The sequence below is a fragment of the Paenibacillus macquariensis genome (assembly GCF_900156375.1).
In the GTDB taxonomy this organism is placed as follows: domain Bacteria; phylum Bacillota; class Bacilli; order Paenibacillales; family Paenibacillaceae; genus Paenibacillus_AQ; species Paenibacillus_AQ macquariensis.
Genome location: NZ_FTNK01000003.1, coordinates 461,373 through 519,043, shown reverse-complemented (window position 1 = coordinate 519,043; position 57,671 = coordinate 461,373). Strand labels below are relative to the sequence as shown.

At 41.0% G+C, this 57,671-nt stretch carries 53 protein-coding genes, 2 tRNA genes and 1 other annotated feature (2 of these 56 cut by a window edge); of the genes, 7 read left to right on the top strand and 48 right to left on the bottom strand.

Annotation, left to right across the window (positions count from 1 at the left end):
* The 21 genes from BW961_RS08325 to BW961_RS08225 all read right to left on the bottom strand — a co-directional run.
* Positions 1-2,311 carry the 5' portion of a valine--tRNA ligase gene (locus tag BW961_RS08325; RefSeq protein ID WP_068583341.1) on the bottom strand. It extends 356 nt beyond the left edge of the window, so the window shows 2,311 of its 2,667 coding nt (coding positions 1-2,311); the start codon lies at positions 2,309-2,311; its stop codon lies beyond the left edge, outside the window.
* Positions 2,312-2,370: 59 nt separating this feature from the next.
* Positions 2,371-2,645, bottom strand: a binding site (T-box leader).
* Between the two features lie 120 nt (positions 2,646-2,765).
* Positions 2,766-3,953: a LysM peptidoglycan-binding domain-containing protein gene (locus tag BW961_RS31120; RefSeq protein WP_068583338.1), complete on the bottom strand. Its 1,188-nt coding sequence runs from the start codon at positions 3,951-3,953 to the stop codon at positions 2,766-2,768.
* Positions 3,954-4,081: 128 nt separating this feature from the next.
* Entirely contained in the window at positions 4,082-4,981 is a 900-nt protein-coding gene (locus BW961_RS08315; protein ID WP_068583336.1) for an RluA family pseudouridine synthase, read from the bottom strand.
* Positions 4,978-6,279: a glutamate-1-semialdehyde 2,1-aminomutase gene (gene hemL, locus BW961_RS08310; protein ID WP_170878540.1), complete on the bottom strand. Its 1,302-nt coding sequence runs from the start codon at positions 6,277-6,279 to the stop codon at positions 4,978-4,980. The genes BW961_RS08315 and hemL overlap by 4 nt, the downstream gene beginning before the upstream one ends.
* Positions 6,280-6,306: 27 nt before the next feature.
* Positions 6,307-7,308 (bottom strand): porphobilinogen synthase, encoded by a 1,002-nt coding sequence (gene hemB, locus BW961_RS08305; protein ID WP_068583333.1) that lies wholly within the window; start codon positions 7,306-7,308, stop codon positions 6,307-6,309.
* A 419-nt stretch (positions 7,309-7,727) separates the two neighbouring features.
* Positions 7,728-9,260 (bottom strand): uroporphyrinogen-III C-methyltransferase, encoded by a 1,533-nt coding sequence (gene cobA / locus BW961_RS08300; protein WP_068583506.1) that lies wholly within the window; start codon positions 9,258-9,260, stop codon positions 7,728-7,730.
* 13 nt (positions 9,261-9,273) lie between these two features.
* Positions 9,274-10,230, bottom strand: coding sequence for a hydroxymethylbilane synthase (gene hemC, locus BW961_RS08295; protein ID WP_068583330.1), 957 nt, complete (start codon positions 10,228-10,230; stop codon positions 9,274-9,276).
* Positions 10,231-10,233: 3 nt separating this feature from the next.
* Entirely contained in the window at positions 10,234-10,893 is a 660-nt protein-coding gene (locus BW961_RS08290; RefSeq protein ID WP_244555896.1) for a precorrin-2 dehydrogenase/sirohydrochlorin ferrochelatase family protein, read from the bottom strand.
* The gene (gene ccsA, locus BW961_RS08285) at positions 10,890-11,717 is read right to left on the bottom strand and encodes a cytochrome c biogenesis protein CcsA (RefSeq protein ID WP_068583328.1); all 828 of its coding nucleotides are present in this window, start codon (positions 11,715-11,717) and stop codon (positions 10,890-10,892) included. The genes BW961_RS08290 and ccsA overlap by 4 nt, the downstream gene beginning before the upstream one ends.
* Positions 11,718-11,733: 16 nt before the next feature.
* On the bottom strand, positions 11,734-13,122 hold the full coding sequence (gene hemA / locus BW961_RS08280; RefSeq protein ID WP_068583325.1) for a glutamyl-tRNA reductase: 1,389 nt from the start codon (positions 13,120-13,122) through the stop codon (positions 11,734-11,736).
* 209 nt (positions 13,123-13,331) lie between these two features.
* Positions 13,332-13,853 (bottom strand): hypothetical protein, encoded by a 522-nt coding sequence (locus BW961_RS08275; RefSeq protein ID WP_068583322.1) that lies wholly within the window; start codon positions 13,851-13,853, stop codon positions 13,332-13,334.
* 110 nt (positions 13,854-13,963) lie between these two features.
* Positions 13,964-14,365: an adenosylmethionine decarboxylase gene (gene speD, locus BW961_RS08270; protein ID WP_068583319.1), complete on the bottom strand. Its 402-nt coding sequence runs from the start codon at positions 14,363-14,365 to the stop codon at positions 13,964-13,966.
* Positions 14,366-14,641: 276 nt separating this feature from the next.
* Entirely contained in the window at positions 14,642-15,229 is a 588-nt protein-coding gene (locus tag BW961_RS08265) for a non-ribosomal peptide synthetase module (RefSeq protein ID WP_068583315.1), read from the bottom strand.
* A gap of 209 nt (positions 15,230-15,438) precedes the next feature.
* The gene (gene yihA, locus BW961_RS08260; RefSeq protein WP_068583313.1) at positions 15,439-16,107 is read right to left on the bottom strand and encodes a ribosome biogenesis GTP-binding protein YihA/YsxC; all 669 of its coding nucleotides are present in this window, start codon (positions 16,105-16,107) and stop codon (positions 15,439-15,441) included.
* 17 nt (positions 16,108-16,124) lie between these two features.
* Entirely contained in the window at positions 16,125-18,461 is a 2,337-nt protein-coding gene (gene lon / locus BW961_RS08255) for an endopeptidase La (RefSeq protein ID WP_068583310.1), read from the bottom strand.
* 88 nt (positions 18,462-18,549) lie between these two features.
* A complete protein-coding gene (gene lonB, locus BW961_RS08250) occupies positions 18,550-20,286 on the bottom strand; it encodes an ATP-dependent protease LonB (RefSeq protein WP_068583308.1) in 1,737 nt (578 codons plus the stop codon).
* A gap of 213 nt (positions 20,287-20,499) precedes the next feature.
* Positions 20,500-21,609, bottom strand: coding sequence for a flavodoxin-dependent (E)-4-hydroxy-3-methylbut-2-enyl-diphosphate synthase (gene ispG / locus BW961_RS08245; protein WP_068583305.1), 1,110 nt, complete (start codon positions 21,607-21,609; stop codon positions 20,500-20,502).
* 121 nt (positions 21,610-21,730) lie between these two features.
* Positions 21,731-23,005 carry an ATP-dependent protease ATP-binding subunit ClpX gene (clpX, locus tag BW961_RS08240; RefSeq protein WP_068583301.1) on the bottom strand — a complete coding sequence of 425 codons (1,275 nt, stop codon included), beginning with the start codon at positions 23,003-23,005 and terminating at the stop codon, positions 21,731-21,733.
* Positions 23,006-23,016: 11 nt separating this feature from the next.
* Positions 23,017-23,607 (bottom strand): ATP-dependent Clp endopeptidase proteolytic subunit ClpP, encoded by a 591-nt coding sequence (gene clpP, locus BW961_RS08235; protein ID WP_068583299.1) that lies wholly within the window; start codon positions 23,605-23,607, stop codon positions 23,017-23,019.
* A gap of 225 nt (positions 23,608-23,832) precedes the next feature.
* Positions 23,833-25,167 (bottom strand): trigger factor, encoded by a 1,335-nt coding sequence (tig, locus tag BW961_RS08230; protein WP_068583294.1) that lies wholly within the window; start codon positions 25,165-25,167, stop codon positions 23,833-23,835.
* Positions 25,168-25,286: 119 nt separating this feature from the next.
* Positions 25,287-26,243, bottom strand: coding sequence for a hypothetical protein (locus tag BW961_RS08225; RefSeq protein WP_068583292.1), 957 nt, complete (start codon positions 26,241-26,243; stop codon positions 25,287-25,289).
* 129 nt (positions 26,244-26,372) lie between these two features.
* On the opposite strand from BW961_RS08225, the gene BW961_RS08220 reads away from it, so the two are divergent.
* A tRNA-Arg gene (locus tag BW961_RS08220) sits at positions 26,373-26,446 on the top strand.
* A 154-nt stretch (positions 26,447-26,600) separates the two neighbouring features.
* Here BW961_RS08220 and BW961_RS30380 read toward each other — a convergent pair.
* The 7 genes from BW961_RS30380 to BW961_RS08185 all read right to left on the bottom strand — a co-directional run bounded on the left by BW961_RS30380 (position 26,601) and on the right by BW961_RS08185 (position 31,993).
* On the bottom strand, positions 26,601-26,750 hold the full coding sequence (locus tag BW961_RS30380) for a hypothetical protein (RefSeq protein WP_156510111.1): 150 nt from the start codon (positions 26,748-26,750) through the stop codon (positions 26,601-26,603).
* 53 nt (positions 26,751-26,803) lie between these two features.
* A complete protein-coding gene (locus tag BW961_RS08210) occupies positions 26,804-27,001 on the bottom strand; it encodes a sporulation protein Cse60 (RefSeq protein ID WP_068583286.1) in 198 nt (65 codons plus the stop codon).
* 30 nt (positions 27,002-27,031) lie between these two features.
* Positions 27,032-27,481: a GreA/GreB family elongation factor gene (locus tag BW961_RS08205; protein WP_068583284.1), complete on the bottom strand. Its 450-nt coding sequence runs from the start codon at positions 27,479-27,481 to the stop codon at positions 27,032-27,034.
* A gap of 255 nt (positions 27,482-27,736) precedes the next feature.
* Positions 27,737-28,618: a phosphate ABC transporter permease PstA gene (gene pstA, locus BW961_RS08200; RefSeq protein WP_068583281.1), complete on the bottom strand. Its 882-nt coding sequence runs from the start codon at positions 28,616-28,618 to the stop codon at positions 27,737-27,739.
* Positions 28,615-29,565 carry a phosphate ABC transporter permease subunit PstC gene (gene pstC, locus BW961_RS08195; RefSeq protein ID WP_068583278.1) on the bottom strand — a complete coding sequence of 317 codons (951 nt, stop codon included), beginning with the start codon at positions 29,563-29,565 and terminating at the stop codon, positions 28,615-28,617. The genes pstA and pstC overlap by 4 nt, the downstream gene beginning before the upstream one ends.
* A gap of 79 nt (positions 29,566-29,644) precedes the next feature.
* Complete coding sequence (locus BW961_RS08190; protein ID WP_394327608.1) at positions 29,645-30,460, bottom strand: phosphate ABC transporter substrate-binding protein; 816 nt, start codon at positions 30,458-30,460, stop codon at positions 29,645-29,647.
* Between the two features lie 75 nt (positions 30,461-30,535).
* Complete coding sequence (locus BW961_RS08185) at positions 30,536-31,993, bottom strand: stalk domain-containing protein (protein WP_068583275.1); 1,458 nt, start codon at positions 31,991-31,993, stop codon at positions 30,536-30,538.
* 440 nt (positions 31,994-32,433) lie between these two features.
* Here BW961_RS08185 and BW961_RS08180 point away from each other — a divergent pair, with 440 nt between their 5' ends.
* The 3 genes from BW961_RS08180 to BW961_RS08170 all read left to right on the top strand — a co-directional run bounded on the left by BW961_RS08180 (position 32,434) and on the right by BW961_RS08170 (position 35,562).
* The gene (locus BW961_RS08180) at positions 32,434-33,624 is read left to right on the top strand and encodes an amidohydrolase (RefSeq protein WP_068583273.1); all 1,191 of its coding nucleotides are present in this window, start codon (positions 32,434-32,436) and stop codon (positions 33,622-33,624) included.
* A gap of 175 nt (positions 33,625-33,799) precedes the next feature.
* Positions 33,800-34,537, top strand: coding sequence for an ABC transporter ATP-binding protein (locus BW961_RS08175; RefSeq protein WP_068583270.1), 738 nt, complete (start codon positions 33,800-33,802; stop codon positions 34,535-34,537).
* The gene (locus BW961_RS08170) at positions 34,534-35,562 is read left to right on the top strand and encodes an ABC transporter permease (RefSeq protein ID WP_068583266.1); all 1,029 of its coding nucleotides are present in this window, start codon (positions 34,534-34,536) and stop codon (positions 35,560-35,562) included. The genes BW961_RS08175 and BW961_RS08170 overlap by 4 nt, the downstream gene beginning before the upstream one ends.
* A gap of 127 nt (positions 35,563-35,689) precedes the next feature.
* Here BW961_RS08170 and BW961_RS08165 read toward each other — a convergent pair whose 3' ends face one another.
* From BW961_RS08165 to BW961_RS08150, 5 genes are all read right to left on the bottom strand, one after another.
* Positions 35,690-37,309 (bottom strand): AraC family transcriptional regulator, encoded by a 1,620-nt coding sequence (locus BW961_RS08165; RefSeq protein WP_082867401.1) that lies wholly within the window; start codon positions 37,307-37,309, stop codon positions 35,690-35,692.
* 106 nt (positions 37,310-37,415) lie between these two features.
* The gene (locus tag BW961_RS08160; protein WP_068583261.1) at positions 37,416-38,387 is read right to left on the bottom strand and encodes an ABC transporter substrate-binding protein; all 972 of its coding nucleotides are present in this window, start codon (positions 38,385-38,387) and stop codon (positions 37,416-37,418) included.
* 274 nt (positions 38,388-38,661) lie between these two features.
* Positions 38,662-38,735: transfer RNA gene (locus BW961_RS08155), tRNA-Arg, on the bottom strand.
* Between the two features lie 128 nt (positions 38,736-38,863).
* On the bottom strand, positions 38,864-38,995 hold the full coding sequence (locus BW961_RS31555; RefSeq protein ID WP_280175189.1) for a hypothetical protein: 132 nt from the start codon (positions 38,993-38,995) through the stop codon (positions 38,864-38,866).
* A gap of 80 nt (positions 38,996-39,075) precedes the next feature.
* Positions 39,076-39,405, bottom strand: a complete 330-nt coding sequence (locus BW961_RS08150) for a hypothetical protein (protein WP_068583497.1) — start codon at positions 39,403-39,405, stop codon at positions 39,076-39,078.
* A gap of 157 nt (positions 39,406-39,562) precedes the next feature.
* Here BW961_RS08150 and asnB point away from each other — a divergent pair, with 157 nt between their 5' ends.
* On the top strand, positions 39,563-41,407 hold the full coding sequence (gene asnB, locus BW961_RS08145) for an asparagine synthase (glutamine-hydrolyzing) (RefSeq protein WP_068583258.1): 1,845 nt from the start codon (positions 39,563-39,565) through the stop codon (positions 41,405-41,407).
* Positions 41,408-41,480: 73 nt separating this feature from the next.
* Here asnB and BW961_RS08140 read toward each other — a convergent pair whose 3' ends face one another.
* The 3 genes from BW961_RS08140 to BW961_RS08130 all read right to left on the bottom strand — a co-directional run bounded on the left by BW961_RS08140 (position 41,481) and on the right by BW961_RS08130 (position 44,031).
* Positions 41,481-42,104, bottom strand: coding sequence for an XTP/dITP diphosphatase (locus tag BW961_RS08140; protein WP_068583255.1), 624 nt, complete (start codon positions 42,102-42,104; stop codon positions 41,481-41,483).
* A 1-nt stretch (position 42,105) separates the two neighbouring features.
* On the bottom strand, positions 42,106-42,867 hold the full coding sequence (gene rph, locus BW961_RS08135) for a ribonuclease PH (protein WP_068583252.1): 762 nt from the start codon (positions 42,865-42,867) through the stop codon (positions 42,106-42,108).
* Between the two features lie 93 nt (positions 42,868-42,960).
* On the bottom strand, positions 42,961-44,031 hold the full coding sequence (locus tag BW961_RS08130; RefSeq protein ID WP_068583249.1) for a GerMN domain-containing protein: 1,071 nt from the start codon (positions 44,029-44,031) through the stop codon (positions 42,961-42,963).
* A 122-nt stretch (positions 44,032-44,153) separates the two neighbouring features.
* Between BW961_RS08130 and BW961_RS08125 the strand changes: the two genes are divergently transcribed.
* Positions 44,154-44,729 carry a phosphatidylglycerophosphatase A family protein gene (locus BW961_RS08125; protein WP_068583246.1) on the top strand — a complete coding sequence of 192 codons (576 nt, stop codon included), beginning with the start codon at positions 44,154-44,156 and terminating at the stop codon, positions 44,727-44,729.
* A 244-nt stretch (positions 44,730-44,973) separates the two neighbouring features.
* Here BW961_RS08125 and BW961_RS30375 read toward each other — a convergent pair whose 3' ends face one another.
* Both BW961_RS30375 and BW961_RS08120 read right to left on the bottom strand, forming a co-directional pair.
* Positions 44,974-45,135, bottom strand: coding sequence for a hypothetical protein (locus BW961_RS30375; RefSeq protein WP_156510110.1), 162 nt, complete (start codon positions 45,133-45,135; stop codon positions 44,974-44,976).
* Positions 45,136-45,413: 278 nt separating this feature from the next.
* Positions 45,414-46,445: an MBL fold metallo-hydrolase gene (locus BW961_RS08120; RefSeq protein ID WP_068583243.1), complete on the bottom strand. Its 1,032-nt coding sequence runs from the start codon at positions 46,443-46,445 to the stop codon at positions 45,414-45,416.
* Positions 46,446-46,781: 336 nt separating this feature from the next.
* On the opposite strand from BW961_RS08120, the gene BW961_RS08115 reads away from it, so the two are divergent.
* A complete protein-coding gene (locus BW961_RS08115; RefSeq protein WP_068583241.1) occupies positions 46,782-47,579 on the top strand; it encodes a TerC family protein in 798 nt (265 codons plus the stop codon).
* A gap of 101 nt (positions 47,580-47,680) precedes the next feature.
* Here BW961_RS08115 and BW961_RS08110 read toward each other — a convergent pair whose 3' ends face one another.
* From BW961_RS08110 to BW961_RS08065, 10 genes are all read right to left on the bottom strand, one after another.
* Positions 47,681-48,433: an ABC transporter permease gene (locus BW961_RS08110; protein ID WP_068583236.1), complete on the bottom strand. Its 753-nt coding sequence runs from the start codon at positions 48,431-48,433 to the stop codon at positions 47,681-47,683.
* Positions 48,427-49,203: an ABC transporter ATP-binding protein gene (locus BW961_RS08105; protein WP_068583233.1), complete on the bottom strand. Its 777-nt coding sequence runs from the start codon at positions 49,201-49,203 to the stop codon at positions 48,427-48,429. The genes BW961_RS08110 and BW961_RS08105 overlap by 7 nt, the downstream gene beginning before the upstream one ends.
* The gene (locus tag BW961_RS08100) at positions 49,184-50,149 is read right to left on the bottom strand and encodes an ABC transporter substrate-binding protein (RefSeq protein ID WP_068583230.1); all 966 of its coding nucleotides are present in this window, start codon (positions 50,147-50,149) and stop codon (positions 49,184-49,186) included. Before BW961_RS08100 ends, BW961_RS08105 begins: the two co-directional genes overlap by 20 nt.
* 290 nt (positions 50,150-50,439) lie before the next feature.
* Positions 50,440-50,664 (bottom strand): helix-turn-helix domain-containing protein, encoded by a 225-nt coding sequence (locus BW961_RS08095; RefSeq protein WP_068527177.1) that lies wholly within the window; start codon positions 50,662-50,664, stop codon positions 50,440-50,442.
* Positions 50,665-50,928: 264 nt separating this feature from the next.
* Positions 50,929-51,807, bottom strand: a complete 879-nt coding sequence (locus BW961_RS08090) for a YhcN/YlaJ family sporulation lipoprotein (RefSeq protein WP_068583227.1) — start codon at positions 51,805-51,807, stop codon at positions 50,929-50,931.
* 219 nt (positions 51,808-52,026) lie between these two features.
* The gene (locus tag BW961_RS08085) at positions 52,027-52,380 is read right to left on the bottom strand and encodes a hypothetical protein (protein WP_082867400.1); all 354 of its coding nucleotides are present in this window, start codon (positions 52,378-52,380) and stop codon (positions 52,027-52,029) included.
* Positions 52,381-52,464: 84 nt separating this feature from the next.
* Positions 52,465-53,229, bottom strand: coding sequence for a glycosyltransferase family 2 protein (locus BW961_RS08080; RefSeq protein WP_068583224.1), 765 nt, complete (start codon positions 53,227-53,229; stop codon positions 52,465-52,467).
* Positions 53,226-54,113 (bottom strand): glycosyltransferase family 2 protein, encoded by an 888-nt coding sequence (locus tag BW961_RS08075; RefSeq protein ID WP_244555895.1) that lies wholly within the window; start codon positions 54,111-54,113, stop codon positions 53,226-53,228. The genes BW961_RS08080 and BW961_RS08075 overlap by 4 nt, the downstream gene beginning before the upstream one ends.
* 10 nt (positions 54,114-54,123) lie before the next feature.
* Positions 54,124-54,936 (bottom strand): glycosyltransferase family 2 protein, encoded by an 813-nt coding sequence (locus tag BW961_RS08070; RefSeq protein WP_068583221.1) that lies wholly within the window; start codon positions 54,934-54,936, stop codon positions 54,124-54,126.
* A gap of 181 nt (positions 54,937-55,117) precedes the next feature.
* Positions 55,118-57,671, bottom strand: partial view of a WIAG-tail domain gene (locus BW961_RS08065; RefSeq protein ID WP_076576726.1) — the 3' portion only. The gene runs 2,129 nt beyond the window's last position; 2,554 of the gene's 4,683 nt are visible here — the last part of the coding sequence; the start codon falls outside the window, past its right edge — the gene reads right to left on this strand; it ends in the stop codon at positions 55,118-55,120.

The window sequence follows — 57,671 nt, the reverse complement described above, 5'->3', positions numbered from 1 at the left end:
CGTCAGCATTTCCTGCTTTAACGATCAATTCCACCTTCTTGCTCATCGGTACATTAACTTCAGCGCGGATATTACGCACCGTGCGGATGATATCCATCAACATATTCATTTCGTTAACCGCATCAATATTCTCAAAGGCAGCGTTATACTCCGGCCATGCAGCCAGTGTAATCGTATCTCCTTCATGTGGTAGGTGCTGCCATATTTCTTCGGAGATGAATGGCATGAATGGATGGATCAAACGTAACGTACGATCAAGTACATACGCAAGAACCGACTTCGTATTCTTCTTAGCAACTTCATCTTCACCGTATAAGGACAGTTTGGCAATCTCAATATACCAATCGCAAAGGTCATCCCATATAAAGTTGTACAACAGGCGTCCTGTCTCACCAAAGTCGTAAGCATCTATTAGACGCGTGATATCACGTGAAGTTTCGTTTAATCGATGAAGTATCCAACGATCAGACGTTTGTAAGTCTCCACTGATATCGATATCTTCGAATTTGAATCCTTCTAGATTCATAAGAGCAAATCGAGAAGCATTCCATATTTTATTGGCAAAATTACGAGATTGTTCAACACGTTCCCAGCGGAAACGAAGATCTTGACCCGGTGTACTACCAGTAGAAATCATATAACGCATCGCATCCGCGCCATATTTCTCGATAACTTCTAATGGATCTACTCCGTTACCAAGAGACTTAGACATTTTCAGTCCATCCGAATCTCTAACGAGACCATGCATCAATACATCTTTGAATGGAATCTCATCCGTGAATTCAAGCGCAGTGAAGATCATTCGCGCTACCCAGAAGTAAATGATGTCATATCCAGTAACGAGCACGTTCGTGGAATAATAACGTTTCAAATCTTCCGTATCATCAGGCCATCCAAGCGTTGAGAACGGCCATAGCGCTGAGCTGAACCACGTATCCAATACATCTTCATCTTGTCTTAGTTCGGTGCTTCCACACTTGGAACATACCGTCACAGCCTCATGGGCTACATGAAGTTCGCCACAAGAATCACAGAACCAAGCCGGGATGCGATGGCCCCACCAAAGTTGTCTTGATATACACCAATCGCGAACGTTTTCAATCCAGTTTAAATAAACCTTCTCGAATCGATCCGGTACGAAATTAACTCCATTGCCTGACTTCTGTACTTCAATCGCCTTTTCTGCCAGTGGCTTCATCTTAACGAACCATTGTGTAGATAGGTAAGGTTCAACGACAGCCCCTGTACGTTCACTGTGTCCAACTTGATGAACATGATCCTCGATATTAATGAGGACACCTTGTTCTTGCAAATCCTTAACAATCTGCTTACGGCAGACACTGCGATCCATACCTTCATATGGGCCTGCTAAGTCATTCATTGTACCCGTATCGTCCATGACACTGATCTGCTCCAGTTGATGACGCTGACCAACTTCAAAGTCATTAGGATCATGAGCAGGCGTAATCTTCACTGCACCACTTCCGAATTCTTGCTCCACATAATCATCAGCAATAATCGGAATTTCACGACCAATGATAGGAAGAAGAACCATTTTACCAATCATATCTTTATATCGCTCGTCCTTAGGATGAACAGCAATAGCCGTATCACCTAACATTGTCTCTGGACGTGTAGTCGCAACAGTAATGTGACCACTACCGTCTTTTAGAGGATACTTCAGGTGATAGAGATGTCCCTGTACCTCTTTATGCTCTACTTCAATATCAGAAAGCGCCGTACGTGCAACTGGATCCCAGTTAATAATATATTTACCACGGTAGATAAGACCTTTATTATACAGTTTTACAAAGACTTCACGAACTGCTTTAGAAAGACCCTCATCTAATGTGAAACGTTCCTTAGAGTAATCAAGAGATAAGCCCATCTTAGCCCACTGCTCATGGATTGTATTCGCATACTGATCCTTCCACTCCCATACTTGATCCAGAAATTTCTCTCTTCCTAAATCATAACGAGATACGCCCTGCGCACGAAGCTTCTGTTCCACCTTCGTCTGTGTAGCGATACCTGCATGGTCCGTACCTGGAAGCCATAAAGCATCATAACCCTGCATCCTTTTCGTACGAATCAGAATATCCTGCAACGTGAAATCCAGAGCATGACCTATATGAAGCATTCCTGTCACGTTAGGTGGCGGAATTACAATCGTATAAGGCTCTGCTTCTGGTCTTTGACCTGCTTTGAAAAACTCGCCATCCATCCAATATTTATACCATTTCTGTTCAGCAGATTTCGGGTCATACGTAGTTGGCATTTCAATCGTTGTTTTCTTCTCATTGTCAGTCATAATAAGTTACCCTCCATTACATCTTCAGAATATCTAAAAACACAAAAAACCTATCGCCCTCAAAGGACGAAAGGTTAACTTTCGCGGTACCACCTTTGTTTCGTGTATGCTGAATAATAAGCCACTATATTCAAGGCTTATCACTATACCAATCACGACACTCATACAGATAACGGCTGCTACCGGCCATATTCTACTCATGAGGTTAACCTCAAGCATTCAAAAAGGCAACTCCAGGGTGACTTTCGCTTGGCTGCATCCTGCGGAATCTTCCAGCTTACAATTCCGCTCTCTGAAGGGCACACCAACTACTCTTCCCGTTCACAGTTTATTGTTAAATATTCTATTGTTATAATAACGTTCATATGGCTTGTAGTCAACTTCCTATCCATGTTTAAAACCCCGTACACGAGGAAATGTACGGGGTGATCCTAATTAGAACTAATAATACATGTTATGGAATGTAAAGAATTTGTCCTTCTTCGATCGTCTGCTCTGACAATCGATTATGCAGCAGTAGTTCTCTTGGACTCATTTGGTAACGATCTGCAATAAGATCAATCGTCTCTTCTCTTTGTACAATACAGAGACGAACTTTACTAAATGGTGTCTTCTCAGATGTACCACCCAGGAACAGGCTCTTCCACTGAACATCTTCATTAATCGAATGATCATGATTTATTTCTTGCGCAATGAGCTGTTCCTCTTGCGCTTGCTGCTCCTGATCTCTTAACGTTCGTAATCGACTAGATGTCAGTATGGAAGATAAGCCCACGTTATCTTGCACAGTAGCTGGCACTTCTTTTTTACTACCTAAACCGATTCTAAGCTCTGCCTTCTCTTCTTCCTGCACGAATTCAGGAACTGCAACAACTGGAGTTACATCCCCCTCTAACAAACCATTGTCTAACGAATGTAATGTGGAATGTTCATTCTCATCGTGCAAGATAGGTTCTACAACGATTTCGTTCACCGTAAAATGTTCCTTGTCATCTTTCAGTCCAATATTCCACACATTAGAGTGGTCTTTCTGACGGGCAAGTTCATCTTCCGTATGTAGCACCGGTGTATGAATACCATCAGTAGTACCATAATCATCTTGAGCACCAAAACCAACAGATTCACTTATTCCAAACGTGTGCTCATCTGACGACTCCACATTCGCATAAGCTAGATCTTCTAGGGAAGGTCGAGAAGACTCGTTGTAATCCAACGGCTGATCTGGTGAATGAACTACAGTGAAATCTTCCGCATTCCAAGATGACGTATCATTTGCGAAAGATTCAATGCCACGCAAGGATAGCACACCTGTAATGTTAAGACTCCTCTCGGACAATAAATCCACGTCGAAATTTTCAATTTCAACACCAATCTCATCCAAAGAAGTTACACGGTTAAGGGGAACGGTTATTTCAACGGGAATATAATGTTCTAGCCGCTGGGTTGCGCTCTCCTCACCTTCACCCCTGTACAAACCTGTTAGTATCAAATGACCTCGGAGTGCAGCTTGATCTTCCTGGCTAATCACCTGGATGTACGGTAACAGCTCAATCTCTTCAAGCTCCGCAATTCCAGCCACTTCTTCTGACAGTTGAATGCGTTCATAAATATCAAAGCGCAAACCGTAGGACTGGTCAAACACAGGTAACGTCCTCCTTTCGGCATATTATAACCATGAGTTCACTCACGGCATGAGCCCATTTTTCTTAACTCATTTTATCTATATGCTTTAAAAGGTAGAGCATGCCTCTTTTACCATTATCCTTTGGATTACGTTCGTAGAATATTCTGTAACTCAATAAGATCTGTTGGCCACGGATCAACAATTTCTATGTATTCCCCCGAAAATGGATGGGTAAAACATAATCGTTCTCCGTGAAGAGCTTGCCTTCCAATGAGTCCAATACTACCTTCATACAATAAATCACCTAACAAAGGATGGCCCAAATGATTCATATGAACACGTATTTGATGCGTACGACCTGTATCCAATTCAAGATGAACTAGACTTGCACCGGTATATCTCTCTTCCACACGTACACGAGTAATGGCAGATTGCCCTGTAGGTGAAACACGCCGACGCTGAGCATGGTGCCGATCCTTACCGATCGGAAGATCAATCTCCGATAAACTGGAGCTGACATTTCCCTCAACAAAGGCGATATACTTCCGTTCTATTTTCTTCAAGCGCATGTCTTCATCGAGTTTCAGTTGGGCCCATTCATTCTTCGCATAAAGTACGGGGCCAGATGTATGCTGATCAAGTCTATGGATATGTCTGACTGCTACCTCTTCACCCATTCCCTCATAGTGGGCGGCTACAATATGATCGAGTGTAACCTCACCCTTGCGCCCATCCGGATGTATCGTCATTCCTGCTGGTTTGTGTACGACTAGACAGAAATCATCCTCAAAGAGCACTTCAAGCTCCTGCCAGATCGAATCAATTCCTAGGGGACGAGAAGGAAAAAGAGCCAGCAATAGCTTAGCTCCATTCCATTTAATCTTCTTCTCATGGATAAGTCTTTGCAACAACCTCTCGGGCATACCCATGGTGTTGATCAACCATTTGATTGTTTCTGCTTCATGGTCTTCTGCACCTAGGATCGCTTTACCCGGACTAAGTTCTAGCCATTCTCCACGCCGCGTCCATTTAACTTGATTACTCATAAAGCTTTAAGCGCGTTATAATTCGCCTCTATCGTTAACTCAATATCTTCAACACTATGTGCAGCAGACACGAACATTCCCTCAAACTGTGATGGAGCTACACTCACACCATGGTTAAGCATCGCTGCAAAATAACGACGGAACATATCTATATTGCTACTCTTCGCAGTATCAAAGTTGGTTACCGGTTTATCCGTAAAGAATGGACATACCATAGATCCTACGCGATTGATTGTAACCGGAACCCCAAGTTCTTTAGCATTCCGTTCAAAACCTGCTTGTAATCGAGCAGCACGTTCTTCTAGTTGTGTGTACACTTCAGGTGTGAGTAACTTCAGTGTTGTATAGCCAGCTGCCATGGCCAATGGATTGCCACTAAGTGTACCTGCTTGGTAGATCGGTCCTGATGGAGAAATCTGCTCCATAATTTCACGTTTACCACCATAGGCACCTACCGGCAATCCTCCACCAATGACTTTTCCAAGACAAGTGAGATCTGGCATGATGCCAAATAATCCTTGGGCACATTCCCGGTCCACTCGGAATCCAGTCATAACTTCATCAAATATAAGTAAACTACCGTATTTCGTAGTTAGATCGCGTAATCCTTGTAGAAATCCTGGTAGTGGGGGTACAACACCCATATTACCTGCTATCGGCTCCACAATGACACATGCGAGATCTTCACCGAAATGTTCGAATGCCACTTTTGCAGATTCAAGATCATTATAAGGAACCGTGATCGTGTTTGACGCAACACCCTCGGGTACACCAGGACTATCCGGTAATCCCAATGTAGCTACACCAGAACCTGCTTTGATCAATAGACTGTCTGCGTGTCCGTGATATGAACCTTCAAATTTCAAAATTTTGCTTCTACCTGTCACACCACGAGCAAGGCGAATCGCACTCATCGTAGCTTCTGTACCCGAATTAACCATCCGTACGATATCGATCGAAGGAACTCTCTCACACACCGTCTTCGCCATCTCTGTCTCTATCAACGTTGGAGCACCAAAGCTCGTCCCTTTCAAGGCAACTTCGCGAATGGCAGAGATCACTTCTGGATGGGCATGGCCCATAATTAAAGGTCCCCATGAGCACACGTAATCAAGAAAGCTATTGCCATCGATATCATAAATGCGAGAACCTTCTCCGCGCTCCACATAAACCGGCGTTAAGCCTACACTTTTAAATGCACGTACGGGGCTATTTACTCCCCCTGGAATATACTGCTTAGCTATTTCAAAGGCGGCCCTTGAAGCCTCTTCTTTACGATTCCCGGACAAATTGCTCATTCTCGCCACTCCTATCATTAGTGAAATCTATTTTTCAGTTAACCAACCAGCCATATCTTTAGCAAAGTAAGTGATAATAATATCTGCGCCTGCACGTTTCATGCCTGTCAGCATTTCCTGTACAATGGCTTTCTCATTAATCCAACCTTGTTGTGCAGCAGCTTTCACCATGGAATATTCACCGCTAACGTTGTATGCAACCAAAGGAAGATCGAATTGATCCTTGATCATGCGGATAATATCTAAATAGGCTAGTGCTGGCTTTACCATCAGCATGTCAGCACCCTCAAGCACGTCAGACTCAGCTTCTCTTAGCGCTTCTCTTGCATTCGCAGGGTCCATTTGATATGTTTTACGATCTCCGAACTGAGGAGCTGAATCAGCCGCTTCTCGGAATGGGCCATAGAACGCAGAGGCGTACTTCACAGCGTAGGACATGATTGGGATGTTTTTGAAACCCGCTTCGTCCAAACCTTCACGTATCGCTTGGACGAATCCATCCATCATATTAGAAGGTGCGATGATATCCGCCCCCGCTTTGGCTTGAGATACTGCGGTCTTAACGAGAAGGACAAGCGACTCATCATTCAGCACATCTCCATGAATATGACCATCATGTTCAAACGTATGTACCATCCCACAATGTCCATGATCCGTGAACTCACATAAACAGGTATCCGCAATAACTAACAATTCTGGATACCAACTCTTGATCAGACGCGTCGCTTCTTGTACGATACCATCGTCTGCAAATCCAGAAGATCCAATACTGTCCTTTGTTGCAGGAATACCAAATAATAGTACTGCCGGAATCCCTAAAGAAGCTATGTGATCCACTTCACTCTTCAACGTATCCAGTGAGAAATGATAGACGCCAGGCATGGATGAAATTTCATTCTTCACATTTGTTCCGTGCGTCACAAATATAGGTTGTACTAAGTCCTGCACATTTAAAACCGTCTCTCGCACCATATTGCGAATACCTACAGATTGACGTAAACGACGATGCCGTACTAATGGAAAGCTCATAGTTGTTGACCTCCTAAAATTTTTCAAGCATATGCTTCATGGGGTACTTCGAGAAAAATACTTCGGAAGCATGTATTAGTATTTCGGTTCAATGCCAATTACTAGGCAAGAATAACATTCGTGTAGTTGACCGCTACGGTAACGGATTGTTCTTACGATCGCTGTTGACCTCAGATTTCTTGATTGGATACCGCTTATAGCGGTAGAAATCAGAGGTCAAAGGCGAACGCTTACGCTTCTACAGTACAATTCCGTCACCTTCGCTACTTTCTACATAATCCAACTTGAGCATGCACTTCTTAATTACCCTAAAGAATGACCCAAGAAAAACCGCTATGAAAAGCTTGTAAGTGAACGTTAACACTTCTTCAAGGCAATTCCGTCACCTTCGCTTGGCTATGCTCAACCTAATTCCTATCTCACGCATTCCAACCACACAACGAATTCACCAGACTATCAATCGTCGCTTCTTCCGCAACTCGGCCTACTGTTAGTCCTGCATCCATTGCGGTCTTAGCTGTAATTTCTCCAATACAGAAGGTTTCAACACCTTCCAAATGTTTAATAGGGTCTTGAATACCCATACGTTTCATAATGGTAAGAAAATTGGTTACCGTTGAAGAACTAGTAAACGTAATAGCATGAATGCCACTTTCATCAAACATTCTTAACAGTTCATCATCTTCTTCACCCGTAATAACGGTGTGGTATGTAACGGTATTTGTTACATCAAGCCCCATCTCCGTAAGCTTCTCGGGAAGCCACATTCTACCCTTATCCCCTCGCGGTAGCAGAACCTTTTGTCCTGCCTCCAATCGAGTGCCCAACATCTCTACTATTCCTTCTGCTTGGAATCTCTCAGGAAGTTGTTCAGGCATGATTGAACGCAACTTTAAAGCCTCAGCCGTTGCTGGGCCCACAGCTACAATTTTAGCGCGATGTAACGAACGGATATCAAGCCCTTGCTCTTGTAAATGTTGAAAGAAAAAAGACACGCCATTCACACTCGTAAAGAAAATCCAATCATAACTCTCTAATTCAGAAAATGACTTTTCTATATTTAATATTTCTATAGGATCTGACGGTTTCACAATCTCAATGACTGGGAACTCATAGGATTCCCCACCTAATTCTTCAATTCTACTCGCTAGCTCGCTTGCCTGCGAACGTGCGCGGGTCACGAGTATGCGTTTACCGAAGAGCGGCATGTATTCAGCCCACATTAACTTTTCACGTTGCAATACTACGTCACCAACGACTATAACGGCAGGCGCCTGGAAATTCGCTGCTTTTACTTTGTCTTCAATATCCGCAAGCGTTCCAGTTAATGTCTCCTGCTCCGCACGAGTTCCCCATCGCACAAGCGCAACGGGGGTACTCGCTTGACGCCCATTCGTAATTAATTGCTGACTAATATATCCGATCTTAGCAACCCCCATCAAAAAGATGAGTGTTCCTGTAGCATTCGCTAACTTGTCCCATTGAATCATTCGGTCAAGCTTATCAGGGCTCTCATGCCCTGTAATAATCGAGAATGAAGAGGCCATATCACGATGAGTCACAGGTATACCAGCGTATGCTGGCACACTTATCGCCGAAGTTATACCTGGAATGATCTCATATCGTATTCCATTTTCTCTAAGTAGCTCGGCTTCCTCACCAACACGTCCAAAAACAGTCGGGTCCCCGCCCTTCAACCTTGTTACCGTTTTACCCTCCAAAGCAAGATCGACCAACAACTGATTAATCTCTTCTTGCTTCATCGTATGACGGTCTGGAAGTTTACCGACATAGACCTTCTGCGCACCAGGTCTCATCGATTGTAATAACCTCGGATTTGCCAACCGATCATACACAACTACATCTGCCTTCTTGATACATTCCAACCCTTTGACTGTAATCAGACCAGCATCTCCCGGTCCTGCACCAACCAGATACACTTTCCCATTCACTAAAGACATTTCGTTATCCCCTAACTTGTGCCAATATACTCTCTGCTCCTTGAGCAATTAATCGATCTGCAACTTCAAGTCCAAGCTTCTCGGGATGTATTCCTGTTACAGTCTCTTTTAAAATGATGTCACCATCAGGAGAACCCACCATACCTGTTAATTGTATAACTTTGGAACCCTTTTGGGAATGATCGGACGGATCATCTACCCATACTGCGTGAGCACCAATTGGAACTTGGCATCCACCATTCAGTGCGCTCAGAAACGTCCGTTCTGCCGCCACCGTAAGCATCGTGGATTCATCATTATAAAGTGAAAGAAGTTTACGCAGATCAGTATCATCTTCACGACATTCAATGCCTAGTGCACCTTGTCCTACCGCCGGAAGGCATACATCTACGGAAAGATATGATGTGACACGGTCTTCCCAACCCATACGATATAGACCAGCTGCAGCAAGGAGGATAGCGTCGAATTCCCCGTTCTCAAGTTTCCGAAGTCGAGAATCAATATTGCCTCGAATAAATTCTAATTGTAAATCTGGACGATATGCCTTGAGCTGACTAGAACGTCGTAAACTACTTGTACCTACCTTAGCTCCTTGAGGTAATTGATCTAAATTCAGTCCTCCTATAGAGATGAGACAATCACGTGAATCTACACGAAGTGGGACAGCGCCATTTATCAGGCCATCCGGTAACTCTGAGGGCATATCTTTCATGCTATGTACGGCCATGTCGATTTCTTTATCTAGCATCGCCTGTTCAATTTCCTTAACAAATAAACCTTTACCGCCAACTTTTGAAAGCGATACATCCAGAATACGATCGCCTTTCGTAACAATCTTTTTCACTTCGAATTGAAAATCAAACCCATGCTCATCACTAAGATGCTGTAACGCATCAATGACTTGTCCTGTTTGTGTTAAGGCTAGTACGCTTTGTCTGCTACCTACTACAATCGTCCGCATTCCTTAATCCTCCTCATTCTTCACAATCCATAGATGTATTTGAGTTTCATTCCACTCCTTGAAAATGCCTTGTCTGATCTCCTCAAGAAACGGGTATTCTGTTAATTTTCTTAATAATTTATGGCGTTGCTTCGGTGAATTCACACTCTTCTTAATTTCTGAGCGCATCCGATGAAGAAAATCTAGATAAATCTCATATTCATCCCCATATTCCTCATTCAAAAGCTTACAAATATTCGTCGCTACTACAGGTGCAGCACCTTCAGTAGAAACAGCAATCGTAAGCCGTCCTCGTCTCAAGACCGCCGGATTCAAAAATGTACTAGCCTCTATATGACTCGCTACATTTACGGGAATACCCTGCATCTTAGCTTCCTCAGCTATTCGCCGATTCACCATCTCTTGATCTGTGGTAGCGTATACGATCCAATACCCATGCGTATCTCCGTCAGCAAATACTCTTCGTTCCCACACGATGTGGTTCGTTTCATATAACTTAAATAAACCCTCTGTAAGTTCTGGACTAATGACAGTTACCGTAGCTTTTGCTTCAAGGAGTGCTTGGGTCTTTCTTTCTGCAATCATTCCCCCACCAATAACAAGGCAGGGTTGATCTTCACAATCAAGAAATATCGGAATATAACCCGCCACAGCATTTCTCACACTCCCGTCCACCAATGAAAATTAGACCATGAATTTAACAAGAGATTAATGATAATAAATACGTATCCAAATAATGCCCACTTAGACATCATGACACCTGAATTTTGTTTAGATCTTCTTTTAACAAAATAAAAGCTAAAAATACCTAGTCCTATGAAAGTTGTTATTACTTTAAAATCAAGTAGCAACTCGAATCTCCCAACAGCAATAATGGAAAGTAGAGCTACAATTAAGGACATGCTTAAAAGTGGGGTTCCTATCAACATCCCATAATAGGACCATTTATCCATCATTTCAAGGCTTGGTAGCCGCCTCATCGTGTCATTCCATTTCTTGTTTTTTAACTTCTTATGAAGGAATAAGTACATCGCAGCAAATACGGCAGCTACTGTAAATGACACAACACTCAAATTGGCGAGGATAATATGAAATACTAACAATCCGTGCACGCCTTGCCAATTACTCAATGGATTATTGCTAAAGTCCAACCGCAGGTGATTGAGCACAAGAACACAGAAACCTATCACACTAAATAATAGGATGGTAATCTCTGATTTCTGAAAGAAGCTCATCAGTAACGAAGCCAACACAAGAATGAAAGCAAACATAAATAAGAAGTCATACAGGGTAACAAACGGTACGATGCGGTCCTGCCATGTACGAATCCCTAATACCGTAAACTGCAATGCTAATACAATAATAAGAAGCCCTGTGCCCATCCGCTTCGCACTCGAATTGCGACGAATGCAATCCGAGAAAAAAAACAGAAGGCTCAGGGCATAAATATAAATGCCTGTATCATAAATCGTGTTAACTAACGACATATTCATTCACCCGCCTTTATAGGCTGGCCGGCATCAAGGATGCCTTAGAGAGAGATGACATGATCTCAGAAGATTTGCTTGATGCAGTTACAGCTGTTTTTTTGGAAGCAACCACTTGATCTTTATCTTGTTCATTCACTTGCTCTTCTAACGCAAAAATTTGCGTAAAGAAATCCAATGCATCATTCCCTTGCTTCTCACCTGTCATTTCCTTAATTCTATTTATCGGATCATGCATCATTTGGTTCACAATACTTTTCGTTAACCGACGGATCACCTTGCGTTGATGATCGTCCAGTTCAGGGAGCTTATTAAACAAGCTTTCCATCGTATCTTCATGAATAGAATTAGACTTTTCTTGCAGCGCACGTATGGCCGGTCTAACACCTAACGTCTTTAACCACTGATTAAATGCGATAATCTCTTCCTTAATCATAACTTCAATCTTAACAGCTTCTCCACGACGCATTTCAAGATTACTCTCCACGATACCTTCTAAATCATCAATATCGTATAGAAACACATTATGAAGGTCCCCAATGACCGGATCTATGTCCCTGGGTACAGCAATATCAATAATAAAAAGTGGACGTGACTGCCTATTCTTCATACTTTCCTTCACCTGTGAAGACGTCAATACGTATTCTTTAGCACCTGTCGAGCTAATCAGGATATCCACTTCATCTAAGCGGTTGATAGCTGTTTCAAGCGTACATGGTGTACCGTTAAATTTAAGTGCTAATTCTTCTGCTCTTGAGAGTGTACGGTTTGCCACAATCACTTCATCAGCACCATTGGCATACAAGTGCTTCACTGTTAATTCACTCATTTTACCAGCACCGAGAATTAACACCTTCTTGTCTGTAAACATACCAAAAATCCGCTTGCCCAGTTCTACTGCAGCATAACTTATGGATACTGCGCTTTCTCCAATAGTTGTCTCTGAATGAACTCTTTTACCTAGGGTAACCGCTTGTTTAAATAACATATTGAACCAAACACCTGTAGCATTATTCTCTTGGGACTGTAAAAAAGCACTCCGGACTTGGCCTAATATTTGTGTTTCTCCAAGAACCATTGAGTCTAAACTACATGTCACCCGGAACAAATGAGAAATCGCTTGTTCATCTTCATATATATAGAGATGACTTGTAAATTCTTCACGTGAAATACCGAACCATTGCTCCATAAAACTACGTATAAAGTAGCCGCACATGTGTAAGCGATCAACGACCACATAAATTTCTGTGCGATTGCAAGTTGCCACAATGACGCCCTCTAAAACACTCTTAGTTAGCTTCAGATGTCGCAAGGCTTCTGGTAAATCCTTATCTGCGAATGTAAATTTCTCTCTCACTTCCACAGGCGCCGTGCGATAATTTAATCCTACAACGACGATGTGCATTACGTTTGTCACCTGCCTCAGCTAAAATGAGATTTTTGGAATATTATATCGAAAATTCAATCATTTATTTTCTGAAATCAATATGTTAATTATATCACACTTGTTCAACTCGTCATGTCGATTTTATGACATGTTTATGAACCCATTTCTTATAACGTATTGTTAGTAGTATCTTCTGTATCTATACTTCTCATGCTTAACCCACTTTACTATTTCACAACAAGCTCGTCTAATTGCTTCCCCAGCTGATTTAATTGATTAGATTTCGTGGATACAATCTGATTGCTACTGTTTACAAGAAGGCTGTAAATGGGCAGCACCTCAGCAAACTTAGTACTGAATTCCACTAAATAATCGCGTTCCTTCTGAGTAAGCGGACGTTCTCCACCAATCTGCCAACTAGTAATCATATTAACCAATTCACCTATGGCTGGCAAGGCTTTCAGTTCATTTTTTCCAAATGCTTTAACCATACGTTCATGACCAAAGTTAGCAGCATATGCGGCTAATTTAAGCCCAGCTAACTGTTCTGTATCATTCATATGAACAGCTTCCATCAAGGATGAATTCAAGATCTCCATTTGAAAATCAGCAACCTCAAAAAGCATTTGACTTGCATTTATTTTTTCCTCATTTGGCTTAAACATTTGATAACCTTGATAGAATAGACTTCCAACTAATAACAATATCACACAAAGGAATAAGATATCCTTATTCTTTCTACGTTTCAAACCGAACGCCCCCTTGTCTCATCAATACCTATGTAACAGTCTATGGGGGTATAAAAAAACAAATAACCATGGAATCTCCATGGTCATTGTATATAAGAATTATAGTGACGTTATTTTACGAGCTCGAGCGGTTGCATTTCGGGTGTTTCTACCGTCATTTCTCCTAAACCACGCACAAGCTTTTTAGCATAAGTTTTTTCCGGTTTCAATACGGATACCAGGTAATCAATAGCTAACTGTGGATCTACTGTCTCCCCGCAGGTATAACAGTCAATAGCTGCAAAACCTCTCTCAGGGTAAGTATGAATCGAGAGATGACTTTCTGATAACAATACTAGTACAGTAGCACCTTGTGGCTCAAACTGCTTAGATTGCACGGACATTACCGTCGCCCCACAGGCCTCCGCAGCCTCTACCATTTGATTCTGCAGAAATTCTGCACTGTTAAGCATTTCAAAATCGACACCCCAAGCATCTACTGCAACGTGTCTTCCGAAAGTCGAATATTCCATCCTTCGGTTTCCCCCTTCCTAGGAATAAAATGTTTGAAAAATTTCATCCGCTAGGACCTACGTCATTCACTTCTCGAGGGAATAATCTCTCGTAACATAATGTCCTGAGTGAATCCTGGTTCCTAATATTCTTTTCAACGAGATTAAAAATAACATCTATTGGTATGAATTGCAATACCTTTTTAAAGAATTTCAAATTTATAATATGCCGGCAATAAAAAAAAGGAACTCTTTTCGTAAATCGAAAAAAAGTCCCTTTTATGTTCAATAATTATATCAAGCTTCCATCGTAAACCATTTGGCTGTAACCAATCGAAGCTTCTCATCAATAAAAGTAATATCATTATGACTAACCGCTTTATTCCGTTGATCAAGCCAAAAATCAATGTCTTTGTATGTTACAGAAATTTCTTCTTCAACTCCTGTATTCTGAAACAATTGTTCCAGATCAGTCACCGTTTGTTTATGCTCAAATACTAACCGGCTACCTTCAGAAGTGATTTCTTCAATTCTTTGAACTGATCCATGCGCATAATAATACATCATTGTGAATCCTTGATAAATACGATTAACTATGCCATCACCTTTATAAGTCACAAATAGTTTACGTACCGCATCTACCAATCGAGGGTTCACCAAGCGGCATGACAACTCACAGAGGTATACACCATCCTTGCATACAATAGGTAAATGAACTTCCTCCCCACTCACATCCCCGAGCACAATTTCTTGTTCTCCGCTTCCTAACACTTTCACTTTAGGATGTACATACAAGTGTTCTATCGAATTCAGAAACTGATTCATTTGAAGTTCTGTTAATTGTAAATTGGCTTTTACATATTCTGTGGCTAACCGCTGAGCCATAAAAATCTCCTCAATTCTTTGTCTCAATACTTATTATTATTATACAGCACAAATATAATAAATTTCTTGTTAACAAATCATTGATTTTCCACCATATTTCAAAGAAAAACCGCATTAATCCCGATTATATTGTGAATTTCATATAGGATGCTCACTTTCATAGCTGAAAAACGCTGAATCCCTATGCCATCCAATGAAAAATATTAATTTTATAGTTCAGGAGCGCTTTCAGGTGAGCTCTCAACAGAGTCTTCATATGAATCTTCATATGAGCTTTCATCATCTTGAATGGTAGCCTTTGTGTGAGCTTTAATGATGCCCCACAACTCATCTTTACCAAGTCCTGTCTCAGATGAGAACAAGACCATCGGATGATCAATTCTCAGACTTAAGCACTCTTTCATTTGCTTAATCTGTTTTGCCCAGCGACTACGTGGTATTTTATCCGCTTTCGTTGCAACAACACAGACCGGTAAATCATAATGCGATATCCAATCATACATAATCATATCGTCTTTGGATGGTGGATGCCGTAGATCCACAATGAGTAACAAGAGCTTTAACGGATCTCTGTCCAATAGATATCCTTCGATCATCGCGCCCCATGCCTGCCGTTGTGTTTTGGACACTTTGGCAAATCCATAGCCGGGAAAATCGACTAAATACAACTCATCGTTAATACGATAATAATTTAATTGCTGTGTTTTACCTGGTGTAGAACTTGTCCGTGCTAAGTTCTTACGATTGATCATTTTGTTAATGAGTGACGACTTACCCACATTGGAACGCCCTGCCAGAGCAATCTCCGGCAAGGCGTCCTCCGGGTATTGACTAGCGCCAACAGCACTAATCACAAACTCGGATTTAGTTACTTTCATAATTTAATAATTCCTCTCTAGTTCACTCCCGTATGGTCCACAAGCGCATGTTGCAGAACCTGATCCATATGCGATACAGGTATAAATTCCACTTCATTCTTTATGCTGTCTGGAATTTCACTTAAATCCCGTTCATTATCTTTAGGGAGTAGAATTTTTTTGTAGCCTGCACGATGGGCAGCAAGTGATTTCTCTTTCAGTCCACCGATAGGTAATACACGTCCACGCAAGGTGATTTCACCAGTCATAGCCACATCCTTGGAAACGTGCCTCTTTGTCAGAGCAGATATTAAAGCAGTCGCAATGGTAATCCCTGCTGAAGGTCCATCCTTTGGGATCGCTCCTTCAGGAATATGAATGTGAATATCATTTTTCTCATGAAAATCAGCTTGAATACCTAACTCTTCTGATTTTGAACGAGTATAGCTAAAAGCCGCTTGTGCTGATTCTTTCATCACATCACCCAATTGGCCTGTTAAGGTCAGTTTACCCGAACCTGGGACAACTGTCACCTCAATCATAAGAGTTTCACCGCCCACTTCCGTCCAAGCAAGCCCAGTTACGGTTCCAATCTGATCCTCAAGATCAGCTACACCATGACGAAATTTAGCAATTCCAAGATGGTTTTTAACATCATCTGATGTTATTGAAATCTTAGATTGCTGTTGTGACACGATAATTTTGGCAGCTTTGCGACACAAAGCAGCAATTTGCTGTTCTAGATTCCGAACCCCAGATTCTCGTGTATATTCACGAATCACTTTAAGTAATGCATCTTCTTCGACCAATAATTGGTCTGGATCTAATCCGTGGTCGCGCTTTTGCTTCGGTAGCAAGTAACGTTTAGCAATCTGCAACTTCTCAAGTTCCGTGTATCCCGGAATATGAAGTACCTCCATACGATCTAAAAGAGGTCTCGGGATATTGTGTATGGCATTCGCTGTCGTAATAAACATGACTTGAGATAAGTCAAAAGGCACTTCAATAAAATGATCACTAAATGTATTATTCTGCTCTGGATCAAGGACTTCAAGCAGAGCTGAAGACGGATCGCCTCTAAAATCAGCCGCCATTTTATCAATTTCATCTAGAAGGAATACCGGATTTAATGAACCAGCCGTTTTCATTCCCTGAACGATACGACCAGGCATAGCACCTACATACGTACGACGATGCCCTCTAATCTCTGCTTCATCCCTTACACCACCCAGTGACATACGCACGAACTGACGATCTAAGGATCGGGCAATTGAACGTGCTAGTGATGTTTTCCCGACACCAGGAGGACCAACCAGACATAGAATAGGACCCTTCATTTTTTTAACCAACTTCTGAACAGCTAGATACTCTAATACACGTTCCTTCGGTTTATCAAGACCGTAATGATCCTCATTCAGAACATCTTCCGCCTTCTGAATATCAAGATCATCCTCCGTCTGATTCGACCACGGTAGACTTAATAACCAATCCACATAGTTACGGATCACTCCGCCTTCTGCTGAACTTGTTGGCATCTTCTCGAGTCGGTCAATTTCTTTCTCAACTTTCTCCTGTACCTTTTCCGGAAGGTCCTTTTCCTCTAACTGCCCACGAAGGTCATCCACTTCGCCAGCCCGACCTTCCTTCTCGCCTAATTCTTTTTGTATCGCCTTCATTTGTTCACGTAGGTAATATTCCTTTTGGGTCTTTTCCATCTGTTTCTTAACCCTTTGGCTTATTTTACGCTCCAATTCAAGCACTTCACGTTCATTATTTAGAATATCAAGTAATTTCTCGAGCCGCTGCCGAACATCAATCGTCTCTAATATTTCTTGTTTATCTTTAATCTTCAGTGTCAAATGACTCGTAATAACGTCTGATAGACGACCGGGTTCTTCAATATCTGAGACCGCATCTAACGTCTCTGGCGTAACTTTCTTTGATAAATTAATATAATGCTCGAATTGACTGAGCACGGTACGCATCAAAGCATTTATCTCAGGATCATCACTCTGCTGTTCCGGAAGCTCACGAGCAATAACCTCGTAATACTCTTCGTTATCTGTATACTGAAGAACTTCCGCTCGCTCCATTCCTTCTATTAACACACGAATGGTTCCATTCGGAAGTTTCAACATCTGTCTCACTTTTGCCACTGTGCCGATTCGAAATATATCGTCTTGTGTTGGTTCTTCAATGTTCACTTCAGACTGAGAACAAAGGAGAATCAAGTTATCTTCTATCATAGCTTTCTCCAAAGCCTTGACCGATTTCTCGCGACCCACATCGAGATGAAGCACCATGCTTGGGTATACAAGAAGTCCTCTCAAAGGCAATAACGGAAAACGACGACCTTTGGGTTTACTAGTACCCATCGCTTTCGCACCTCCAGTTGCTCTCTTTAGGTTATGCATCTTATATATTTTAGCAAAAAACAACTTGAAACACCAATAAAACGCTGTATTAAAAGCTTCCCGAATCGGTTACTTGACCAGGTCGAACTAATTTAGCATGGAGATACGATGAAGGGACTTCTGCAAATCCATCAGCAATCTCAGGCAGTAATGTTTCTTGCAAATTGTTCACCAACTCTTTACCGAATACATGCTGAAATACTTCCTGAATCGATTCTACCGGGATTACTTGTAATCCATTAAGATCAGCAAACAGAGATTGCCAATTTTCCTTAGGGATTATGACGGTTGTTGCACCCGCTTGAAACGCAGCTTCAACTTTGGCAATAACGCCTCCAATCGGCTTTACCTTGCCATGAATACTAATCTCACCAGTCATAGCGATTCGATGATCAATAGGAATCCGTTTCACCGCTGACACGATAGCAGTAGCCATTGCTATACCAGCAGAAGGTCCATCTATTGGCGTGCCCCCTGGAAAATTAATGTGCAGTTGATAATCACTTGAATCAAGCCCCATCAAACGAAGAACGGTAAGGACATTCTCAACAGATCCTTTAGCCATGCTTTTACGCCGGATCGTCCGTGAACCCCCTCCGATTTCTTCCTCTTCCACTACACCCGTTACATTAAATGTCCCTTGTCCTTTAGGAACTTGTGTTGCGGACACTTCAATTTCCAATAAAGTTCCCATATTCGGCCCATAGACGGCAAGCCCATTAACTACGCCTATTTGAGGATACATGGCAATTTTTTGTTCCGGACGAGGTTGAAGTTGGCTACTGTTGGCTACCCACTCTACATCTGAGGCGTCCAACGAATCTCGCTTCTCCGTCAGGGCTAATCCGGCAGCAAGTTGAATAATATTAACAGCTTCTCTTCCGTTCGTAGCATATTGTTTCACTACTTCTACAGCCGCTGGACACGGTGTAAGCCCAATCTTCTGGATAGCATCTTCTGCAATCCTTCCAATCTCTTCAGCTAACAAAGGTCGGAAATAAATTTCCATACAACGAGACCGAAGCGCCGGAGGGATTTCATGTGGGGAACGAGTCGTTGCACCGACAAGCCGGAAATCCGCAGGCAACCCATTTTGGAAAATATCATGAATATATGCTGGCGTATTATTGTCCTCAGAGTTATAGTATGCACTCTCTAAGAGAACCTTGCGGTCTTCTAGTACCTTTAACAATTTATTTAATTGAATTGAATGCAATTCCCCAATTTCATCAATAAAAAGAATACCCCCATGTGCCTTAGTCACTGCTCCTGGTTTAGGTTGAGGAATACCTGCAACGCCCATAGACCCTGCACCTTGATATATTGGATCATGAACAGACCCAATGAGGGGATCTGCAATGCCACGTTCGTCAAAACGAGCCGTAGTTGCATCTATTTCCGTAAATTTAGCTTCACTCTTAAAAGGAGACGTTGGATTCTTCTTAGCCTCCTGCATCACTACGCGTGCGGCAGCCGTCTTCCCTACCCCCGGTGGTCCATATATAATGACATGCTGCGGGTTAGCACTACATAACGCAGCTTTCAAGGCACGTAGTCCGTCCTTTTGCCCTACGATATCCTCTATCGATTGCGGCCGAGTCTTCTCTGCTAGGGGTTTGGTGAGTGAAATAGACCGTAGTTTCCGTAATTTCTCCAACTCTTTCCTCGACTCTCTGTCGACCGCAGTACGATTGGTCTTCTGACCACGCAATAGATTCCAGAAGTAAATTCCGATTACAACACCAAAGAACAATTGAACTATCATAAATATCATAGTAAAACTCATGGCCATCCTCCCATTTCTTTAAATATCGTTAGGTTAATACTTGATAGTATTGCCTTTTCCTCATCCAATAAACGCAAAATATTATGAATTTCAAAAGGAAACATCGAAAATGGGTAGCATACGTTCATAGTAGCTTTGGCTATCGTTCTATTGACACATCAAAAAAACTGCAAGCCAATGACTTATGGCTTGCAGTTCTTCAGAAAAACAAAATTATGATTGATGTTGATGATTGCGACCTGGAATTTCTCCCGTTGCTTCAAACACTTCAACAATATGATCAATTTCTTTCTTCAATTCACTAACTAGGTCAGCCTCAGGAACCTTACGGATCATCTCTCCATAACGGAAGAGCATCCCTTCCCCACGCGCACCAGCGATACCGATATCGGCCTCACGCGCTTCCCCTGGACCATTTACAGCACAACCAAGTACAGATACTTTAATAGGCACCTTCAACTTTGAGATATACTCTTCTACTTCATTAGCTATAGAGAATAAATCAATGTCCAGTCTTCCACAGGTAGGGCATGAAATCAGTGTAGGTGCATTAGAGATTAGACCGAAGCACTTCAAGATCTCTCGAGCCACCTTAACTTCCTCTACCGGATCCGCACTAAGGGAGATCCGTAGCGTGTTCCCAATACCCAGAGAAAGTAAAGCACCAATCCCCGCAGAACTCTTAATTGTACCAGAGAACAACGTTCCTGCTTCGGTGATACCCAAATGTAGCGGATATGGGATAACCTCTGCTGCCTTACGATAAGCTTCAATCGCCATAGGCACGTCTGAGGCCTTCAGAGATACGATAATATCATGGAAGTCTAACTCTTCCAATATCCCGATATGAAAGAGCGCACTCTCAACCATAGCATCCGGTGTTGGATAACCATATTTTTCAAGTAAATGATTCTCTAAAGAACCCGCATTAACGCCGATACGAATCGGAATACCACGCGCTTTACAAGCTTTAACAACCTCTTCTACTTTCGAACGTCGTCCAATATTACCTGGATTAATTCGAACCTTATCAATCCCGTTCTCAATAGCCAGCAATGCTAATCTATAATCAAAATGAATATCCGCAACTAGCGGAATATGAATCCGTTTCTTAATTTCCTTAATTGCAGCAGCAGCTTCCTCATTGTTAACGGTAACACGTACCATTTGGCAACCCGCTTCTTCTAAACGTAATATCTCAGCTACTGTCGCTTCCACATCAGCAGTCTTCGTCGTACACATGCTTTGAATGATAACATCGTTACTTCCACCTATAGTTAGATCTCCAACTTTGACAGGACGTGTGTCTATTCTCGAAAACATGGTTACCCTCCCTTATAACGCTAAAACTCCACTCCTAACCCTGACGTCAAGATTTGCACGGCACAGGGTAGAAGTGGAACTTTCAGCATCAGTTTACAAAGGCCCTAAGGTATGTGTTCCTTTAGGCGCTTTCTTCCTGCTTCTTGCTATCATTATCGTTCTCTTTATTGTTTGCATGTAATTCAGGGACGATCTTATCGTTCACTACTTTCTCAGTTATGACACATTCTTTAATATCATCACGAGAAGGAACCTCGAACATTAAGTCCAACATAATGCCCTCAATAATAGCTCTCAAACCACGAGCACCTGTTTTACGCTTAATAGCTTCTTTAGCGATAGCGACCAATGCCTGAGGTTCAAACGTCAAGTCGACGTTGTCCATTTCAAGTAGCTTTTCATATTGTCTAGTCAATGCATTCTTCGGTTCAGATAGAATCCGAACAAGCGTATTCTCATCCAACGGCTCCAAACTTGAAATAACAGGCAAACGACCTACAAATTCAGGAATTAGACCAAATTTCAATAGATCCTCTGGAAGAACCATCGACAAATACTCTCCTGGTTGTAGCTCCTTCTGAGTTTCTACACCTGAATTAAATCCGATAACTTTCTTACCAATACGGCGTTTGATTAATTGTTCTAAGCCGTCAAATGCACCGCCACAAATGAACAATACATTCGTCGTATCGATTTGGATAAATTCTTGATGTGGATGTTTACGTCCACCTTGTGGAGGTACAGAAGCAACCGTACCCTCTAGAATTTTCAGAAGCGCTTGCTGTACTCCCTCACCAGATACATCACGAGTAATCGATGGATTCTCCGATTTACGTGCTACTTTATCAATTTCATCGATATAGATAATGCCACGTTCAGCCTTCTCCACATCATAATCAGCAGCCTGTATAAGCTTCAATAGAATATTCTCAACGTCCTCACCCACATATCCAGCTTCCGTTAATGAAGTCGCATCTGCAATAGCAAAGGGAACATTCAGAATCTTAGCCATCGTCTGTGCAAGCAACGTTTTACCAGAACCCGTAGGACCTAGTAAAAGAATATTACTCTTCGTAAGCTCTACATCATCAATCTTGCTTTGTGTGTTAATCCGTTTGTAATGGTTATACACAGCAACGGATAGTGATTTCTTAGCTTGATCCTGTCCAATAACATATTGATCGAGAATATTGCAAATATCCTTAGGTTTCGGGATATCCTTCAAGTCCACTTCTTCCTCGTGGCCTAGTTCCTCTTCTACAATCTCAGTACATAACTCTATACACTCGTCACATATATAAACGCCAGGACCAGCAACTAATTTACGCACCTGCTCCTGAGTTTTACCACAGAAAGAACATTTAAGCTGTCCTTTCTCATCATTAAATTTAAACATATTACCACCCCTTAAGATTTGATCGGTGAAGAGAGAACTTGGTCAATAAGTCCATAAGACACCGCTTCTTCGGCGCTCATGAAGAAATCACGATCTGTGTCCCGTTCGATTTTTTCGAGGGGTTGACCCGTACGTTCAACATATATTTGATTGAGCTTTTCTCTTGTTTTAATGATCCAATCAGTATGAATCAAAATATCTGAGGCTTGACCTTGAACCCCACCCAATGGCTGATGAATCATCACTTCACTATTGGTTAAAGCAAATCTCTTTCCTTTTGCTCCTGCAGTTAGAAGCAAAGATCCCATACTTGCCGCCATTCCCATACATATCGTGGAAACATCTGGCTTAATAAATTGCATCGTATCGTATATACCCATTCCTGCTGTAACAGAACCACCCGGTGAGTTGATATATAGACTTATGTCTTTCTCAGGGTCTTCAGCAGCCAGGAATAATAGCTGTGCTATAACGAGATTGGCAACATCATCATCAATTGCATTACTTAGAAAAATAATGCGATCCTTAAGCAATCTGGAGTAAATATCAGAAGATCTTTCTCCTCGATTGGTTTGTTCTACAACCATAGGTACCAGACTCATTTGTCCAACCTCTTTTCCATTCAAAGATAGACTTCAATGCTTTCAACAGTATTTTAACATGTTAGAAGCACGATGTCATTTTTTCAACTCTGATATTGAATTCTTTTTAAATAAATATGTATTTGCATTCACATCCAATTACCTTATGTTTTATCCATAATTTGGATAAATTAAGGTAAAAATAAGGCACGTAAATAAATACGCGCCTTATCATAAGCAGACTTCTTATTTACTTTCTTCTGAAGTTGCCTCTTCTTTAACTTCTACAGCAGCGATTTCTTTACTGTTAGACAGTAGGAAATCAATTGTTTTACGCAATGAAATTTCTTCACGTAAACTATTCAATGAACCATTACCTTCTAGAACGCTACGAAGCTCTTCAGCAGAACGTTTGTAGGATTCAGACATTGCTTCCAATTCTTTAGTGACATCTTCGTCTGTAACTTCAATGTTCTCAACTTTAGATACTTGCTCAAGAACAAGATTGTTACGAACGCGTTTGTCTGCATCACCTTTCATTTGTTCTTGAAGATCTTCCGTTGTTTGACCGGAGAAGCTTAGGAACATTTCAAGGTTCATGCCTTGAGCGCGAAGACGATTATCAAAATCACGCATCATGCTTTGAACTTCACTAGCGATCATTGCTTCTGGAATCTCAACTTCAGCTAATTCAGCAACTTTATCTACGACAAGACCTTCACGAACACCTTTTGCTTCTTGCTCTTTACGAGCAACAAGTTGTTTGTTCAAATCTTCTTTGTACTCAGATAATGTTTCGAATTCACTAACGTCTTTTGCAAACTCATCATCCAATACAGGAAGTTGTTTACGTTTGATTTCATGAATTTTCACTTTGAAGATTGCTTTTTTACCAGCAAGATCTTCTGCATGGTACGTATCTGGGAAAGTAACTTCAACGTCTTTAAGATCGCCTGTAGCTAATCCTACAACTTGCTCTTCAAATCCTGGAATAAATGTGTTACTTCCAAGTTCCAAAGAATAACGCTCAGCTTGTCCGCCTTCGAAAGGAACACCGTCTACAGAACCATCAAAGTCGATAATTGTGATATCGCCATTTTCTGCAACGCCTTCTTCGATAACAACTAACTCAGCATGACGCTCTTGCAAACGACCCAATTCTTCGTTTAGTTCTTCTTCAGTTACTACAACTGCTTGCACTGGCACTTCTACACCTGTGTATTGACCCAATGTTACTTCAGGCTTAACAATTACTTTGGCTTTAAATTTAAAAACCTGACCTTTAGCAAATTGATCAATATCAATTTCCGGACGATCTACAGGGAATATGTCTGTTTCATCAACCGCTTGTGTATAAACTTCTGGAAGCAAGATATCAATTGCATCTTGATACAGACTTTCTACGCCATAACGTGATTCAAATATGGAACGTGGCACTTTACCTTTACGGAATCCAGGTACATTTGCTTTCTTAGATACTTTAGTAAAAGCCTTATCGAGTGCCTCGGTTACACGCTCTACTTCTACTTCTACTTCAAGAACCCCAAGGTTCTTCTCTATTTTTTCCCAGGTTGCTTTCATTTTATGCTTTCCCCTCCAAAAATATTTCAATTGTTTATTATTATCTACATAAATTCACGCATAGAACAACCATTTTAGTATAAACAACATTGAATTCTTTTTCAAGAGCAGGGTTATGGTTAATCCGATATCCCTTCAGAAATAAATTGCTTCAGAGCACGATAGGCTTGTTCGAATTGAAACCGAATATTCTCTGTTATCCCATACATAGCACGTGTTTCTTCTTCATTCCTATTTCCTGTAAGACTCTCAGATACTGTTTGATGAAGTGCAGCCGCCCAGATATCCATAATCAAATCTTCTTCAATAAGCAAAGATTGATAGACATTTGTTCCATATGCACCTTTAATAAATTGGATCCACAGCTCTTGAGCAAAATAATAAAGCGTAGGTTCCTGTACTTCGGTATGTTGTGCCACCCGATCTACAATATCGTGTACAACGAGCGGAAAGTCGCTATCTTTCAGCGGAACATTTTCAATTTCAACTTCAACTTGTTCCTGTCCTCGCACAAAAGTCACGCATCCTTGCATGCCTCGCTTATGAAGGGTCTGCAGTACCCGATACTGAAGGAGTGGATGCATTGCTCTAGTCTGTAACCATTCTGTCAAAGACCGATCTATATCTTCACCGTTCAAGTAGGATAGATGTTCTAATGCCAACATGGTCTGTTCCGACAAAGCCTCATGCATGACTTTGTAGAGCAACTTATTAGCATAATCGGCATCTTCAGCAAGCTTACCCATCACTTTAAGCCTTGTTAATTCTTCTTCATCTAGATCAATTTCTTTATCCAAATGAGCTTGTTCATTATCTTCTCCCTCTATATAGTGAGGGAAAGCAGTCTCTAACCATTCAAGTAACGCCTGCCATTCATCAATATGTCGCTCTTCCTGGCCTTGGCATTGAAGCAAGAATCGCAGTAACTCCATCGCTTCTGCGTATCGTTCGCTTTCAAGCATGACCGTAAGTTGAATCTGATAGTAATCCAACGTCTTCGGAAAAAGCACAATATTATCTTTGCCAGGGGAATTTGTGTCGTTTATAAATGCTCCTCCTCTCTTCCATATCTCCATTATTCAAATTATATCACACCTCTTCCAAGTTTTAAAAAGTCACCTTTATCACATCATTTTCATATATTAATAAAAAATGCTTGCTATTACATGCCTGCCATGATATATTATTAATTGTTCGTTTTTCGCGTCTCAGTAGCTCAGCTGGATAGAGCAACGCCCTTCTAAGGCGTCGGTCGGGGGTTCGAATCCCTCCTGGGACATATAGAATAAAGACTCTCCATCTGGGGAGTCTTTTTTTGTGTTCTATTGGAGATTAGACCTCAAAACCTCTAATAAACATTTAAGGGACTACTTTTCTATAAACAGAAAAGTAGTCCCTTTTGTGAAATGAATAGCATGACATCTTCGCTATCCTTATTTAATGATCGTGTAAACAAACCAACAAATCATGAGTGTCACAATACACATCGTCGAAATGGAAGATAAGTATAAAAAGAACACACTATACTTCCGATCCTCATTTTTAACACCATCGATGTTTTTCTTTGTTGTCTTATCATCCATTCCTCCCTTGGGGGGAGGTTGGTATTCCCTCACTCTAAAAACTCCTTTCCTTACTATTCTACTTTATCTTCAACTCTATAAACGACCAGTATGGTGCTTCTCTGCCGTTCTGTTCTTGAGTTGTTGGTCTTAATTACAGATTCATAACAGATGTTAATCACTTGCTCATCTTTTAATCCAGCTAAAAACTGATTAGCCTTATTCTCAGCATAAGAATTATCCGAATCTACAAACTCTTTAACCTGTATCATCTTCCACTCTCCTTATAGTAACAAACTTGATTACCTGTCTACCTCACCGTAATTCATGTATTTAATCTCTTTAATTCTTACTTTAATAGAGCCTGAAGGTACCACAAATTCATACAGCTCATCCATGGTAGTCGTTAATAATTGCAATCCAATCGGAGATAGGAATGAGATCCAGTTCTTACTTGAATCCGTCAAATGAGGAAAAACAATCGTATATTGCTCTTCATAACCATCATCCTGATACTGAAGAGTCACTTGACTACCAATAAGAACCCTAGAATTCAAAGACTCTGGATTCCCCTCAGCAATAATATTCTCAAGTGATGACGTATACATACAAAGAACTTGATCCACTTTATTTCGCTCATTAGAATTATCTGATATATAATTCTTCAAGAAAAATTGCCGCTCTTCATCAAAGAATACAAGCTGGTTCACCAACTGGGTATTAGAACCTTGAAAGATCGCACTATGGTTCATAGTATATTTCACCCCCTGTATGAAACTTCTCCCTATCTAAACCACGATAATACATACCCATATTAATCCCTCCATAAAAATATAGACCTCGTGTAAGGAGGCCTTTATCGTATCTTATCAAATATTTACATTTAATCAAATGTTAAAGAATGTTTCCTGTCTTCTTAATGTAGTGATAATAGTCAAATAGACCGATCCCCCAGGTCTATTTAGACCTCAAAGAATCAGCCAATTTGCGAAATGAAATAAGGCATACTACATTTTCAATTTACGGTTGCTTATCCATAAAGGAATTCGGAACAGAAGATTAATAAGTAGCACTACCAGAACTAATACAGCTGCTGATCGGTCTGCGATCTGCTTCGCATCTTCCACGATTGCCTCTGATTGTACATACCACAGATGCACTGCAAGCGTCTCTCCAGGCGAGAATAGATTAAAGTCCCACATCTCTCCAGAAGTGCTTAGACCCGCCGTTAAGAGGATGACCGCTGATTCTCCAAATGCTCTACCTGCTACCAAACAAATGCCTGTAATAATTCCTCGCATAGCGATAGGTAGCACGACTGTGCGAATACACTGGAATTTCGTCGTCCCTAGCGCATAGGAAGCGTTACGAACATCAACCGGTACAGCTCGAATAGATTCCTCTGTGACACGAGCAAGCATAGGTAGATTTAGAAAGGCTAGACTGACAGCCCCACCTAATATCGTAAGTCCTACTTGAAAATAAGAAGCAAAGATCGCTAACCCTAACATTCCAAACACAATAGAAGGGACAGAGGCCAAGCTTTCAACACAAATACGCAATACTTCGGTAAACTTGTTCTTTGGAGCATATTCAGCCATGTAGATTCCGGCTCCGATCCCTATAGGGATCGATAAGGCTAATGAAATACCTAGAATATAGAATGAATTAAATAACACGGGGCCAATTCCCCCACCAACATCCATTTCTTCAGGTAGTTTCGTCAAGAACCCCCATGATAAGCTAGGTAACCCCTTGCTCAGAATCGTATAAAGAAGCCAAAATATAAGCGTTAGAACTAAGATACCTAACGTATAAAACCCAACTGTTGCAATTTTATTAAGCCTAATAGAACGTGTTATTTTCGGAGTTCTTGTAAAACCACTCATGTAAGATCCCCTCCCTTTCTACCCAGGAAGCGTATAAATAAGATAAGAGCAAATGATATAAGTAGCAACAAGAATGCCATCATGTGCAATGCATAATTCCAAGGCGAATCAAAATCGACATTTGATATTTGCATAACAATATTACTCGTCAACACTGAAGTAGGAGAGAAAAATGACTTAGCTAACTGCGCTGTATTCCCTATAACCATTACAACAGCCATAGTCTCACCTATTGCACGTGTCATTCCCATAATAATTGCCGCAACAACACCCCTACCTGCTGCTGGTAGTATCACTTTCATAATAACTTGTATGCGCGTAGACCCCATAGCATATGCAGCATCACGGTATTTCTTAGGTACCGCTGAAATCGCATCATCACTAATACGACATATCGTAGGTAGGATCATGAGTGTTAGAACCAGCGCTGCTGCAAGCAGACCATCCCCAAGATTCTCACCACTTATTTCACGAAGAAAGGGTATGAGCACCGTCAATCCCAAATAACCGTATACAATAGATGGAATACCTACTAGTAGATCGAGAACCGGGCGTACTAAATTCTTAAACCAAGTTGGAGCAATCTCAGCAATCAAGATAGCCATACCTACAGATATAGGCACCGCGATCACGAGCGTAAGAGCAGTCAACGATAATGTATTAATGATAAACAGAGCCGCTCCAAAGCGTCCCTCCTCAGGTGTCCAATCAAATGAAAAGAAGAACTCAGCAACAGAAACATGTTGAAATGTCAGTAGTGCTGTTTTTCCAATGAAGAAAATAACAAGGCCCAATACAAAACATAGGGCAAATATGCTAAATAGGGCATAAAATTTAAACAACTTATTGCTAAAGTGCACCCTCGCATATCTGTTAAACCGATTTGAGCCCATAGGTTTAGTTAGCAATTCATCTTTAGTCGCGAACGATTGTGCAGGCGTACCCATCATATACCTCCCAGAAAGCAGCCAGCTCCAATGTTTCTAGAGCTGGCTGCATAATGATCTTTCTTTTTCTTAATAATTCTTATTTCATTGCAGCAATCGGAATGAACTTCAATTTCTTCAATGAACTTTGTTGGAACTTGGAGCTTTGAACATATTCAATAAAGGCTTTTGTTGCACCAGTTGGTTGACCCTTAGTCATATAATAGCCATATGCCCATATTTTGTAACTACCGTTAATAACATTATCTGTTGATGCAGCCACACCGTTGAATTTAACTGCCTTCAAATCACTAGTCACATATACCAAGTCAATATAACCGATAGAGTTCGGTGTAGTAGCAACAGCTGTTTTCATGTCACCACTTGATCCAACTTCTTTATAGTTCTTTTCTTTCTTTGTGATATCGCCACCACTTAGTGCTTTAGATTGATAGTTAACACGAGTACCCGATCCAAATGCGCGTGTGATGACTACGATATCAGCATTATCACCACCAACATCTTTCCAGTTCGTGATTTTACCTGAGTAGATACCTTTCAATTGATCCGTGGAAAGATCCGTAACTTTTACATTATTGTTAACGACTGTAGCGAAAGGAATTACCGCTACCTTGTTAGCTACTTGACCTGAAAAAGCTTTAAATCCAGGAACATCCATACTTGCATCCCAGTCACAAGCACCAATGTCGGCAATGCCCTTTTTCACAGCTTGTGGCCCTGTAACAGAACCCTTACCGGAAGCAGCAACTTTTACTTTAGGATTCAATTTTTGAAACTCTTTTGCAGCTTGAAGAGTCAAAGGTAATAGTGCAGTTGAACCATTTACTGTAATTTTCCCACTCAATTGACTTGGAGCAGCTGAAACTGCACCGACAAGAGCAGATGACACCAACATAACGGATGTAACTGCAACTAATGATATTTTTTTGAATAATTTCACTTGTAAAACCCCTCTCATTTAAACCTCATTTTATTGTGTAAGCTGAATTTGTTGACCATTCGTAATTACGATGACTTTACCGTCAGAGATAACTGCCAATTGTGTACCATCCGGTGAAAGAGCTACTTCCGAAATATCGTTCTTTGTGCTGAATAGTTCCACTTGCGTTCCGTTTGAATCAACCTTAATCACTTTCATGCTTCCGTCTTTAGCAATTCCAGCTACAATGATAATTCCGTCATAAGATACATCTTCGAAAGTAACATCAATATTACTAACTAAATCCTGAGACTTCCCATCAACTGTAACTAGTTTTATTACGTTAGTGGCACTTACATTATCTGCATCAGCGCTCATATACACGACATTGCCACCGCTTAGTAATGCAGGATATAACTTGTTATCATTGCTCTTTGTTAATTGAGCTGGCTTAGCATCCTTTGTAGCGATATCAAGCGAATAGACTTGTGCACCTGCACCAGAGTAGTCGATCGTTAACGATTCCTCGGTGCCGTCTTTATCCGTTTTAGCAACGCCCGTTATATTTACGATATAGACGATCTTTGTTTCATCGGAAGATACACGAACATCGGACTTATTCTCAACCTTATCTGCTAATACTGTTGTGATTTTGCCTGTGTCGAGGCTTATGTAGGAAATTTTCTCTTGTTTGTCACCTTGAATGAAATATACCTTTTTATTATCAGCAGACCATCTTAGATCTGTTTTGACTGATGTATCAGAACCTAGGATTTGAACTTGCCCATTGCTGATTGTTAACAGAGAGAACATATTATTATCGTCAATGAATGCTCCCAGCTGACCATCAGGTGAAACTGTCATTGATCCTGCACTTGCAGAAGTAGACAACGACTCAGATGCATAGGTTGATTTGTTAATCTTGTAAAGTTGAGCCGTTTCTCCATCTTCTTGGGTTGCAACAATATTTCCAGTAGCGTCCCAATGAAGGGTATCAAATGTTCCACTCAGTCTTTTCACACTTAGGATACGATTCACTTTATCCGCTTGACCTGTAATCACTTCGCCACCGATTGCTTCTACAATCGCACCAAGTTCAACATAAGTTCTTCCATCTTGTGCGATTGGTGCAGTCTTAAATGTAAGATTCGCACTATTAACTAAATATTTCAGTGACTGTGGTTGAATGTTAACTGTATGAACAGCATTGGTATCCGTTAATGTAATCGTTCCTTTGGAGAGTGTCGCCGAAACCTTCAATGCCTTCGCAAGATCACTTACCGCATACAGCGGTGTTTGATTAACTAGAATGGATTTCAAAGTTACGTTACTACCATTCACGTTAATTGATGAATCGACAACTTTGTATGCTACTGCCTTTTTCGCTACTGCTTTCTTCACTGCTTGATTCGTTGGCTTGGCACTTGCTGCTCCTGCCGTTCCAGCTGCTAAAGCGGATGTAACTAGTGTAGTTGCGACCATAATCGTCATTAATTTACTATTTTTCAATTAGATTCACCCTTTTCTTGTCATAAAAGCTATAGGTTCATTGTCGTATATAAGTGTTAAATCTGAACCATTGGAATGTTATGGTAATGTAAAATCGCATTTATTTTTTAACAAATATAGAAATAAGTCTTCTATTAACTTCATTTATCACACGGTTGAGTACCAAAAACATATATTCATAATCAAATTCATTCGTTCTTGGCCTAATTTTATTCTCTATCGATCTAATCAACTGTAACGTTGCTTATATAATAGAAGGAACATACAAATGAATAATGCCAAAATCTCAAAAGTATCCCAACTAAATCCTCAATTATTGACAAGTGATCCAAAAAAGGGGTACCATACCAACTAAATATAAATCTTATCGGATAACTTTGAATTATAATGTTATAAATGAAAATAGAGGTTATCTAACCTAATGAAAAGAGGACTATCCCATGACAAATGTGACTAATATAAAAGAAGTAACTTCAGAACAAGCCTTATCTCAACACCTCATTGAAGTTCGACGTAATCTTCACTATGAACCTGAATTATCAAATGAAGAATACAAAACCACTGCTAAAATCCGTGAATGGCTGACTGAAGCGAACATTCGCATACTAGATGTTCCACTAGCTACCGGATTAATCGCTGAAATCGGTTCGGGTCAAGGTCCAATAGTAGCTATCCGCTGCGATATCGATGCCTTACCCATTAAAGAACAGACGAATTTGCCGTTTGCTTCACAAATTGACGGGAAAATGCATGCTTGTGGTCATGACTTTCACACCGCTGCAATCCTCGGTGCAGCTTATTTATTAAAAGCCCGCGAATCCGAACTCACCGGCACCGTACGTGTCTTGTTTCAACCCGCTGAAGAAACAGGACACGGTGCAACATCCGTATTAGCCTCCGGTGGTCTAAATGACGTATCAGCCATCTTTGGTCTGCATAATAACCCAGATTTACCTGTTGGAACATTTGGAACTCGGACAGGTGCTTTAACAGCCGGTGTTGATCGGTTTGAAATAACGATTCGAGGTATAGGAGCCCATGCTGCCTACCCTGAGAATGGCGTTGACAGCATCGTGAGCGCTGCACAAATCATCCTTTCGTTACAGACCATTGCCAGCCGAATTACAAGTGCCACTGAACCTGTGATTGTCAGCGTGACGAGAATCAATGGTGGAAACACATGGAACGTCTTGCCTGAAACTGTTGAGTTAGAAGGAACCGTCCGAACCTATAATGAAGAAATTCGACGTCTCATTCCTGAAAAAATAAACCAGATTATTAAAGGAACTGCAGCTGCCGCTGGTGCAGAAGCTGAGTTACATTGGTATCCGGGTCCTCCAGCCACAGTTAACGATAGGGATTGGGCAGATTTCACCAAAGAAATTGCAGCTCTTGCAGACTATAAAGTACTTGATTTAGCACCTCAAATGGGTGGTGAGGATTTTTCCTTTTACCTCCAACAAATTCCTGGCGCATTCGTTAATATCGGTACTAATGGAGCTTATGGACTACATCACCCTCAGTTTGATGTCGATGAAGAAGCATTATTACCCACTTCACGCTACTTCGCTCTACTGGCAGAAGCTGCAATAAAGAAGTTGGCTGGCGTAGATAACCTAAATGAACTATAAAAGAAGAAACGTTTCCTAAAAACAAAAAATCACTGAACCAACAGCAAATAAACCCTCGTGGAAATGGGGGGTTATTTGCTGTTTTTCTTTTCATCAAAACGTTTCAAAATTTCCTCATTCTGTATTATATTAATGAGTGAGTGCGTACTCATTCATTAGGGAGAGGGGATCAATTATGATAAATAACGACGATCAATGTGTCATCTCTGTTCAACATGTTAATAAAGAGTATGGTAACAAACAAGTACTCCATGATATTTCACTGAATGTATTTAAAGCAGAGATATTCGGAATATTGGGTCCTTCAGGCTCAGGTAAAACAACACTTGTGAAAATATTAATAGGCATGGAACAGCGTAGTTCTGGTGATGTATATATCTTAGGAACACTTATGCCTAAGCTTAATATGCTTCAGCAGATCGGATATATGGCTCAATCGGATGCTCTCTATACGGAGCTCACCGCCCTTGAAAACCTGGAGTTCTTTGCATCCCTATATGGGGTGAGAGGACAACATCGTTCTCAAAGAATACAAGAGGTCATGGAACTTGTTAACTTAAAAGAGCATTTATACAAACAAGTAGGCCAATATTCAGGTGGAATGAAACGAAGATTATCTCTAGCCATCTCCCTTTTACATGAACCTGCTTTACTAATTCTAGACGAACCTACGGTGGGTATAGACCCGATTCTTAGACAATCTATTTGGAGAGAATTACGATCTCTTACCGCTAAAGGGACCACGATTGTTCTCACAACACATGTCATGGATGAAGCGGAGAAATGTGATCGATTAGGGATGATTCGAGACGGTGAACTTCTAGCAGTAGATAGTCCTCAAGCATTAATAGATGCAACACAATCATCTACGCTTGAAGAAGCCTTTATCCATTATGGAGGTATACGCTCATGAGAATTGGAGCCATGATACTCAGAATTCTACGTCAATTCATTCATGATAAACGAACGATGGCTCTTATGTTCATTGCCCCTCTGATCGTTCTAAGTTTAATGAGTTTGGTGTTTAGCGGTAAGGAATATCATCCGAACATCGGCGTCGTTAGTCAAGCCAGTTCCCTTTCCACAGCAATGGAGAAACTCGGTGCCAAGGTACTTATATATAATACCGAGCCGTTAGCTACACAAGCTCTCGACAATCGGGACATCGATGCTCTAATTACTTTAAAAGAAACTATTCCACAGGTTCTCATAGAAGGTAGCGATCCTTCAATCAACAAGTCCGTTCAACTGCTTCTAGAGAAGAGTATGAATCAAGTATCAACGACTCAAGTTCAGTTCAAACCTGAGATATCCTTCCTTCATGGTTCCTTAGATATGGCAGTCATTGATCGTTTTGGTCCCATTATGATTGGGGTATTTATTTTCTTTTTTGTATTTCTTATTGCAGGTATCTCCTTCTTACGTGAGCGTACAACCGGAACCTTAGAACGACTGCTATCTACACCCATCAAACGATGGGAGATTGTCATTGGATATGTGGGTGGATTCGGCATATTCACACTCATTCAAGCTTTACTGATATCTTTTTTCTCAATAAAAGTATTAGGTATTATGATGGTTGGTAACTTTGGCTACGTTCTACTTATTACAATCCTACTCTCAATGACTGCACTGACCTTGGGTATGCTCTTATCAGCCTTTGCTAGTAATGAGCTTCAGATGATGCAGTTCATTCCATTAATTATCGTCCCCCAAATTTTCTTGTCTGGTCTATTACCGTTGAATACCCTTCCTCTTTGGTTACAAAAGATTGGGTACGTTATGCCTATCTATTACGGGGCTGACGCTATGATAGATGTTATGATACGGGGAAAAGGTTGGTCTCATATTTCAACTGATCTGTATATCCTTCTCTTATTCTCACTTATATTTTCAACACTAAATATCCTAGCTCTACGGAAACATCGTACAATGTAATCATGACGATTGAGTAGGCGGGGCCGACTAGTCCCCGACCTCTCACACCACCGTGCATACCGTTTTCGTATACAACGGTTCATAGGTTATTCACCGCTATAATCCTCATTTCGGAAGTTTTGAACCTCTAATATGCTAGCATTCTCAGAACATCATCAATTTTTTTGCTATTGGCAAGAAGCTGACCTTGGTTCATCCATGTCATAAAGTCAACTTCGAACGCACGGCGATTTCGAACGGCGGGAATCGTTTGCCACATGGGATGATCAATCTGCCGCCTTTCTGAACCTACTACGTGTTCATGCCATTTATCGAACGCGAAGAAAATATAATCCGCATCTAACTCGTTCAACCATTCCCACGTTACGCCTTGTCTACCTACTTCATGGGTTAACGCCTGTACCATCGGATGGGGAGTTATTCCTAATTCCCTCCATAGAAATGGCTTCGTATATTTCTGATCGACGCTGATGCAATCGGCTGCAATACGCAGAAAGACATACGTCTGATTCCTCATTGAGCCGGACAATAATTTTTTTGCCCTGGATACTTTATCCTCATATTGTTGGATGGCATACTCCGCCTGATCAACCCTTCCCAACCGTTCTGCTAGCGTTCGTAATGTTGAATGCAAATCCATATCATCATGTATAATGACATCGGTATACAGGAATTGCTTGCATTGCTCATATTGATTCGTATGCAGCTCGTAATCACTTCTACGTGCAATAATTAGATCCGGCTCGTACTCTGAAAGTGATTCATAGCTATCTTGTAAAACATTAAATATCGGAACATGCTTCAGTCCAAGATATTCTTGCCTCCCCCATCCGGGATGAGACCATTGCACAACAGGAATCACACCTAATGTGATCAATAAATCTTCCATATATAGAGACACAACACGCAGCGTACTTCGCTGTTGTTTACGATACTGACCTGGAGCCACACCGACCGATTTCTTAAAGCGGCGGTTAAAATAAAATTCATTGTTAAAACCTACATGTTGGGCAATCTCATGAATTCGGTCCTCCGTTTTTAAGAGTAACTGCTTCGCATGGTCGATCCGTAGTTTATTTACAAAACTAAGTGGAATTTGACCTGTAAGCTCCTTGAACATTTGCGAGTATTGCCACGGGAACATATCCACATCCGCAGCCAACTGTGCCACTGTTACTTGCATTGCATAGTTATCACTTAAATAATCGATTGAGCTTTTCACAGCACTCTTCAAATCCCGCACGGGGGCCATGCTACTATTTTGCTGTAGCACATAGCGAAGGAATTCCTCAAACCGCACATGATTGAAAAACCGCATGAATTCTTCTTTATCTTGACTATGCAAGTAAATCTCCTCCAGCAAATCAATGCATCGTGCGAACGGAACATGGTTCCAGATACCCTTATACGGAAAACTAGCAGGCTGTTGTTTATGCTCCGAGGCGTTCAAATCTGGAATCGGAATCGCTTTAAATGTAATAACGTAGAAAGAGATACTGTTGTTATATGTATGGATATGAATGGCTTGATCTGGTTCCACAATAGCCAGACTTGCTCTGAGTATTTCCTGAGTACCATACCTAGTATCTATTTCTGCTATGCCATCCGTAACAGCAAACAGCATGTACTCCTCAGCCCCAATAAATTCCTCGCTAGTCAATACGTCCAATTGGAAATACCGGATGCCTGTCATCATATAAATGATGGACGGGCAGCAGGAAGAAGATGCTACCTCGCTACTCATCATGCCCCTCCTTTGATAATGAGAATCATTATTACTAGTGTAACGCAAAAAAGAAAGCTCTTCAATAAAACCTAAAAAGCTTTCTCATTTGTAACATTTCTAAAGCTATTTACTTCACTAAAAATTTCAGTAAATCATCCATCTTCATCATATTCGCTGTAATCGCCCCTGATTGCCAATGCGATCGTTCCAGTTGATACACATGACCGCTCTTGACGGCAGGGATGTTTTTCCATAATGGGTCATCAAGCAGGGCAACCGCCTTCTCATTGGACTTAGAGTCCCATGTACCATCAGAGGGGAAGATGATAATATGATCAGCAGTAAACTCCGGTATTTTTTCTTGTGAGATAACATCGTGAGCCTCGATGTTCTTCACCCACGGGAACGGCTCCAAACCAAGATCTCTGTAAATACTGCCTGTATATGCATTATTCAGACCGAACAGACGTAGCTCCGGCTTGTCCCCGACATCGAGACGCACGACCGCAACGGTCTCGCGGCCAATAGCCTCTTCCAACTTCTCTTTGGTATCGGTAATCTTCTGTTTATAGTTTTCTAATACGCTAGTAGCCTTCTCAGGAATGCCGAGTAAATCAGCAACTGTTTTTAGTGTTTCTTCTGCATTCCCAATCACTTCATCAGGCAAGCGATAAGTAGGAGCGATTTTGGAATACAATGGATAACTATCATCCATTCCCCCGTTCAATATAATTAAGTCAGGATTATTTTCAATCATAGCCTCCAAACTGCCTGTGATATCGAATAATGGAACATCCGTTAGTCCTAAATAATCTTGTTTACCCCAGCTTGGATGATACCATTGCACAATCGGTTCCACACCTAACGCCAACATATAATCCTCTAAGTAAATACCTGCTACTCTCTGCGGCTTAACAGGAACTTCTACTTCGCCAAAAGCATCATTAACCTTCCTTGTATCACTGTTCTCTTGCTTACTTTTTTCTTCATTGGTTGATGTTTCCTTTGCATCGCCACAGCCTGCCAAACTTACCATAATGACCAGTAGTACGACCAGCCAACGTATCTTCCGTATACTTCCTACTGTTTGCACCGCCATATTATATGCTCACTCCTCTAGTTACTATTAGATGTAACGAAATAAATAAATTATCAATGATAATCATTATCATCTCTATTTATTCTCATTGTATTCTTTCCATAGAACGATCTCAATGCACATATCCAAGTACATTTTGCACAAATACAACGATTGAGTCAAAATCAGGATCGTCAACAAGATTCTATGTCCTATGAGAGATACTCTCCCTTTGGGGTTCTCATTCCCTGATACGAAAAAAAAGCTCTCCATAAGGAGAGCTTTTTTTGTGTGATGTCCCAGGAGGGATTCGAACCCCCGACCGACGCCTTAGAAGGGCGTTGCTCTATCCAGCTGAGCTACTGAGACACAATCTTATATGACATTTTTAATTAATATCATTTAAAAAGGGTGCGTTATTTATTATAACGCATCCCCAGAATAAAGCAACACTTTTTTTATTTTTATGTTATTTCACTAACCATTAAGAGTATTTCTTACTTATTACCACGACGCCAATTTGTTTTATCTTCTGTATGCATAGCTGCATTCTTGGATACTACTTCTTCAGCAAATTCATTATTATGGGCATATTTGTTGCCTTTATTTTTCTTGAATTTCTCAGCCATTTTGTATCACCTCCTACGTTTAGTATGGTGATACCTGTGATCGAATATGAGTTATATTATTTGGATGGGATGGTTTGTAACTAACCGTCATATGAATGGAGAAATGCGTTCACTCCTGATTCCTTCATCTGTTTGCGAGTATCGATTGATCCATACTCATAAATCCTCTGATATACGTCATCTAATGCATTCTGATATGTCACATTCACAACACGCTCTGGTTCATCTGGCCAAGGAAACACAAATCCAAGAAAAGCATTTTCTTCTTTTTCCTTTACTAATCCCATCAAATTTCTGATTTCCTGTGCTTCATCTTCTGTCGCTTCGATTTCCCATTCATAAGTCGTCGCACCCCTGTCCGTTAGAACGGATCTTCCATGCACGGATACAAAATACTTATGTTTATTCACGACAACTTCCCCCTTTGTTCGACTATGCATGCGTTGTACTCACCTATAGTTTTCCTTAAAGGACAGACATTTTATGCCTTCCTTCGGCATATTCTATATGACTTTGGTAAAAAGAAAGGACAGATATGGTCAACCAACAAAGAGAGGATGAACCGTTATGTGCGGAATAACAGGATTTATACAATGGAGCGGCGATTTAACACAGGATTCGCAATTACTCGTCCAAATGACTGATAGCTTAGCTACACGCGGACCTGACGCATCTGGAACATGGATTTCAAATCCTTGTGCTTTCGGGCATCGACGACTAAGTGTCATTGACCCAGAGAATGGTGCTCAACCTATGATCGTACATCAAGATGATGACGTGTACGCCATTGTATATAACGGCGAACTATATAATGCTGCAGAACTTACGAAAGAACTACGCAATCGTGGGTATCAGTTCCGTACACGCTGCGATACTGAGGTATTATTGTTGTCTTATATAGAATGGGGACCCGATTGTGTAGATCGTTTCAATGGTATCTTCGCCTTCGCTATATGGGATAGTGTGCATCAACAAGTCTTTTTTGCGCGTGATCGAGTTGGTGTTAAGCCACTTTTTTATAGTCATATAGATGAGACGCTTGTATTTGGTTCTGAACCCAAAGCACTTCTACAACATCCGAAAGTTGAACCTGTCGTTGGACCAGAAGGGTTAGCAGAGATTTTTGTAATTGGACCCGCTCGGACACCAGGACATGGGATATACCGCAATGTAAACGAACTTCGGCCGGGGCATGCTATGATTTTTAACCGTAACGGGCTTCGCTCCTACGCCTATTGGAAGCTAGAAAGCCATGTACATGAAGATGATGAGGCAACTACCGCAATTCACTTAAGAGAAATTCTTCAAGATACACTCGAACGTCAATTAATATCTGATGTTCCAGTATGTACACTTTTATCCGGTGGATTAGATTCTAGTGCGTTATCTGCGTTAGCCGTAGACTACTATCGTCGTTCAGGGCAAGGCCAACTACACACCTATTCCGTTGATTATGTCGATAATGATAAGCACTTCAAGTCCCACACATTCCAACCCGGAGCAGATGCCCCTTGGATAGAACGAATGGTGAAAGAGCTTGGGAGCAAACATCACTACATTGAGATTGATACGCCAGAATTAATTGGTGCGCTTGAAGCCTCAACAAGGGCTCGTGACTTACCAGGGATGGTTGATGTGGATTCCTCGCTTCTGTTATTCTGCCAAGAGATCAAAAAAGAGGCTACCGTCGCTCTTTCTGGTGAAGCAGCTGATGAAATATTTGGCGGATATCCTTGGTTTCACCGTGATGACATGTTAAATTCAGGAACATTCCCTTGGGCTGTTGCTCCTGACATGAGAGCCAGTCTCTTGTCACCTGAAATTAGGAATTGGATTTCTCCGCTTGATTACCTTGGTGACAAATATTCTGAAGCTGTGAATGAAGTTCCTAAACTTGCAGGCGAAACCGCCAAACAGGCTCAAATGCGAATCATGTCTTATCTTAATATTACACGCTTCATGCCTACACTACTGGATCGTAAGGACCGTATGAGTATGGGTGCTGGTCTAGAAGTACGTGTCCCTTATTGTGACCATCGATTAGTAGAATATGTATGGAACATTCCTTGGGACATCAAAATGACAGGCAATCGTGAGAAGGGTATTCTTCGTAAATCTTTGGAAGGTGTACTCCCTGATGATGTTCTTTATCGTAAAAAGAGTCCTTACCCTAAAACACATAATCCTAATTTCCTTGCGGCTGTGAAACAACAACTACTCACCATATTAGATGATCCGTCTTCTCCACTTCTCCCCCTCATTGATGTTGCCAAAATTCGAGAAATAGCTTCTTCACCTGACGCATCTACAAATCTACCGTGGTTCGGGCAATTAATGTCAGGACCACAGTTATTCTCCTATTTGTCACAAGTCGATTATTGGCTCCGCACCTATCATGTATCGATTCGCTAAAACACAAAAAAAGGCTACCCTCGGGCAGCCTTTTTTATTTGATGAACACCAAGCCTAATTCTTGATCATCCATTCATTTCTTCAATTGTGATATTAACTCCCTTAAAGCTACGCCCCGGTGACTAATGGACTGTTTCTCTTCTAAAGAAAGCTCAGCCATTGTCTTATCATATTCTGAAAGATAGAAAAGTGGATCGTACCCAAATCCTCCAGCACCCGCTACATCTGAAGTAATCCATCCTGCCACGGAACCAGAAGTCTCCATATGCTCTCCGGAAGAAGGGTTATACAACACCAATGAACAAACAAAGCTTGCTGGACTTAACAGCGACTGCTCTGTATCTTCACCCAGCTTTAATTGCACCAGCTCATGTAATAACTTCTCGTTATTTAACTGATCGGTCGCATGCTCTCCCGAATAACGTGCGGAATACACACCCGGTTGTCCATTTAATGCCTCTACACATAAACCTGAATCATCCGCAAGAACAGGGAGTCCGAGCACATCGCCAACCGTCTTAGCTTTTTTCAGCGCATTCTCTGCAAAAGTAAGTCCGTCTTCAATGACATCTGGTATATCCGAATAATCAAACATACTCTTCACTTGCTTGCCCAGCTGTGCAAAAGCATGTTCGAATTCTCTGACTTTCCCTTTGTTCTTCGTCGCAACAATGACGATATCTTGATCTAACTTCATGCTATACTCCTTTTCCTACTGTGCCAGAACCAATAGATAGGGCAATCGGACCAAGTACTTCTTGTTGATATGCGATAATCTCACGGATACCTTGTTCACCGATCTGAAGTAATGCATCTAACTCCTGACGTGAGAATGGACTTTCTTCACCCGTTCCTTGTAACTCAACGAATTGTCCACTTCCGGTCATAACTAGATTCATATCCACTTTAGCCTTGGAGTCTTCTTCATAATTTAGATCTAACAGTGTGCGGCCACCAACAACTCCTACACTAACAGAAGCCAAATAATCGGTTATTGGAAATACAGGAAGCTTATGCTGTTGGGCAATCTTGTTCACAGCAATACAGAGCGCAACAAAGGATCCTGTAATAGAAGTCGTACGTGTACCTCCATCAGCTTGAATGACATCGCAATCGAGTGTGATCGTTCGTTCACCCAAAGCATGTAAATTCACAACGGACCGAAGAGCTCTAGCAATTAACCGTTGAATTTCCATGGTTCGACCCGTTAATTTACCACGATTGGCCTCACGTTGATTACGAGAATGAGTAGCTCTTGGCAACATAGAGTATTCTGCTGTTACCCAACCCTTTCCTTGGCCCTTCAAAAATGGAGGTACTTTCTCATCCACCGTCGCTGTGCAGAGAATTTTGGTATCTCCCATTTCTATATACACAGAACCTTCCGCGTATTTATTCACATTTGTTGTTATATTCATTGTACGAAGTTGATCGTTATTCCGTCCGTTTGATCTCACTATTATCTGCCTCCTACATCATTAGCGTCCCTATTTTGCAAACCTTATTTTATCAAAGTGTAGGAATAAAAGCACCTTTTGAAGGAGGAACTTCTCTTAAATTGGTATTTCGTTAATATATTCCGGTCTTGATACAGGCTTACTGTAATTTTGATTATCATCACTTACTACTTTAGAATCACCATTCATTTGTATTTGCACTTTGTTACTTCCTACATTTTCTGTAACAGTTAACACGACAGACTGTAGTAATTGAGAAGGAATCTTCTCCCCTTTAATAAACATATCCTCTTTGAGAGATACTGTGACTGTTCCGTCTTTCGCTGTCTTCACTGACTCTAAGGAAGTAGCTGATGTCATAACCTGCTCTAAGCCACCTTGTAGTTGTGGTCCACGAATAAGTTCATTGAGCGCTGCCTTGAGTGTATCTTGTCCAGGTTCTATAAGCCTAGTTACAGGTACGTAATATTGTATCCCTGTAGGTGATTCAGATGAGAAATATACCGTTACCGCGCTAGAACGGGTATATGTTACCCCATTCCCTTTTTCCAAGTTGATTCCCATACTTCGTCCAAGTGGTTGATCGAGCGGTGTATGCTCAAGAGGCATCTCTGTAATCTTCTTCCCATCAACCCAGAATTGAACCTGATTGATATTCTTATTACCCGTAAGTGTCCAAGTTACAGCCTCTAACATTTTTCGTTCATTTTGGGCATCATATTCAGTAAACGATTTATTGAATTCTACAACCGCAAGCTTATTCTCCTTCTCGATTGTGACTGTCTTCACCTCTGTACCTTCAGGTAATACGGCAGTGAAACCTTCTGGTAGATATGCTGCATAAGGACCGTCTTTGACCATCACTTCAAGGGATTGACGCAAAAGCATATTATCCTTATTCTCTAATGGTGGTAATCCTAAAGACACTGGAGCCAAAAGTCCGTATTGATCTGCTAAATAGACGGTTGAAGTCGGTGTCATAGCCGTTCCCTGCGGTGCTTTCGTAACAACACCATTCACAGCTTGTAACATTTCCGATTCAATTTGAGCCGGTGGTGGATCAATGTCCATGGATTGTTTAGTAAAACCTCCGCACCCAGACAATATAATTGGAACAGCCAACAAGCCAACGGCAGAGATGTTACGAATCTTCATTTTTTTTGACATAATCTATGTACCTCCCTAACGATTTTATATATAGTTTGTACTAGTATATATACGAGCTCTTTTCTAAAAAATAACTGTAAATGAAAATTTCCATCACATTACAAAGAATGAGGTGTAGCGTTATGAGCGATGTACGTAATCCGTATTGTTTAAATAGCAAAGCCGTTTCAGATGCAACTTTCGAATGGCTTGATAAACGTGGGGTCAACATTCTTGAAATTGCTGAACTCGTCATGTTACTCCAAAAAAAGTACTATCCGACACTTACAATCGAGGAATGCGTACATAATGTTGAGATGGTCCTAAGCAAACGTGAAGTGCAGAATGCTGTATTAACAGGCATACAATTGGATGTACTAGCAGAAGAAGGCAAGCTTATTTCTCCCTTACAGGAGATGTTAGTCAATGATGAAGGACTTTATGGTGTGGATGAGATATTGGCCTTTTCAATCGTCAATGTCTATGGAAGTATCGGATTCACGAATTATGGGTATGTCGATAAGTTAAAACCTGGGGTATTAGAACGGCTCAATGATAAAACCTCTGGACAAGTTCACACCTTCCTTGATGATATCGTTGGTGCAGTTGCTGCTGCGGCTAGCAGCCGTATCGCCCATCGAAAGCAGGCGGAGAAAGAAGCAGATTACGCTGAAGAAGGTAAGAAATTCAATCCTCTTGCAAAAGGAACATCTGAGTAATCTTGGGTGAACTGAAAATCGTAGAAAGCAAAAAAGAAACTACCCAATAAACGACAGGTAGCTTCTGTATATTCCCTTAAGTCGTAGTCATGGTATTAAGTTAATCCCTGAATTAATCAAACAAAACGAGTAAGGATCAAAAGAATCCCTTATTCGTTTTGTTGATATCCTTTCTAATACAATCCGATGAACTGACTGACTTTTCTGCAGATTTGATAGTATGATGTTAGCTAACGGCTCCACCTTAAGGAGTAACGGTTACGGCACCATTATTACCGCCACCACCACCGCCACCTGCATTAGCAGCAGTAAAATCGGGGTCAATGTTAATCAGCTTGTTCTTGTTGATATTCTTCGGTTTGTTAATGATAACAACTTTGAAATACACCTTAGATTTATTTGACATTTTGTTTCCCTCCCTTCCATTTGGATTAATATATACTATGAAATCTTTCAAAGACTTGCTTATACTAATCCACTAGTAGATTGGTATATTTCTGATTCCTAGTAGAAAGAAATCTATGATTACAAACTGCTTTTATAGACATAAACAAACGAATGTTAACCAACCGTTAAACCATTACAGCAGGAAAAGACTATATTCTTCTACAATTGTAGAAAACATAGCCTTTTTCTATGCACTAAAATAAGTTGAGAAAGCTCACTTCATCTCTCCAACGCTTTTCAAATTGAACATGGATGTTTATTCGTTGCGGTAAATATGATACTACCATCCACAGTAGAAACTAAAGATTGAGCCTTACCTTGACGTACCAATTCCTGTATATGCGCCAGTGCTTCACACATAGCAAACCTCATTTGATGAAGTGACAATTTATTACGGAAAAGGGTCTTGCAAATCTCATACCCATTTTGCGGAGATTGAATGAGAAGCTTATCTACCTCAATTAACCGTTGTTCATGATGGAGAAGAAGATCCTCTATGCGTTTATGAAACGTAGAGAATGGTTCTCTATGCCCCGGAAAGGCTTGATTGACCACATATTGCTTAAGTCTCACAAGACCACTCATGAAGCTATACAGCGGTTCAGGATCACTCCCTGGAATGAGGCTGACGTTCGGTGAAATCTGCGGTAAAACAGCATCACCACACATCATAATACCAAGTTCTTCATTATATAAAGATAGATGTCCTGGTGCATGTCCCCCAGTCTCTATAACTAGCCAAGAAAGGCCACCTAATTCCAGGTGACTTCCCCTTTCTACTATTGTAATATTAGGCGTCGGTGAAACCTGAGGGATGAAATCAAGTAAATGTTGCTCAATCTGACTTGCTAACTCGTCAGGCAATCCGTGCTGTTGCAACCATAACGTTAATTTCACATTGATATCGGTATCCGTTCCCCACATAAGAAGAGATTCATCATAGGCTCTTTGAGACATGTAGACCTTAGCATTACATTGCGATTGAAACCAGCCTGCCAACCCATAATGATCAGGATGATGATGAGTCACAAATATTCCACTTACATCCTCGAGTGTATAACCTAGCTTACCAAGTGCATTCTTCCACTCAACTTCTGTTACGCTATTGCGTGGTCCGGGATCTATAATGACGATACCCGATGAGCTGTGTAGCACATAACTATTCACCCAACGTAGCGGATAGGACATCGATATTTTAACTTGGCTGATCCCGTGATCCCAAGTTGTTATTTCTGGTATGCTCACAATGTATAATAACCTTCTTCCCATTAAATTATTATCCTCTATTGACAATAACCCTAAATAAATATATGATTTTGCTATATTATTCTAACATATAAGCTAATTAATTATATACCCGTAAAGGGGAGTAGCTGTTTAAATAAAGTCGTCAATACGAGAGATATTTCTCCGGCTTTATTGGCAATTGTCATTTCACAATTGTTAGCGAGACCTTTACCAAATTGGGAAAACCTTTTATTTTTAGAAGGCTTTCACCTCTTTGGTAAAGGTCTTTTTTAATGTTCATCGTTGAAAGTACGTCAATTGACGTTTTTCTTATAGCTTTTGAAACATACTAAAGAAACACACTAAGGGGGAGAAGAAATGGATTTTGCATTATTATTGGAATATGGTTGGGTTCTTCTCGTACTTGTAGGACTGGAAGGCCTTCTCGCGGCAGATAATGCACTGGTATTAGCTATTATGGTTAAGCACCTGCCTGATGCGGAAAGAAAAAAAGCATTGTTTTATGGACTTATGGGAGCATTTGTCCTTCGGTTCGGCTCATTATTTATCATCTCATTCCTAGTCGATATCTGGCAGGTACAAGCTATTGGAGCCCTTTATTTATTGTTTATCGCTGTGAATCATATCTTTAGAAAACTCATTACTAAACCTAAAACGGATGATTCCATTGAAGGTAGCTCTAATGAAAAAAAGAAATCTGGATTTTGGCTTACAGTAATCAAAGTTGAAATAGCGGATGTTGCATTTGCCGTTGATTCAATTTTAGCTGCAGTAGCTCTTGCAGTAGCATTACCTCCAAGTGGACTCGGACATATCGGTGGCTTAGATGGTGGACAATTCCTTGTGATCTTTGCAGGTGGATTAATCGGATTAATCATCATGCGTTTTGCAGCATCCTATTTCGTTAAATTGTTACACTCCCGTCCAGGACTAGAAGTTGCCGCATTCGTAATTGTTGGTTGGGTAGGCGTTAAGTTAGCCATTATCACACTTGCTCACCCTTCCTTGGCTGTTCTACCTGAGTCCTTCGCACATAGCACAGCTTGGAAATCGACATTCTATATTGTCCTAATATTAATCGCAGTCCTTGGTTGGTTTATGAGCAGTAAGAATGAAGAACCTGTCACTGACACTGATAAACAACTGGGTCATTAAGTTAATTTCAAATAAAATAAATAAAAGGGATCGATCCCAAGTGGTATGTTATTAACCCCTGAGATCGATCCTTTTTGTTTTTATTTACAACCATGTGATAATTAATGCCGCCACTTCATGAACCTGTAATCAAGATAGTCCACCAATAGAAATAGTACAAATCCCACCAGACTAAATAGCATAATGCCAGCATACATCTCTGTGTAATCCATCCTTAACCAGGCATCCATAATAAAATATCCCATACCATGCTCTGTTCCATAGATTTCTGTGAAAAAGAGTACCGATATGGCCGTCCCCAAGGAAATACGAATCGTACTTAGTATCACGGATAACGCACCAGGTAACGTTACATGCCAGAATTTCTGAGTTGCACTTGCACCAATGCTTGTTAGTACGTCATATGTGTTGTCTGGAATTGCCTTTACGCCATCCCGTACAGATATAATGACTTGAAAGAGTAATATCAACATTATCATCAGAATTTTGGATGTCTCACCAATCCCAAAGAATAACATCACCACAGGTAATAAGGCGATTTTGGGAATAGGATACGTCAAATAGACAACCGGATCAAGAATTTTATTCCAAATTCGAGATCGCCCCATTAGTAATCCGATGGACATTCCAATCATTAAAGCCGATAATACACCGGCAAAAATACGAAATAAACTGTAACAAACATCAAGCCATACTTCTTTTCCTTCCAAATGACCCATAGAAGAATATACAGCGATCGGACTTGGAAGAATAGAATGGTTAATAAGTAAATATGCGATATACCAAACCACATTCATACTGACAAATACGAGTAACAACCTTAACAAATGATGTCTCTTCTTTTTGTTCACCATTGTTCTTGTATTACCTTTCTAATCCTCTTTGTCTGTTGGAAGAACTCGTCACTATCACGCTTGTCCTCATGTTTAATACGAAATACGTGATCATTATCAATCAATACTTGCGACTTTTCCTTGTCAGAAGGCATTACGATTATTTTTTCTCCAAGCAAAATAGCCTCTTCCACGTCATGAGTAACAAATAACGTCGTTGCCGGATGAGCGGTCCAATTTTCTAAAAAGAGCCGTTGTATCGTTTCACGTGTGACTGCATCTAGTGCTGAAAAAGGTTCATCCAATAACATGATCGTTGGCATGATAGCAAAGGCTCTGGCGATCGCTACCCGCTGCTGCTGCCCTCCGCTGAGTGACATGGGATACCGCTTAGCTAAGTCGGCAATACCCATAGCTTCAAGCCAGCGTTGGATCTGTTGTTCTTGGCTCTGTCTTTGATTTCTTTGCGGATGACTAATCTTCATCGCCATGAGTATATTTGCATGAACTGTTTTCCAAGGAAGAAGTCCATAACTTTGTGGTACGAGTCCGATCAAGGGTTCTTGTGTATGGACAGATACTCCTTGAAAGAGGATTTCTCCCTGATATTCTTTTATCAAACCTGCAATGGCACGTAATAAGGTTGACTTCCCGCTACCCGAAGGACCAATAATGGTGTAAATACTATGCTCTGGTACCGATAAATTGACACCCCCAAGTGCCAATTGCCCACCCTTATATGCAACAGTAAGTTCCTTAATGTTAAGTCCGCTACTTCTTAAATACGACATCCGAGATCACTTCTTCAGGCGATATATTTTTACTAAGTAATCCTTTTTCCCTTGCCCATGTAAAAGCCGATTCTACCTCTTGTACGTTCACTTGATTCGCTGGAAGGTAATCTGGCACGACGATATCGTTCTTCAGGCTCTCTGGATAACCTACTTCTTTAATAATGAGATCCATGTATTCCGATTGTTCATGGGATTTCATATAAGCGACCGCATCATCATATGCCGCATACATGGCCTTAATACCTTGTGCTTTCGTATCTATGATCGCTTGAGGGAACGCTAGAACAAACGGATTCACTCCAGCATCTTTCGTTGAGCTTAATACGCGCAAGCCGGCAGATCTGCCCATCGTGACAAAGGGCTCAGGTAAAATGGCTGCGTCTGCCTTATTGTTTTTTAACAACTCTAATCTTGTCGGGATCTGTGGTACTTCTGTTACCTTAATATCCGCTTCAGTCAAACCAGCTTTTTTAAGCATAGTCGCAACTGTATATTCTGTGGATGTGTTCTTAGATAGAATAACGGATTTTCCTTTTAAATCCTTCACTTCTTGTACTTCATTATTTCCTGTTAATAAATCAAATTCTCCAAAGGTAGTACTGGTCACTTTAACATCCAGACCTGCCTCATTATAAATGGCGATCGCAATTAAATCCGCGCTGATTCCATCTAGCTTGTTCGCTTGAAATGCTACGTCACGGTCTTTCGCACTTTTGAACGTCCGGATATCCAGGTTCACACCATATTTCTTATCAAAACCCTGTTCATGAGCAATCAGGAACGGAATAGCATCAATTGAAGGTAACAATCCCAGCGTTAACGAAGAAGCACCCTCTGCCTCTTTCGAATCCTTGGCTTTCGACGAACTACATCCAATCGCAAGTGCGCTAATAAGTACCATCAGCATAAATAACATCATTACCTTTGTCTGTCTCTTCTCCATAATCTCTCTTGCCTCCATATTCTGTCTATACGACTGATAAATCTCTTACGCTTCTTATTCAGATCTTTGCGAATTAATTCACAAACAAGAAGAGGTTGTCCCTTTAAATCACATCAAAGCAACTATAATTAATGCTATTTTACACTAAACGTTATATTTTGTATATTTCAATTTGAAGTATTTCAGTTTATATAAATATGACAACACGACAAAAGAACCTTCCCTCTATGTCTTCCACAAAGGAAAGAAGACACAGTCAGAAGGTCGAGGGTGCTTTTTGAAGGCAGGATTCAAATAATGAGTTCGCCTTGCTTGATTAACTCAACTACAGCTTGCGAACGGCCTTTGACATTGAGTTTTTGCATGACATTGGAGATGTGGTTCCGCACCGTTTTTTCGCTTATAAATAAAAGCCCGGCGATATCGCGTGTCGTTTTGTCCTGAACAAGCAGTTCAAAAACTTCACGTTCACGGTGGGTCAACAAAAATTTGCTATTGTGCTCGTTTCCCTTCAATGGTGTCACCCCTCCTTGCTCGGGTTTTTTATGGTATAACAAGGTAAAGGGATACAGTCAACTCATTCTATGAATAGCATGGGGTAATGGTGCTTTATATACATAAAAATGGGCTTATTCCATTGCTAATCTATCATCCCCTCTCATTTGATCTCGATAGGATCATGTTCGTGAAGCAATAGAACAAGAAAAAGAATGCCAAGGCCCCTGATTTATTTACCTCAGGATTCTTGGCATTACATTTACTTCAACTTGTTATGTTTTTTAGCGTCCCATTTTATTTAAACTGTTTACAGGTTCATTAGTCACATGAGTTCCTGATGCAGTCGGGAAGATTCGATTAACCAACGATTGGAATTCATCCACAATACCACTAATTGGATGACCATTGGACACATCTGTTACAAAATTACCTACACGCTCTACAAACTCTGGATTCGCTGATACGTAAACATTCTTTACGCTAGGATCACTCTTCTTAACGAGATCAGCAATTTTGTCCTTCACTTCTTGAGTCATATACTGATCCTCATCCTTCACGACATTACTGCTCGGTGTAGGGGTAGTTGTTAACCCACGCATTAAACCATTACTATTTGTACTATTTGTTCCATATTCATTGTTTATATTTGCTGGGTAATTACCACCCGTTTGATTTCTCACAGTAGTCCCCATACCTGTACCTGTACCTGTACCTGTTATTGATGGTGCTCCAACGCCCATCATGTTTCCATCGTTACCTAGATTACTTATTCCTGTGCCTCGTGTCCGATTCAGGTTCGTTGATGTACCGCGCAGCTTATTATGGTCTTTTATCGATACAGCAACATAAGCGCTGTGGTCCGTTAACATGACATTTGCTGAGTTAACTTCTTTCAATGTAACGATTTTATCTGATATTTCTTTGCTGTGCCTTAGATTCCCCATAGTGGTATTACTACTACGTGTATGGAGACCATCATTCACAGATCTCGTACCGTATCGATTGACATCATTGTTAATTAAATTTCTATCATATTTCACATTTTTTGTACGTACTGTCTCGTCAGTCTTCTTCGTCCCACACCCTGTTAATCCAGTAACGGTCATTCCCAAAAGAAGTGTTGCAGATAGTAAGGACAAACTAACTGTTTTTGCTCGCACTCTAACGCCTCCTTATGATGTGATAAATCTAATGTTAACATCATATAGAATGCTCGTTACTGTTCAGAGCTATTCTGGAAAGGTTTTGTATCTATTCCAAAAACCGTGACGACACTTGTCCTTTTTAAAACATATGACAGATTATCAAGCTCTGTCGTACTTGACCTAACAATCTGTATATCAAAAAGGCTGCACGAATGCAGCCTTATCATAAAAACGCTATTGAGATTTATATCCTAACTGGTTACCATCTTCGAACCCTTGGGCAAATCCAGTATTAAAACCTTTATTATATGCTTCATCGTAGCTTTTACTGTTTGATAAACCCTTACCAGTCTCAGTAGTAATTGTCTGTATAGGTGCTACAGGAATTGCCGCAATTTTAGATGTTGGGATACGGCGTTTTTTCTTACTAAGTAACGTCTGTTGTTTGCTTCTAGTTGATCTGAACACTCGATCATATCGAGCATTCCGATTTTTATACCTCTTTAATTTCAACACCCTAATACTTACTTTACGTGAGGCTCGTGTTCTTTTCAATCTGGACTGTCCCTTTTTCTTAATCATCCTCATTATTATGCACCTCCTAGCGCATGCTTGCTACAGCATATGCGGAGGTCATGAGACGGTTCCTAAATTTTTCTAATATAAGATCTTTTACGTTCCATTTTCTACTTTATTAGGCAATAAAAAATCATATGGATCGACTTGCCATTTATCGATAAATAGTTGCCGGTTTCTTGCGACCAGATCGTGCCACCCTTCTGGATATCTTTTCTTAAAGCTAACACTTCCTTCATGATGAATAAGAACATCACCACACATTAATAACTTATATCCATGTGAACGTGCACGAAAGCAGTAATCATCATCTTCAAAGTGCCCTGGAGAAAAGCGTTCATCTAACATCCCTATCGTATCCATGAGTTCCCTCTTGAATAAGAAACATAAACCAACAATTCGTTCTACAACTTCCCACTTTGAACAGTCCGGGATGTTCCATTGACTAACTAATTGGTGAAATTTTTGCATATCTTCATAATCACACGTCACTTGTTGTATACCGCTCACATTCCTAGTTACCGGGCCCACAATCCCGATTTTTTCTTCACTGTACAAAGCACTGAGCATATTATTCAGCCAGCCCTGTGATACAATCACATCATTGTTTAACAAAAGAATCTGGTCTCCACTGGCAGCCGACATACCCAAATTACACGCGATCGGAACACCCGTATTATTAGGAAGTGATATGAATACAATCTTCTCATTTCGACAATACTCAAGCGTACCATCACTCGATCCATTATCAATCACAATAATTTCGTAGGGTAGATCAGTATATAAACGAATAGACTCTACACAAGTAATTAACAAAGGTAATCCATTAAACGTCGGAATTATAATACTAGTAACGTTCATATTAGATTCCTCCGCTTAGCAAGAAGAGATCTTGACTCGTTCGGTAATTGAAGCCTCGTACCTGTCATTTCCATGACCACACTTAAAGCTTCCATATGATCCCCCATAATGAGTTGAGTCACATCATTAACTAGGCCACTATTACTAGCTCTCACACGATTATGATTCACCACATCAACTCTGTGGACGCAAGCTACCTTAAGTCCTTTCATAATAGCTAATGCCTGCGCCTTCGGAGGAACGATCAAGGACGTTACCCCTACCGTTTGAATGGCGCGACGGGATAATGCATGAGGTACAGCCGTTAGTGAGTTTGCCTGCAAATCATCCCTATTTAATACGCGATTAAGGAAACTTTTACAGCGTGTTACACTATCCTGCCGGTTAAAGGGAGGAACCCAAGCAGAAATATCGTTTAACGCAACGTCTACTCCCTGATCTACAGCGATCAAGAACGGCATAAGTTCACGTGCACTAATGACCATATCTCCATCCATGTAAAGAACAATATCCGTATTCGTCAATTTCGTTCCTGCTGCCCTCCCTACATCATGGCCTATTCGATCAGGATAGTGAATAATGATTGCCTTCGAGCTTTTTCTTACTACCTGAAAGCTCTGATCTGTACAACCATTTAACACAACCACGATTTGGGAAATAGGTAGCTTCTCCAGCTCATGTAACACTTGCCCTATGGTCTTATCTTCGTTACACACCGATATCACCACTGATGCAGAATGTGTTAATTCACTCATATCCTCATTCATACGAAGATTATTCAACGGTTGCGCTTCATTTATGTCTTGATACCAAGGTTGTTTAATGGATCTCGTTCCTCTACTCAACTCGATTCTTGTTTGGACAGCACTTCTCTTCCTTCTCATCTCTCACCTCTCACCTCACCTTATCCCGCTTACGCTCTAGATCCGAGTACCCGGCACGTGGCCCATTCTGTTTCAACAACCAGTTAATAGCTTCCAAATGATCTCCTGTTATCATCGCTTCTAATGGATCGACATTATTCTTTTTTACGCGACGAGGATTTAATTTCCCCACTTGTATGGAATGAACTCGCTTAACTTGCAACCCCTTGGATACCGCTATTGTTTGAGCGAGTGGAGGAATAGCCAAAGACTCTGCACCTATCTCCTTCAAAGCTCCTCTACTAATTGCATGAGGAACCGTCGTAAGTGAGGATCCTTTTAGATCAGCACGCCCCAACATGACATTTAATGCGTGTTTGGACAATATCACACGATGCACCGGTATATGATGAATAGGTCCTCTATAATCATTCAGTGCAACATCCACACCTGATAAAACAGCCTTAACAAAGGGCTCTAGTTGGGATGATGAAATAACCATATCGCCATCAATAAATAAAAGTACTTTACCCTTTGCTGCATGGGCTCCAACAAATCGTCCCACATCATGGCCTAATGGATCCTCTCCATGAATGACGATAGCTCCATGCCTAGCTGCTACCCTATCTGTACCATCTGTGGAGCCATTTGCTACAACGATAACTTCAGTCCTAGGATGGACTCGAGCGGCTTGATGGATGATTGCTGATATGGTTCTCCTCTCATTGAGTGCAGGTATAATGACAGATACCACTGGCAACTGATGGTTTCTAATACCCACTGGTTTATTTTGAATTGTTGCCTGAGGCCGATACCTTGTCTTGGATCGGAGCCTTTTCTGCATGGCCTTTCCTCCTCAAACACGAAATGGGTAGTAAAATTCATACTATTCTCTCACATTTTATGTTTCATCTGCCCTATGGTAACGGCATTTGTGCAATAAGCTTCGTTACAATACCCACATGAGGAACGAAAAAAAAGCACGGAGTCATAATTCCCGTGCTTAATGATTTATATGAAGAATCTTAGATAGCCGGACCTACGGCAATCCACGAAACAAAACCATACTTATGGCGGCTACCTTGATTACGTACGACTTCAATAACTGCTGAGTCCTCTTGCTGAGACTTCAGTGCCGCATAGAAGAAGGGATGACTGCACATCGCGACAATAACATAATGAATACTAACGAACGCCTGATCGAATCGTACATCAATCTCGACACTACTCTCATCACCTGTAAATACGAAGGCCGTCATTCCAAACTGCTGCATTGATGGAGCACCACTACTCGTAATTACTGGATCAAATGCTAGATGGGTTAAGGATACGGTATTATCTGCCAATTTAGCACCTTGCACCGCTCCATCTGCTAACTTCTCATAATGGATACTATCATCGGCTAAAGATTCTGTTCCTACAGCTCCAGGCACTAGATGTTTACTGTCTACTGAATGCATAGCCAGATGTTCACCATAGATTCCTTCAGCAGCAATTTTGGGACCATACACCGCTTCATCTTGAATATGGGCACGGGAGACTGAATTATCTTCAATATGTCCAGAGGACACAGAACGAGGCTGAATATGCCGCCCACTAATGAGTTGATCCTGAATATGATGTGGAAGAATTACACCTTCTTGAAGATGTTTAGAATGGATTGAACCTGCTTGTAGATGAGATTCAGATATCAAATCTGGCTGAAGGTGATGCGTATAAATCATATGGGACTTAATATGCTTAGCTGTCACTACACCGTTACCGATGTGCTCACTCTGTACAATCTCTTTCGATAAATGCTCTGATTGAATTGCTCCCGGCTGAATTTTATCTGAGCTTACGGCCTGTTCCTTCAAGATGTCGTTGTCTACTATACCTCTTTGAAAGTGGGAGGTACCTAGTGAAGCGGATTTCAATTTATTCCCATCAATACTGCCTTCAGGAAGCCATTCTCCAGATTTCAACTCATCGCTCAGATGCGAAAGGGTGACCGAATTATCTTCAATATGTTCAGAGGACACAGAACCAGGCTGAATATGCCGCCCACTAATGAGTTGATCCTGAATGTGATGTGGAAGAATTACACCTTCTTGAAGATGTTTAGAATGGATTGACCCTGCTTGTAGATGAGATTCAGATATCAAGTCAGGCTGAAGGTGATTCGTATATATTGTATGGGACTTAATATGCTTAGCTGTCACTACGCCGTTACCGATGTGCTCACTCTGTACAATCTCTTTCGATAAATGCTCTGATTGAATCGCTCCCAGCTGAATTTTATCTGAGCTTACGGCCTGTTCCATCAAGATATCGTTGTCTACTACACCGCTTTGAAAGTGGGAGGTAGCTAGTGAAGCAGATTTCAATTTGTTCCCATCAATACTGCCTTCAGGAAGCCATTCTCCAGATTTCAACTCATCGCTCAGGTGCGAAAGGGTAACTGAACTATCCTCAATATGCCCTGAGGAGACGGAACCTGGCTGTAGATGCTTCCCACTAATCAGTTGATCATGAATATGATGTGGAAGAATTACACCCTCTTGAAGATGTTTCGAATGGATTGATCCCGTTTGAAGATGTGATTCAGATATCAAATTGGGCTGAAGGTGATGCGTATGAATGGTATGGGACTTAATATGCTTAGCTGTCACTACGCCGCTACCGATGTGCTCACTCTGTACTATGTCTTTGGATAAATGCTGGGATTGAATCGCTCCCGGCTGAATTTTATCCGAGCTTACAGCCTGTTCCTTCAAGATATTACTATCTACTACACCGCTTTGAAAATGGGATGAATCTAATAAAGCAGCTTGCAATTTACTACCATCAATACTATTCTCAGGAATCCATTGTCCGGATCTAAGCTCATCGCTCAGATGTGAAAGCGTGATAGAACTATCCTCAATGTGTCCTGAGGACACAGACCCCGGCTGAAGATGCCGCTCACTAATGAGTTGTTCTTGAAGATGATGTGGAAGGATTACACCTTCCTGAAGATGTTTAGAATGGATCAAGCCCGCTTGAAGATGAGATTCCGTTATCAGTTTTGGTTGAAGGTGATGCGAGTGAATCGCTTGGGTCTGAATATGGTCTGCTGTAACGGATCCGTTACTGAGATGCTCACTTTGCACAATATCTTTCGATAAATGCTGAGATTGGATCGCTCCCGACTGAATTTTATCGGAACTCACGGCCTGTTCCTTCAAGATATCACTGTCTACGATCCCTTTTTGAAAGTGGGAGGTAGCTAATGAAGCAGCTTGCAATTTACCCCCATCAATACTATTTTCAGGAATCCATTGTCCAGATTTAAGCTCATCTGCAAGATGCGAATATGTGACAATTCCTTTTCTCACATGATAGCCATGGATCGACTCCTGTTCGAGGTGTTTCCCTGTAATACTCTCAAGTCCAATTTGTCGTCCGCTGACAGAACCAGAGGCTATCTTTTCACCTGTCACCGAACCATTCTGAATACTATCTGTGCCCACCGATGATGTTCCTAAATGTTCAGACAGAATAGCGGAGGTCTTAATGTGGTCCGATTCTACAGCCTTTAGACTAATATGCTGAGACGAT

What these genes read in the sequence shown, in the direction of transcription:
- BW961_RS08315 (WP_068583336.1), bottom strand. Translation starts at nt 4,981, where the DNA reads ATGAGTAATCAAGTTAAATGGACGCGGCGTGGAGAATGGCTAGAACTT.
- hemL (WP_170878540.1), bottom strand. Translation starts at nt 6,279, where the DNA reads ATGAGCAATTTGTCCGGGAATCGTAAAGAAGAGGCTTCAAGGGCCGCC.
- hemB (WP_068583333.1), bottom strand. Translation starts at nt 7,308, where the DNA reads ATGAGCTTTCCATTAGTACGGCATCGTCGTTTACGTCAATCTGTAGGT.
- hemC (WP_068583330.1), bottom strand. Translation starts at nt 10,230, where the DNA reads ATGCGGACGATTGTAGTAGGTAGCAGACAAAGCGTACTAGCCTTAACA.
- ccsA (WP_068583328.1), bottom strand. Translation starts at nt 11,717, where the DNA reads ATGTCGTTAGTTAACACGATTTATGATACAGGCATTTATATTTATGCC.
- hemA (WP_068583325.1), bottom strand. Translation starts at nt 13,122, where the DNA reads ATGCACATCGTCGTTGTAGGATTAAATTATCGCACGGCGCCTGTGGAA.
- speD (WP_068583319.1), bottom strand. Translation starts at nt 14,365, where the DNA reads ATGGAATATTCGACTTTCGGAAGACACGTTGCAGTAGATGCTTGGGGT.
- BW961_RS08265 (WP_068583315.1), bottom strand. Translation starts at nt 15,229, where the DNA reads ATGGCTCAGCGGTTAGCCACAGAATATGTAAAAGCCAATTTACAATTA.
- yihA (WP_068583313.1), bottom strand. Translation starts at nt 16,107, where the DNA reads ATGAAAGTAACTAAATCCGAGTTTGTGATTAGTGCTGTTGGCGCTAGT.
- lon (WP_068583310.1), bottom strand. Translation starts at nt 18,461, where the DNA reads ATGGGTACTAGTAAACCCAAAGGTCGTCGTTTTCCGTTATTGCCTTTG.
- lonB (WP_068583308.1), bottom strand. Translation starts at nt 20,286, where the DNA reads ATGAGTTTTACTATGATATTTATGATAGTTCAATTGTTCTTTGGTGTT.
- ispG (WP_068583305.1), bottom strand. Translation starts at nt 21,609, where the DNA reads ATGTTTTCGAGAATAGACACACGTCCTGTCAAAGTTGGAGATCTAACT.
- clpX (WP_068583301.1), bottom strand. Translation starts at nt 23,005, where the DNA reads ATGTTTAAATTTAATGATGAGAAAGGACAGCTTAAATGTTCTTTCTGT.
- clpP (WP_068583299.1), bottom strand. Translation starts at nt 23,607, where the DNA reads ATGAGTCTGGTACCTATGGTTGTAGAACAAACCAATCGAGGAGAAAGA.
- tig (WP_068583294.1), bottom strand. Translation starts at nt 25,167, where the DNA reads ATGAAAGCAACCTGGGAAAAAATAGAGAAGAACCTTGGGGTTCTTGAA.
- BW961_RS08225 (WP_068583292.1), bottom strand. Translation starts at nt 26,243, where the DNA reads ATGGAGATATGGAAGAGAGGAGGAGCATTTATAAACGACACAAATTCC.
- BW961_RS30380 (WP_156510111.1), bottom strand. Translation starts at nt 26,750, where the DNA reads ATGGATGATAAGACAACAAAGAAAAACATCGATGGTGTTAAAAATGAG.
- BW961_RS08210 (WP_068583286.1), bottom strand. Translation starts at nt 27,001, where the DNA reads ATGATACAGGTTAAAGAGTTTGTAGATTCGGATAATTCTTATGCTGAG.
- BW961_RS08205 (WP_068583284.1), bottom strand. Translation starts at nt 27,481, where the DNA reads ATGAACCATAGTGCGATCTTTCAAGGTTCTAATACCCAGTTGGTGAAC.
- pstA (WP_068583281.1), bottom strand. Translation starts at nt 28,618, where the DNA reads ATGAGTGGTTTTACAAGAACTCCGAAAATAACACGTTCTATTAGGCTT.
- pstC (WP_068583278.1), bottom strand. Translation starts at nt 29,565, where the DNA reads ATGGGTACGCCTGCACAATCGTTCGCGACTAAAGATGAATTGCTAACT.
- BW961_RS08190 (WP_394327608.1), bottom strand. Translation starts at nt 30,460, where the DNA reads ATGTTGGTGTCATCTGCTCTTGTCGGTGCAGTTTCAGCTGCTCCAAGT.
- BW961_RS08180 (WP_068583273.1), top strand. Translation starts at nt 32,434, where the DNA reads ATGACAAATGTGACTAATATAAAAGAAGTAACTTCAGAACAAGCCTTA.
- BW961_RS08175 (WP_068583270.1), top strand. Translation starts at nt 33,800, where the DNA reads ATGATAAATAACGACGATCAATGTGTCATCTCTGTTCAACATGTTAAT.
- BW961_RS08170 (WP_068583266.1), top strand. Translation starts at nt 34,534, where the DNA reads ATGAGAATTGGAGCCATGATACTCAGAATTCTACGTCAATTCATTCAT.
- BW961_RS08165 (WP_082867401.1), bottom strand. Translation starts at nt 37,309, where the DNA reads ATGATGAGTAGCGAGGTAGCATCTTCTTCCTGCTGCCCGTCCATCATT.
- BW961_RS08160 (WP_068583261.1), bottom strand. Translation starts at nt 38,387, where the DNA reads ATGGCGGTGCAAACAGTAGGAAGTATACGGAAGATACGTTGGCTGGTC.
- BW961_RS31555 (WP_280175189.1), bottom strand. Translation starts at nt 38,995, where the DNA reads ATGGCTGAGAAATTCAAGAAAAATAAAGGCAACAAATATGCCCATAAT.
- asnB (WP_068583258.1), top strand. Translation starts at nt 39,563, where the DNA reads ATGTGCGGAATAACAGGATTTATACAATGGAGCGGCGATTTAACACAG.
- BW961_RS08140 (WP_068583255.1), bottom strand. Translation starts at nt 42,104, where the DNA reads ATGAAGTTAGATCAAGATATCGTCATTGTTGCGACGAAGAACAAAGGG.
- BW961_RS08130 (WP_068583249.1), bottom strand. Translation starts at nt 44,031, where the DNA reads ATGTCAAAAAAAATGAAGATTCGTAACATCTCTGCCGTTGGCTTGTTG.
- BW961_RS08125 (WP_068583246.1), top strand. Translation starts at nt 44,154, where the DNA reads ATGAGCGATGTACGTAATCCGTATTGTTTAAATAGCAAAGCCGTTTCA.
- BW961_RS30375 (WP_156510110.1), bottom strand. Translation starts at nt 45,135, where the DNA reads ATGTCAAATAAATCTAAGGTGTATTTCAAAGTTGTTATCATTAACAAA.
- BW961_RS08120 (WP_068583243.1), bottom strand. Translation starts at nt 46,445, where the DNA reads ATGGGAAGAAGGTTATTATACATTGTGAGCATACCAGAAATAACAACT.
- BW961_RS08115 (WP_068583241.1), top strand. Translation starts at nt 46,782, where the DNA reads ATGGATTTTGCATTATTATTGGAATATGGTTGGGTTCTTCTCGTACTT.
- BW961_RS08110 (WP_068583236.1), bottom strand. Translation starts at nt 48,433, where the DNA reads ATGGTGAACAAAAAGAAGAGACATCATTTGTTAAGGTTGTTACTCGTA.
- BW961_RS08105 (WP_068583233.1), bottom strand. Translation starts at nt 49,203, where the DNA reads ATGTCGTATTTAAGAAGTAGCGGACTTAACATTAAGGAACTTACTGTT.
- BW961_RS08100 (WP_068583230.1), bottom strand. Translation starts at nt 50,149, where the DNA reads ATGGAGAAGAGACAGACAAAGGTAATGATGTTATTTATGCTGATGGTA.
- BW961_RS08085 (WP_082867400.1), bottom strand. Translation starts at nt 52,380, where the DNA reads ATGAGGATGATTAAGAAAAAGGGACAGTCCAGATTGAAAAGAACACGA.
- BW961_RS08080 (WP_068583224.1), bottom strand. Translation starts at nt 53,229, where the DNA reads ATGAACGTTACTAGTATTATAATTCCGACGTTTAATGGATTACCTTTG.
- BW961_RS08075 (WP_244555895.1), bottom strand. Translation starts at nt 54,113, where the DNA reads ATGAGAAGGAAGAGAAGTGCTGTCCAAACAAGAATCGAGTTGAGTAGA.
- BW961_RS08070 (WP_068583221.1), bottom strand. Translation starts at nt 54,936, where the DNA reads ATGCAGAAAAGGCTCCGATCCAAGACAAGGTATCGGCCTCAGGCAACA.